The sequence below is a fragment of the Pseudomonas sp. PS02302 genome, assembly GCF_029959585.1.
Taxonomy (GTDB): domain Bacteria; phylum Pseudomonadota; class Gammaproteobacteria; order Pseudomonadales; family Pseudomonadaceae; genus Chryseomonas; species Chryseomonas aestiva.
This window is the reverse complement of the sequence record NZ_JASCON010000003.1, coordinates 56,036-112,228: the sequence shown is the minus strand read 5'-3', so window position 1 is coordinate 112,228 and position 56,193 is coordinate 56,036. Positions and strand designations below refer to the sequence as shown.

59 protein-coding genes (3 of these 59 cut by a window edge) are annotated in these 56,193 nt (G+C 60.7%); 53 read left to right on the top strand and 6 right to left on the bottom strand.

The window, feature by feature from the left end; genetic code table 11:
* Window positions 1–9, top strand: the 3' end of a protein-coding gene (locus QMX82_RS02235; protein ID WP_064306967.1) for a TraE/TraK family type IV conjugative transfer system protein. 630 nt of this gene lie to the left of the window's left edge; 9 of the gene's 639 nt are visible here — the last part of the coding sequence; the start codon falls outside the window, past its left edge; it ends in the stop codon at window positions 7–9.
* Window positions 1–1,195, top strand: the 3' portion of a protein-coding gene (locus QMX82_RS02230; RefSeq protein ID WP_064306968.1) for a TraK domain-containing protein. It extends 2 nt beyond the left edge of the window; only the last 1,195 of its 1,197 coding nucleotides appear in the window; the start codon is cut by the window's left edge — 1 of its three bases falls inside, at window position 1; its stop codon occupies window positions 1,193–1,195. The genes QMX82_RS02235 and QMX82_RS02230 overlap by 11 nt, the downstream gene beginning before the upstream one ends.
* Before the next feature lie 10 nt (window positions 1,196–1,205).
* Window positions 1,206–2,567: a TrbI/VirB10 family protein gene (locus tag QMX82_RS02225; RefSeq protein WP_064306969.1), complete on the top strand. Its 1,362-nt coding sequence runs from the start codon at window positions 1,206–1,208 to the stop codon at window positions 2,565–2,567.
* Window positions 2,568–2,661: 94 nt separating this feature from the next.
* Window positions 2,662–3,174 (top strand): type IV conjugative transfer system lipoprotein TraV, encoded by a 513-nt coding sequence (gene traV, locus QMX82_RS02220; RefSeq protein ID WP_064306970.1) that lies wholly within the window; start codon window positions 2,662–2,664, stop codon window positions 3,172–3,174.
* A 29-nt stretch (window positions 3,175–3,203) separates the two neighbouring features.
* The gene (gene traA, locus QMX82_RS02215) at window positions 3,204–3,596 is read left to right on the top strand and encodes a TraA family conjugative transfer protein (RefSeq protein ID WP_064306971.1); all 393 of its coding nucleotides are present in this window, start codon (window positions 3,204–3,206) and stop codon (window positions 3,594–3,596) included.
* 80 nt (window positions 3,597–3,676) lie between these two features.
* The gene (locus QMX82_RS02210; RefSeq protein ID WP_156522270.1) at window positions 3,677–10,462 is read left to right on the top strand and encodes an Ig-like domain-containing protein; all 6,786 of its coding nucleotides are present in this window, start codon (window positions 3,677–3,679) and stop codon (window positions 10,460–10,462) included.
* 121 nt (window positions 10,463–10,583) lie between these two features.
* Entirely contained in the window at window positions 10,584–11,264 is a 681-nt protein-coding gene (locus tag QMX82_RS02205) for a DsbC family protein (protein WP_064306972.1), read from the top strand.
* Window positions 11,264–13,666, top strand: a complete 2,403-nt coding sequence (gene traC, locus QMX82_RS02200; protein WP_064306973.1) for a type IV secretion system protein TraC — start codon at window positions 11,264–11,266, stop codon at window positions 13,664–13,666. The genes QMX82_RS02205 and traC overlap by 1 nt, the downstream gene beginning before the upstream one ends.
* Entirely contained in the window at window positions 13,663–13,983 is a 321-nt protein-coding gene (locus QMX82_RS02195; protein WP_064306974.1) for a hypothetical protein, read from the top strand. Before traC ends, QMX82_RS02195 begins: the two co-directional genes overlap by 4 nt.
* A complete protein-coding gene (gene lepB, locus QMX82_RS02190; protein WP_064306975.1) occupies window positions 13,980–14,471 on the top strand; it encodes a signal peptidase I in 492 nt (163 codons plus the stop codon). Before QMX82_RS02195 ends, lepB begins: the two co-directional genes overlap by 4 nt.
* Window positions 14,465–15,601: a TrbC family F-type conjugative pilus assembly protein gene (locus QMX82_RS02185; protein ID WP_064306976.1), complete on the top strand. Its 1,137-nt coding sequence runs from the start codon at window positions 14,465–14,467 to the stop codon at window positions 15,599–15,601. The genes lepB and QMX82_RS02185 overlap by 7 nt, the downstream gene beginning before the upstream one ends.
* A complete protein-coding gene (locus tag QMX82_RS02180) occupies window positions 15,598–16,269 on the top strand; it encodes an EAL domain-containing protein (RefSeq protein ID WP_064306977.1) in 672 nt (223 codons plus the stop codon). The genes QMX82_RS02185 and QMX82_RS02180 overlap by 4 nt, the downstream gene beginning before the upstream one ends.
* Before the next feature lie 17 nt (window positions 16,270–16,286).
* On the top strand, window positions 16,287–17,333 hold the full coding sequence (locus QMX82_RS02175) for a TraU family protein (protein WP_437127724.1): 1,047 nt from the start codon (window positions 16,287–16,289) through the stop codon (window positions 17,331–17,333).
* Between the two features lie 8 nt (window positions 17,334–17,341).
* On the top strand, window positions 17,342–20,710 hold the full coding sequence (traN, locus tag QMX82_RS02170; RefSeq protein ID WP_064306978.1) for a conjugal transfer protein TraN: 3,369 nt from the start codon (window positions 17,342–17,344) through the stop codon (window positions 20,708–20,710).
* Window positions 20,711–20,757: 47 nt separating this feature from the next.
* Here traN and QMX82_RS02165 read toward each other — a convergent pair whose 3' ends face one another.
* On the bottom strand, window positions 20,758–21,411 hold the full coding sequence (locus QMX82_RS02165; protein ID WP_064306979.1) for a hypothetical protein: 654 nt from the start codon (window positions 21,409–21,411) through the stop codon (window positions 20,758–20,760).
* 313 nt (window positions 21,412–21,724) lie between these two features.
* On the opposite strand from QMX82_RS02165, the gene QMX82_RS02160 reads away from it, so the two are divergent.
* From QMX82_RS02160 to QMX82_RS02005, 32 genes are all read left to right on the top strand, one after another.
* Window positions 21,725–21,856, top strand: coding sequence for a hypothetical protein (locus QMX82_RS02160; RefSeq protein WP_256326465.1), 132 nt, complete (start codon window positions 21,725–21,727; stop codon window positions 21,854–21,856).
* Window positions 21,853–22,200 carry a hypothetical protein gene (locus tag QMX82_RS02155; protein WP_064306980.1) on the top strand — a complete coding sequence of 116 codons (348 nt, stop codon included), beginning with the start codon at window positions 21,853–21,855 and terminating at the stop codon, window positions 22,198–22,200. Before QMX82_RS02160 ends, QMX82_RS02155 begins: the two co-directional genes overlap by 4 nt.
* 84 nt (window positions 22,201–22,284) lie before the next feature.
* On the top strand, window positions 22,285–22,476 hold the full coding sequence (locus tag QMX82_RS02150; protein WP_064306981.1) for a hypothetical protein: 192 nt from the start codon (window positions 22,285–22,287) through the stop codon (window positions 22,474–22,476).
* Between the two features lie 224 nt (window positions 22,477–22,700).
* On the top strand, window positions 22,701–23,282 hold the full coding sequence (gene ssb, locus QMX82_RS02145) for a single-stranded DNA-binding protein (protein ID WP_173150417.1): 582 nt from the start codon (window positions 22,701–22,703) through the stop codon (window positions 23,280–23,282).
* A gap of 70 nt (window positions 23,283–23,352) precedes the next feature.
* Entirely contained in the window at window positions 23,353–24,480 is a 1,128-nt protein-coding gene (locus QMX82_RS02140) for a recombinase RecT (protein WP_064307024.1), read from the top strand.
* Between the two features lie 68 nt (window positions 24,481–24,548).
* A complete protein-coding gene (locus tag QMX82_RS02135) occupies window positions 24,549–25,562 on the top strand; it encodes a YqaJ viral recombinase family nuclease (RefSeq protein ID WP_173150419.1) in 1,014 nt (337 codons plus the stop codon).
* Between the two features lie 210 nt (window positions 25,563–25,772).
* Window positions 25,773–26,816, top strand: a complete 1,044-nt coding sequence (locus QMX82_RS02130) for an AAA family ATPase (protein ID WP_173150421.1) — start codon at window positions 25,773–25,775, stop codon at window positions 26,814–26,816.
* A gap of 2 nt (window positions 26,817–26,818) precedes the next feature.
* Window positions 26,819–27,283 carry a hypothetical protein gene (locus tag QMX82_RS02125; RefSeq protein ID WP_282281034.1) on the top strand — a complete coding sequence of 155 codons (465 nt, stop codon included), beginning with the start codon at window positions 26,819–26,821 and terminating at the stop codon, window positions 27,281–27,283.
* Between the two features lie 60 nt (window positions 27,284–27,343).
* On the top strand, window positions 27,344–27,670 hold the full coding sequence (locus tag QMX82_RS02120) for a DUF5983 family protein (RefSeq protein WP_064307020.1): 327 nt from the start codon (window positions 27,344–27,346) through the stop codon (window positions 27,668–27,670).
* A 195-nt stretch (window positions 27,671–27,865) separates the two neighbouring features.
* Window positions 27,866–29,062, top strand: a complete 1,197-nt coding sequence (locus tag QMX82_RS02115) for a DUF3150 domain-containing protein (RefSeq protein WP_282281031.1) — start codon at window positions 27,866–27,868, stop codon at window positions 29,060–29,062.
* Window positions 29,063–29,128: 66 nt separating this feature from the next.
* Window positions 29,129–30,862, top strand: a complete 1,734-nt coding sequence (locus tag QMX82_RS02110; RefSeq protein ID WP_257706738.1) for a VWA domain-containing protein — start codon at window positions 29,129–29,131, stop codon at window positions 30,860–30,862.
* 99 nt (window positions 30,863–30,961) lie between these two features.
* Window positions 30,962–31,384, top strand: a complete 423-nt coding sequence (locus QMX82_RS02105) for a hypothetical protein (protein WP_074585472.1) — start codon at window positions 30,962–30,964, stop codon at window positions 31,382–31,384.
* Between the two features lie 219 nt (window positions 31,385–31,603).
* Complete coding sequence (locus QMX82_RS02100) at window positions 31,604–32,359, top strand: hypothetical protein (protein WP_282281020.1); 756 nt, start codon at window positions 31,604–31,606, stop codon at window positions 32,357–32,359.
* 90 nt (window positions 32,360–32,449) lie between these two features.
* Window positions 32,450–32,932 (top strand): hypothetical protein, encoded by a 483-nt coding sequence (locus tag QMX82_RS02095; RefSeq protein ID WP_064307015.1) that lies wholly within the window; start codon window positions 32,450–32,452, stop codon window positions 32,930–32,932.
* Window positions 32,933–32,989: 57 nt separating this feature from the next.
* On the top strand, window positions 32,990–33,640 hold the full coding sequence (locus tag QMX82_RS02090; RefSeq protein WP_064307014.1) for a hypothetical protein: 651 nt from the start codon (window positions 32,990–32,992) through the stop codon (window positions 33,638–33,640).
* A gap of 192 nt (window positions 33,641–33,832) precedes the next feature.
* On the top strand, window positions 33,833–34,288 hold the full coding sequence (locus QMX82_RS02085; protein WP_064307013.1) for a hypothetical protein: 456 nt from the start codon (window positions 33,833–33,835) through the stop codon (window positions 34,286–34,288).
* Window positions 34,289–34,487: 199 nt separating this feature from the next.
* Window positions 34,488–34,751 (top strand): hypothetical protein, encoded by a 264-nt coding sequence (locus QMX82_RS02080; protein WP_064307012.1) that lies wholly within the window; start codon window positions 34,488–34,490, stop codon window positions 34,749–34,751.
* 283 nt (window positions 34,752–35,034) lie between these two features.
* Complete coding sequence (locus QMX82_RS02075; protein ID WP_064307011.1) at window positions 35,035–35,376, top strand: hypothetical protein; 342 nt, start codon at window positions 35,035–35,037, stop codon at window positions 35,374–35,376.
* 58 nt (window positions 35,377–35,434) lie between these two features.
* Window positions 35,435–35,932, top strand: a complete 498-nt coding sequence (locus QMX82_RS02070) for a hypothetical protein (protein WP_064307010.1) — start codon at window positions 35,435–35,437, stop codon at window positions 35,930–35,932.
* A gap of 68 nt (window positions 35,933–36,000) precedes the next feature.
* On the top strand, window positions 36,001–36,885 hold the full coding sequence (locus QMX82_RS02065; protein ID WP_064307009.1) for a hypothetical protein: 885 nt from the start codon (window positions 36,001–36,003) through the stop codon (window positions 36,883–36,885).
* 189 nt (window positions 36,886–37,074) lie between these two features.
* Complete coding sequence (locus QMX82_RS02060; RefSeq protein WP_064307008.1) at window positions 37,075–37,326, top strand: hypothetical protein; 252 nt, start codon at window positions 37,075–37,077, stop codon at window positions 37,324–37,326.
* A 58-nt stretch (window positions 37,327–37,384) separates the two neighbouring features.
* Window positions 37,385–37,525 carry a hypothetical protein gene (locus QMX82_RS02055; protein WP_156522274.1) on the top strand — a complete coding sequence of 47 codons (141 nt, stop codon included), beginning with the start codon at window positions 37,385–37,387 and terminating at the stop codon, window positions 37,523–37,525.
* A gap of 267 nt (window positions 37,526–37,792) precedes the next feature.
* Window positions 37,793–38,089, top strand: a complete 297-nt coding sequence (locus tag QMX82_RS02050) for a hypothetical protein (RefSeq protein ID WP_064307007.1) — start codon at window positions 37,793–37,795, stop codon at window positions 38,087–38,089.
* A 62-nt stretch (window positions 38,090–38,151) separates the two neighbouring features.
* On the top strand, window positions 38,152–38,799 hold the full coding sequence (locus tag QMX82_RS02045; RefSeq protein WP_064307006.1) for a hypothetical protein: 648 nt from the start codon (window positions 38,152–38,154) through the stop codon (window positions 38,797–38,799).
* Between the two features lie 148 nt (window positions 38,800–38,947).
* Window positions 38,948–39,241, top strand: coding sequence for a hypothetical protein (locus QMX82_RS02040; protein ID WP_064307005.1), 294 nt, complete (start codon window positions 38,948–38,950; stop codon window positions 39,239–39,241).
* Between the two features lie 211 nt (window positions 39,242–39,452).
* Complete coding sequence (locus tag QMX82_RS02035) at window positions 39,453–39,593, top strand: hypothetical protein (RefSeq protein ID WP_156522273.1); 141 nt, start codon at window positions 39,453–39,455, stop codon at window positions 39,591–39,593.
* 414 nt (window positions 39,594–40,007) lie between these two features.
* Window positions 40,008–40,805, top strand: a complete 798-nt coding sequence (locus QMX82_RS02030; RefSeq protein ID WP_064307004.1) for a hypothetical protein — start codon at window positions 40,008–40,010, stop codon at window positions 40,803–40,805.
* Window positions 40,806–40,944: 139 nt separating this feature from the next.
* Window positions 40,945–42,078, top strand: a complete 1,134-nt coding sequence (locus tag QMX82_RS02025; protein WP_082900360.1) for a DUF7146 domain-containing protein — start codon at window positions 40,945–40,947, stop codon at window positions 42,076–42,078.
* On the top strand, window positions 42,075–42,365 hold the full coding sequence (locus QMX82_RS02020; protein ID WP_064307002.1) for a hypothetical protein: 291 nt from the start codon (window positions 42,075–42,077) through the stop codon (window positions 42,363–42,365). Before QMX82_RS02025 ends, QMX82_RS02020 begins: the two co-directional genes overlap by 4 nt.
* A 121-nt stretch (window positions 42,366–42,486) precedes the next feature.
* The gene (locus QMX82_RS02015) at window positions 42,487–42,729 is read left to right on the top strand and encodes a DUF1654 domain-containing protein (protein ID WP_231893021.1); all 243 of its coding nucleotides are present in this window, start codon (window positions 42,487–42,489) and stop codon (window positions 42,727–42,729) included.
* A gap of 111 nt (window positions 42,730–42,840) precedes the next feature.
* Window positions 42,841–43,569: a hypothetical protein gene (locus QMX82_RS02010; RefSeq protein WP_231893020.1), complete on the top strand. Its 729-nt coding sequence runs from the start codon at window positions 42,841–42,843 to the stop codon at window positions 43,567–43,569.
* A 7-nt stretch (window positions 43,570–43,576) separates the two neighbouring features.
* Entirely contained in the window at window positions 43,577–43,993 is a 417-nt protein-coding gene (locus tag QMX82_RS02005) for a hypothetical protein (protein ID WP_064306999.1), read from the top strand.
* Window positions 43,994–44,135: 142 nt separating this feature from the next.
* Here the strand turns inward: QMX82_RS02005 and QMX82_RS02000 are convergent, their stop codons facing one another.
* Together QMX82_RS02000 and QMX82_RS01995 are read right to left on the bottom strand one after the other, a co-directional pair.
* Entirely contained in the window at window positions 44,136–45,785 is a 1,650-nt protein-coding gene (locus tag QMX82_RS02000; RefSeq protein WP_064306998.1) for a J domain-containing protein, read from the bottom strand.
* Window positions 45,786–45,793: 8 nt separating this feature from the next.
* Complete coding sequence (locus QMX82_RS01995; protein ID WP_064306997.1) at window positions 45,794–47,485, bottom strand: Hsp70 family protein; 1,692 nt, start codon at window positions 47,483–47,485, stop codon at window positions 45,794–45,796.
* 257 nt (window positions 47,486–47,742) lie between these two features.
* On the opposite strand from QMX82_RS01995, the gene QMX82_RS01990 reads away from it, so the two are divergent.
* From QMX82_RS01990 to QMX82_RS01980, 3 genes are all read left to right on the top strand, one after another.
* Window positions 47,743–48,375 carry an SOS response-associated peptidase gene (locus QMX82_RS01990; RefSeq protein ID WP_173150425.1) on the top strand — a complete coding sequence of 211 codons (633 nt, stop codon included), beginning with the start codon at window positions 47,743–47,745 and terminating at the stop codon, window positions 48,373–48,375.
* A gap of 109 nt (window positions 48,376–48,484) precedes the next feature.
* Window positions 48,485–48,715, top strand: coding sequence for a hypothetical protein (locus tag QMX82_RS01985; protein ID WP_064306995.1), 231 nt, complete (start codon window positions 48,485–48,487; stop codon window positions 48,713–48,715).
* A gap of 76 nt (window positions 48,716–48,791) precedes the next feature.
* Window positions 48,792–48,983, top strand: coding sequence for a hypothetical protein (locus tag QMX82_RS01980; RefSeq protein WP_064306994.1), 192 nt, complete (start codon window positions 48,792–48,794; stop codon window positions 48,981–48,983).
* Between the two features lie 56 nt (window positions 48,984–49,039).
* On the opposite strand, the gene QMX82_RS01975 is transcribed toward QMX82_RS01980, so the two are convergent.
* From QMX82_RS01975 to QMX82_RS01965, 3 genes are all read right to left on the bottom strand, one after another.
* Window positions 49,040–49,645, bottom strand: a complete 606-nt coding sequence (locus tag QMX82_RS01975) for a hypothetical protein (RefSeq protein ID WP_064306993.1) — start codon at window positions 49,643–49,645, stop codon at window positions 49,040–49,042.
* A gap of 951 nt (window positions 49,646–50,596) precedes the next feature.
* Window positions 50,597–51,520 (bottom strand): hypothetical protein, encoded by a 924-nt coding sequence (locus QMX82_RS01970; RefSeq protein WP_156522272.1) that lies wholly within the window; start codon window positions 51,518–51,520, stop codon window positions 50,597–50,599.
* A gap of 5 nt (window positions 51,521–51,525) precedes the next feature.
* Window positions 51,526–53,016: an AAA family ATPase gene (locus QMX82_RS01965; RefSeq protein WP_082900358.1), complete on the bottom strand. Its 1,491-nt coding sequence runs from the start codon at window positions 53,014–53,016 to the stop codon at window positions 51,526–51,528.
* A 295-nt stretch (window positions 53,017–53,311) separates the two neighbouring features.
* On the opposite strand from QMX82_RS01965, the gene QMX82_RS01960 reads away from it, so the two are divergent.
* The 4 genes in view from QMX82_RS01960 to QMX82_RS01945 are tightly spaced (at most 8 nt apart) and all read left to right on the top strand, a layout consistent with a single transcriptional unit that may run on beyond the window.
* On the top strand, window positions 53,312–53,611 hold the full coding sequence (locus QMX82_RS01960) for a hypothetical protein (protein ID WP_064306990.1): 300 nt from the start codon (window positions 53,312–53,314) through the stop codon (window positions 53,609–53,611).
* Window positions 53,612–53,619: 8 nt separating this feature from the next.
* Entirely contained in the window at window positions 53,620–54,666 is a 1,047-nt protein-coding gene (traF, locus tag QMX82_RS01955) for a conjugal transfer protein TraF (RefSeq protein WP_231893019.1), read from the top strand.
* A complete protein-coding gene (locus tag QMX82_RS01950; protein ID WP_064306988.1) occupies window positions 54,650–56,083 on the top strand; it encodes a conjugal transfer protein TraH in 1,434 nt (477 codons plus the stop codon). Before traF ends, QMX82_RS01950 begins: the two co-directional genes overlap by 17 nt.
* On the top strand, window positions 56,083–56,193 hold the 5' end (the start) of the coding sequence (locus tag QMX82_RS01945) for a conjugal transfer protein TraG N-terminal domain-containing protein (RefSeq protein ID WP_064306987.1). The gene runs 2,928 nt beyond the window's last position; only the first 111 of its 3,039 coding nucleotides appear in the window; its start codon is at window positions 56,083–56,085; its stop codon lies beyond the right edge, outside the window. The genes QMX82_RS01950 and QMX82_RS01945 overlap by 1 nt, the downstream gene beginning before the upstream one ends.

Sequence of the window (56,193 nt, the reverse complement as noted above, 5' to 3'; positions counted from 1 at the left end):
GAAAACTAATATCCAAACCCTCACGCTGATCGGCGTCGCGCTGTTTTCTTCAGCATCGATCGCCAACGCTCGTGAGCTCAACATCCCGCAAACCCCTGTGGCCGAGTCGCGCACTCAGGAAATCCCCGCGGTGCCCGGCCGTGATGTCGACCCTGCCGACTACGGCCTGCAGGAAGCTGACGAGCAGGTGGCGCGCCAGGCTCTGGCTGAGCAGCAGCAGAAGACGCTACCGAGCGCCGCGGCCGCGCAGCCTGCTGTTGCGCCCGCTGCACCCGCATCCACTCCAACGGTGGCCTCCAGTACCGAGCAGAAGCAGGACCAGGTCAAGGCAGCGCCCGCGAAGGCGTCTACCGACCTGGTTCATGTCGCCGGTGGCGGCCGTGATCTTCCCGCGGTCCCGGCCTCGGTCGCCAAAACCTCTGGCGCGCCCGAGGCCGCCGCGCCGCCGGTGAGCTCGCGCCAGGATGTGGTGGTGCAGCCAGGCGTCAACACGATCATCCCTGCGGCGCTGTATCACCTGAACCGCATCGTCACGCCGTTCGAAAATCCGATTGTCCAGACCACTTCTCAGGCAACCATTAAGCAAAAGGGCAACGTGATCTACGTGTCGACCGGTAGCGAGAGCCCGGTGACGATGTACATCACCCCCAAGGACGACGAATCGGTGGCCATCAGCTTGACGCTCGCGCCTCGCAGGGTGCCGCCCATCGAGGCCAATCTGATCATCGGCCAGGTGCCTGGGAGCACCAGTGCGTCCAGCGCCGGTGGCTTCGGTTACGGATCGCGCTACAGCGGGCAGGCCAAGAAGTGGGAGGAGGGCCAGCCCTACATGGAGACCATCAAAGGCATCATGCGCGCCCTAGCCCTGGGCGGTATCCCTAAGGGCTATTCGATGGCCAAGCTGCAGAGCGGCGAGAAGCTTCCCGCCTGCTATCAGCAGGGCCTGAACTTCGACTTCAGCCGGGCCCAGGTGATCATGGGCCACAACTTCCGCGTCCTGGTGGGCGTCGCCCAGAACAACGGCCGCGCGCCGATCATGTTTGATGAGACCAGCTGCACCCATCCCTCGCTGGCGGCTGCCGCCGCCTGGCCGCGCAACATGCTCGAGGCCGGTGAAAAGACCGAGGTTTACATCGTCACCCGTGTGGGCGAGGCGCCGGCGGAAGATTCGTCCCGCCCGAGCCTGCTGAACTGAGGAAGGCACCATGATCAAGCAAACATGGGCCAACCTGAGCCCGCAGAAAAAGAAGTGGACCGTCATCGGTGTGGCGATTGGAGGCGTGCTGTTGTTCGTCTGGGGCCTGAGCAGCCTGGGTGGCGAGGGACCGCGCAAGACCAACGCCAAGCCGACGATCACCAACGTACTGACTGACGCGGATCCGCGTGGTGTCGGGTTGGATTCGCTCAACGCCGAGCAGCGGGCGCAGAGCAAGGAGCTCAACGACCTCAAGCTGACGTTGAAGAACCTCATGAATGGGACCCAGGCCCAGCAAGCGACCGCTGCGGGCCTCAAAGAGATTCAGGGGCAAATAGGGGACCTGACGGCAAAGCTTGAGGCAACGCAGGCTGCTCAGCAGAAGGCCGAGCAGGACAACCGCGACCTCAGCAAGCAGCTGCAGGAAGCGCAGTCCAAGGCACCGACGCCTGACAAGGCCGCCGAGCTGGAGCGCAAGGCTGCGCAGCAGCAGACGCAGGCGCAGGAGCGCCAGCGGTATGACCGTACGCTGATGGACCCGAACCGCAACCAGGGCAATTTCTTCGCCAACGCTCCGGCGCCGGAAAAGGAGCCTGAGAAGCCGGGCGCAGCGCCCAAGAAGGAAGAGCCGCCGAAGATCATGTCCTACGGGGATGAGGCACCTGCTGAAGATCCCGATGCCGACGCCAAGGAAGAGGACGTCTACCTGCCGGCCGGCGCCATCCTTTCCGGCGCGATCATCACTGGTATCGACGCGCCCACCGGTAACGGAGCACGGAAAGATCCTTTCCCTGTCCTGCTGCGGGTGAAGAAGGAGGCCGTACTGCCGAACCGCTTCCGCGCAGACGTCCGCGAGTGCTTCCTCATTGCCAGCGCATTCGGCGACCTTTCTTCGGAGCGCGCCTACATGCGGGCCGAGACGATCTCCTGCGTACGTGACGACGGCGGGATCATCGAAAGCGGTATGGACGCCTATGCCTCTGGCGAGGACGGCAAGGCCGGGGTGCGTGGGCGCCTGGTCTCCAAGCAGGGCGCCATCTTGGCTCGCTCGCTGATGGCCGGCTTCATGCAGGGCGTCTCGGACGCATTCAGCGTGCGCCAGGTGCCGAGCATCAGCATCGCCAGCAGCGGCAGCGGTACGAATGGCCGGACGGTATCGCCCGTTTATGAGCAGGCGTTCAACTCCCAGGCCATGCAGGGCGCCATGATCGGCGGTACCGGCAAAGCCCTCGAGCGCATCGCGGACTTTTACCTGGAGATGGCCGAGAACCTCTACCCGGTCATCGAAGTGGACGCTGCCCGGGAGATCGACTTCGTCGTCAAAAAGGGTGTGCAGCTCAAGCTGAAAACGCTGAGCAAGAACAAAACCTGAAGCCAGCGGGAGCGCCCAGCTCCCTTCTATTGAACGCCCTGGAAGGGGGTGAATTACCCCCTTCCAACATCCCTCGCTACGGATACTCAACCTCATGAAAACGAACCTGCGTAAGGCCCTGGGCCTTGCCGCTGCGGCGGCGCTCACCTCGATGATCAGCGGCTGCTCCATGTTGCAGATCGGCTCGTCCGACTACGGCTGTAAGGGCATGCCCGACGGCGTGACCTGTATGTCGGCGCGTGACGTGTACCAACTGACCGAAAACGAGAACTTCCGGCAGATCGTCGACGAGAAGAATGCGCAGAAGGCCGAGGCCGAAAAGCACGGCGGCCACGCCCCGGCGCCGGCGGTGCAGCCGGAAGTAGCGGCCGGCGAGCGCTACGTCGTGCCTCGCCCGGCGCGTGATCCGGTGCCGATCCGCAGCCAGGCCACCGTCATGCGGGTCTGGGTCGCGCCCTGGGAGTCGCAAGCCGGCGACCTGAACGTACCTGGCTTCATTTACACCGAGATCGAACCGCGCCGTTGGGAAGTCGGTACGCCCTCCCTGCGGCCGACGCCTTCGCTGCGTCCGCTTGAATCCCACAAAAAGGCGATCCCCGCCTCGTAACCCCCCCAGCCCTCGTAAGGAGACACAACATGCGCCTGAGCAATCCGGCTAAACCCTTGAGCAACCCGGCCCACCGCGCGCGTCGTCAACGCGACCTGGTGAAGTTCGGCGTCGCCCTGCTGCTCGTCGTGGGCGCATCCAGCGCCATGGCAGGCACCGGCGGTACCGACTTCGACGCCGTCTGGACCACGATCAGTGACTGGATGCAGGGCACCCTCGGCCGCGTGGTCGCCGGCGCCATGGTGCTGGTGGGCATCGTTGGCGGCGTCGTGCGTCAGTCGATCATGGCGTTCGCCACCGGTATCGGCGGCGGGGTCGGCCTGTACAACACCCCGAAGATCATCGAATCGATCATGTCGGCAACCCTGCCGGCCGCCAATGACATGGTGACCAGCGCAGCGCCGCTGCTGCAGATCAACTAGGGAGCCGCCCAGGGCTCACCCCTCTGATAGCCGGCGCATGCCGGCTTTCAGGTATCTGAAACTTGCTCGGGAACCGGCCTGTGAACTGGAAGATTTCGAAGGGACTCGTCGCGCTGCTGTTCGCAGGCCTCGCGCACTACACCAACCAGGTCCAAGCTGCTGAATGCACCGAGTCCAATGCGGTGCTGACGCCTGATTCCCGGGCGGTTTTTGCCGGTGCGCAGATCAAGCTCACCTACAGCGCCACGCGCAACAGCTGCACCTCGGCTGGAAGCTACAGCGTCCCGATCCTGATCGGCGCCGGCACGGGCCAGGAAGCAGGCAAGTGCGGCGGCGTCCGTACCAAGGAGGCCGCCAGCTGCAGTGGTACCGTTACGGCTCCAGCCGGCTTCACCGGCCCGTTGGTGCTTACCGTTGGCGATACGCTCACCGAGGTGATCGTTCAGGCCGCGATCGCGCAGCCGACTGCTCGCGACATCGAAATCTCGGTGGCCGAAGACCAGCCCGCGATCGTGCCGCTCACGTTGGGCGGGGAGGGCGTCACTGCAGAGCAGTTCGAAGTGCTCGATACGCCCGATAGCGCCATTGGCCAGGTCAAGGTTGAGGGCAGCACCCTGACCTTCACCCAGGTGCCCGGGTGGAGCGGCATCGTTGCCTTGCAGTACCGCGGCCGTGATCAGCACGGCACCTACTCCAATACGGCCACCATCCGCATCATCACCACGGGGCGAAACGATCCGCCGGTGGTTATCGCGCAGCCCGTCATCATGACGGAAGACGCGCAAATGACGTTTGAGCCAACGGTGCAGGATCCCGACGCGGTGGACATCTACCGCCTGGTGATCGAAGCACAAGGCAAGGGCGTTGCTGGCGAGGTGCTCGCTGACGGGCACCGCATCAAGCTGACCCCCAAGCCAGACTTCTACGGCCAGGACGTCTTGCGCATCAGCGCTGTGGACGCCGCAGGCGCCAAGAGCGCCATGGTCGAGATCCCAATCACGGTCCAGGGCGTCAACGATGCCCCCGTCGCCCAGCCCATCAGCATCGTGACGGACGAGGACACACCGGGGCGCGCCAAGATCGTCTTCACCGATCCGGATGGCGATGGTCCCTACCAATTTGTCGTGAGCGGCCAGCCGGGCGCGTCGATCGGTGGCTGCGGCCTGGACGGCGACTCCGTGGTCTTCACGCCTGCGCCTGACTGGGACGGCAAGACCACGTGTCAGGTGGCCGTCATCGACGCTGGCAGTGCGGCCTCAGCGCCCGTACCAGTGAGCATCACCGTCACGCCGGTAGCAGACAAGCCAGTGGTCGAGAGCAAGACGGTCACCCTCAACCAGGGCGCTACCAGCAGCTTCACCCTCCAGGTTTCCGACGTAGACGCCAACGACACGGCGACGCTGCGCGCAGTATCTGCGGCAGATCCCGCCTTCGGCAGCGTCAGCTTCACGGGAACGACGGCGAAGGTCTCGCTCAACACCACCTTCGTCGGTACCCGCGAGATTCGCTACGTGGCCAAGGACTCCTTTGGCCTGGACTCGGATGAGGGCGTGATCCTGGTGCGGGTATTACCCGTTGCCCAGGCGCCTGTGGTCGATGCCGCATCTGCCAAGACGGCCATGGAGACGCCGGTCACTGTCGAGTTGACCGCTACCGACCCGAACCACGACGCGCCGCTGACCTTTGCAATTCAGCAGCCTGTCGCTGCGGCAGCAGGAACCGTCAGCCTTGCCGGCAACCTGCTGACGTTCAAGCCAGCGACCGGCTACTTGGGCACCGCCAGCGCCAAGGTCACGGCGGCGGATCCAGGTGGCCTGGTGTCCGCTGCACAGACCATCGCCTTCGAGGTCGTCGGTGACCAGGTCATCGGGACCGATCCAGACAATCCGGACAGCCACACCGTGGTGATCGTCCAGCAACCGGATCCGAGCGTCGGGAAAATCACCACTGAAGGCCTGCGCGTTCGCTTCGTGCCGGTCGACGGCTATGTCGGTACCGCCACCTTCAAGTACAAGCTGCGCGATGCCGCCGGCGCCGAATCGGCTATCAAGGACGGCGCGATCCAGGTCGACAAGACCAACTACGCCCCCAGCGCGGCGAACGCAGCGCTGGTTGCCAACGAGGGCCAGGCCTCCGCGCCCGTCACACCCGAGGTGGTCGATAAAAACCTCTACGACGCGGGCAAACACACCTTCGCGGTGCCCATTCAGGAGATGCGTGGTACCGCTGAGGTGGTGAACAACCAGCTCGTCTACCATGCCCCCTTTGGCTCGAAGGGCACCACCAGCTTCAAATTCATCGCCCGAGATCCTGCCGGTGCCGAGGTCGTGGGGACCGCAACGGTTACCGTCCGCGGTCGTAACGTCGGCCCTACGCGAGTTGGCCTGAGCCTGGTAACAGAAGAGGGCGTCGAGGTATCCGGTACCCCCACGGTGGTCGATCCCAATCCAGGCGATACCTTCACCTTCGCCGTACCGGCCACTTCCGCGGGCGGGACGGTGAAGGTCCTGAATGGCCAGGTCGTCTACATGCCCAAGCCCGGTTGGACCGGGACCGAGAGCTTCCCCATCACCGCGACGGATGCCGGCGGGGAGTCTGGCAAAGGCACCGTGACGGTCGTCGTCAAGCCGCGCAACCTGGCGCCTGAGAGCCTGTCGGGGAGCATCGTGGTGCGTGAGGGTACGGCGAGCGCGCCTTACTACCCGCGCATCGTCGACCGCAACGTGGCTGATGCCGGCCGGCATACGCTCCGGCTCGTGCAGCAGGCCGCCAACGGCGGCTTGGCCATCGTCGAGAACCGGCTCGTCTACACGCCGGCGGCCAGCTTCGTGGGTACGGATTCTGCCGTCATCGAGGCGACCGATCCTGGCGGCCTAACTGTGCAGGGCACCATTGCGCTGCAGGTCGATCGCTTCAATCTGGCGCCGGTCGCAGCAACCCTGCGCATCAGGACGGTCGAGAACGCCGCCTCCGCCGCGACCCTGCCAAAGGTCACCGATGGCAATGCCTGGGATTCCTTCACCTATGAGGTGGTGGAACAGCCTAAGTCGGGAACCGTGGTGGCCACGGCCGCCGGCTACGTGTATACGCCCAACCCGCATTTCGTCGGTAACGACCTGTTCCGGTTCCGGGTGGTGGATAAGGGCGGCGAGTACGTCGAAGCGATGGCTACCGTGGCCGTTGCTCAGCTCAACACCGCGCCGACCGGCCTCACCCCCTCCGTCGTCTATTTCTACGAGGGCGTCGGTGGAAGCCAGCGACTTGTCGCGATCGACGACAACACCTGGGGCTCTCACACCTTCTCCGTGGCCACTCAGCCGGAGCACGGCTACGTGTGGTTCACCGGCGATGAACTCCATTTCAGCACCGACGGCCGCACCGCAACCACTGTCTCTGTCACGGTGACCGATCAGGACGGCGCTGCGGCGACCTTCCCTGTGCGGCTGGCGCCGAGATCCCTCGACGACCCCTTCGACAAGCTGCCGGTCAAGGAGCTGTCCCCAAGCGCATTCAGCACGCCGGCGATCACCAAGGAGTTCACTCACCTGGATGGGCGCCCTGGGCTTGTGATCACAGATCAGCAAGCGCTCTCTGAGCTGGGTACCGACATCATTGCCATGGTCGAGCGCAAGTCGGAGGTTGGCCTGCGCGTCGGCCGCCGGCCGCTGGAGCGCGGCCAGGGTGCGCGCCTGGCAATGGACCGGGTCATGAATGGCTCGCTTGGTGCGGCCGTCGCTGCGCTGCAAAGTGGCGCCGCCGGCCATGGCCGCATCCTGTTGGCGCGTGCCGATTTGACCGGTACCGTCTATGCCGTCCCGTTCGAGGTATGGAAGCTCACGGGGGAGCTCAAGGCGACCCCGTCGACGATCGGCCTGGGACTGGAGTCGGCCCGGATCCAGTTCTCCGCCTCCAACTCGGTGTGCACCAACACCGTCAGGGAAGTCTCGGCGCGCGACAGCAACCCCTACGACAAACCGGTGTGTCTGCTGCAGTTCACCAAGCCGATGCCCGAAGCCAAGGATCTGTCCAGCGACGGTCTGCTGATGCAGCAGGGTTTCGCCGCGGAGGCGGGTACCTATTCCGTCGAAGCAGCTGCCTACATCGTCGACGACAAGGGCGAGAAGAGCCTGCTGGCGACCTATCCCACCCAGGTGAACGTCGTGCCCATGGCGGGCGCCGTGAAGATGACGTCGAAGTACCCGATGGATACCGTCTATGCCCAGGTCCAGGACCTGGACATCGAGTTCGTCCAGAGCGCAGGACCGACGTGCGACCTGACGGTAATCGAGCGCCGGGCAATCACGTCCGCGGCCTCCTATACGACCCGGCCGACTTGCCTGGTCGAATGGACCGAAATCCCGCCAGGCCTTGCCATACGGGAGAACTGGGAAAAGCCAGTGCTGCGCGGCGCGGCGACGATGCTCGGAAGCAACCGGATCGCCTGGAAGCTTTCGTCGTTCACGCCCAGCGGCAAAAAGATCGATCTTGGTACCGACCAGTTCGTCTTCACCGCGAAGCAGCCGACGGCCCCCGTGGTGACGTACAAGGGGGCGCAGCAGCTCGGCGATACTCTCCTGGCGGCGCCTATCAGTGGTGGATACGCCGGCGATGCGACCGTGACCGCGGTTAGCGCGCGGCTGAAGCTTACGCACAACCTGAACCAGGGCGACTCGATCACCGAGGACATCAACCCGGTCAATGGTGACGTCAGCACCCAGTTGCGCAGGATCTACGCCGCGCCGTTTTCGACGCTGTGGCAGCGCCGGCCGCTCGCGGTGGATGTGGCCTATACCGCTCTGCCCAACATCGCTACCCACTCCGATCTCACGGTGCTGTCCGTTCCGGACGCGAACATCATGCCAGTGATCGACAACGAGAACGGCAAGATCCTCTCGACCGATGCGTTGGAAGTTGGCGTGACGATGGGCGATGCCTACGACAGCCAGGTCCCGTACGACAGCGCGACCATGGGCGAGTGGGAGATTCGCCTGGTGCAGCGGCCGGATTGGAACACCGTTGAGGAGATCGCCGGTTGGGTCCGCGCCGACGGGGCTGGCCACGCGGCCTTCGAGGTCCCGGTGGAGAAGCTCGCCGGCAAGAACCTGCGCGTGTATGCCGAAGCACGGGTGGTGTCGCCGGAGCCCGCCTACCAGGAGACCCGCACCTCGCCGCGTCCCTTGAGCATCGTCATCCTCAACGGTGCGGCGCTCGACGGTAGCGTCCGGGCGCTACGCCTCACCGGCGAGGCGCCCATGCGCGTCACGCTCTTCGCTGAGGTGAACAACCGGTCTTGGGCGCGGGACCTGGGCAACGTGCGCTGGGAGATGTCCACCAACGGTGGCGAGTGGCAGACCGTGAGCAATCCGAGCAATGCCCCGCAACGGCTGGCGACGACCCTGCAGAAGGGCAGCTACATGATCAGGGCCGAGCTCACCAACAAGAACAGCGGCGCCAAATCGATGACCCAGGCCATCGAGATCAACGCCTTCAACATCCCCAAGGGATACCTCGCCGGCCCGGGCAACACCTTCGTCGACGCTCAGGCCACCTTCCAGCTCAAGCAGTCGGAAAAGGGCGACGTCATGGATCTGTCCAACATCGAGGCGCAGTGGAGCCTGGATAAGGGGATGACCTGGTTTGCCGGCAATGACAGCTACTCGGTCACCCGTAGCGCCGAGGAGCGCGTTTATGTCTTCTCGCGCGTCCGGTACAAGGACGCGCCTGCAGACGATCCGCTGGCGTGGAAGCTGTTGCGCGGCGGCGTTGCGTTCCGGAAGGTGAAGCCGCCACGCGTGCAGCTGGTCGGTAGCCGCCGGCCGGAAGTGGGCAAGGAGTCGACCTGGGTTGCCCGGCTCGTCATGCCGTACACCAACATGGATCTGAAGGCCTCCGGCGAGTTCATCATGCCGGATGGAACATCGATCGTTCCCGGTACCACGGCGGCGTTCACACCGACCGAAGAGGACGTGACTGACAAGCCGACCTACATCACCTACCGAGCCTGGATCGAGGGCTATCGGGACAAAGGCGGTGAGGGGCTGACGCAGCAGCGACTGACCTACTGGGAGTACGAGTGGCCGAAATGGGAGTTGCAGCCTAGCCTGAGCGCCGCCTATGTCCCGGCCACGCTCACCCTGCGGATGAGGAACCTCGGCCAGTTCAAGGCGCTGGAGAACGTCAAATACGACTGGGAGCTGCCTAAGGTTGACGGCTACACCGTGGCCAACGACACGAACGAGACGCTGCGCATCCTGGAGATGAGCAAGGCCGCAGCCTATCCGTTCAAGGTGCACGTCTCTGATGGCCGCGGCAACTACTCGACGGTCGAGCGTACCGTGACCTTGCTGGATCCACCGCCGTGGACGGTGTCGCTCCGGTGGACGGGCGATAACAACGCGACCCGGGCTCCCCTGAAGGTCCTGGTCATGCCCTCGATCTCGGGCGGCCATCCCAAGGACAAGGTGCTGTCCATGCGCTACACCCTGGGCGGCAAGCAGCTCGACACCAATGGCTCCCGGTATGCGCGAGCAACGTTGGAGAGTGAGGGCGAGTACCAGATCGCTCTGCAGATTGAGACCCAGATGCAGAAGACCGCGGAGAGCGAAGTCGTCATCGATGTGAAGGAAAACCAACCGCCCAAATGCGAGCTCGACGTGAAGGAAAGCTCGTCGTCCTGGCGCGCCAACGCGAACTGCAAGGACCCTGATGGCCGAATCTCTCGGCACCACTGGTTCGTCAACGACGAGAAGCAGGGCCTGAGCGGGTCGGTGATCACCATCTCGAAGCGCACCTACCCGCAGGCGCCGCACATCGTGCTGACCGCTACTGACGACGCCGGTGCGGATTCCGAGCCGGTGGAGTGGTAAGGCTGAGGTACTCATCCGAAGCAGCGAGCTGAGAAGATTCACGCCCACGTAGGGCGTGAATTGGGCACTTGGCCACAGTGCTCATCGATAGCCTGAAAGCATCTGAAATGGAGGTGCTTCCATGCTGCGAAAGATTCTTTCGCTCGCCGTAATCTTCGCGAGCGTCACCGGTGCCGGCCATGTGGTCGCCGAAACAGCGACTACGCCGTTGCCCATCAACGGCATGGTTGCAGCGGTGAAAAACGATAAGTTGGCGTTCGTCAGTGACAACGGTCGTTTTGTCTTCCGCGGTACGCTCTACGACACCTGGAGCCAGAAAGAGATCACCTCCCTGGCGGACGCAGACCGCGCGTTCAGCTACATCGACCTCGCCAAGCTTCGCTTCCAGGTGGACGACCTGGCGCCGTTCACCTACGGCACCGGGCCGAAGGAAGTGGTGATCTTCACCGATCCACAGTGCCCGTCCTGTCACCAGCTCGTGCAGGACCTCAAGAAGGTTGAGGGCTACACCTTCAAGATCCTCGAACTGTCCGCTATGGGCCCCGAAAGCGGCAAGATCGTGCGAAGCCTGCACTGTGCCAAGGACAAGGCCGAGGCGCTCGCGGTCGCTCTGGGCGAAACCAAGCCACGTGTGGTCGACCAGATCGGTGATGACTGCGACACCTCGGCAATCGGTAAGCGAATCATCAGCGCCCAAATGTTCGGCGTTAAGGGCGTGCCGTTCATGATCCGGAATGACGGCCTTGTCCGGCATGGATACGAGAAGGGCAGCCTGCAGTCCTGGCTGGCGGGGGCAAACTGATGACCAGCTATGTACAGGGCAACTTTCCGCTCGGCCAATTGCTGAGCGTTACGTCCTTCGACGAACAGAGCAAGCTGTTCATCCTCGATGACAATCAGATCGCCTTCTCCTTTCTGTGCCGCCCTTTGTCGGGTAGCGATGGAAAAGAGGGCGAGCAGCTCAAGTCGGTTTTGAAGCAAGCTTGGCCGGCGAACTCAAGCATCAACTTCTGCCTATTCGCCTCGCAAAATATCAACAACCCGATTAACGCGATGCTTCGCCTGCGAAGCAATACGGATGAGGGTGTTATCAAACAGGCGATCAATAACCGATCGAGCTATCTGTTCAAGGGCACTCTCGATCCAATCGACGACTATTCCGGTATCAAGGTTCGTGATGTGCATTGCATCATCACTGTCGTCATGTCAATCGCCAATGTCGAGCCGACTGAACAGGAAACCCAAGTAGCGAGTGAAATTCGCTCACAGTTCGACTCGGTTTTTAAATCGATTGGATTTGCCCCGATTGCGTTGGGGCGCAACCTATACCTGGAAGTAATGGCATCTATCCTGAATCAAGGGGAAGAAGCCTCTTGGCGGGATCGCAATGAGATTGAGGCGGATGACGACAAGCCTTTAAAGGTCCAAGTGCTCGATTACGATCGGACGCTCATCCCCAAGAAGGATCATCTGCAGATCGGCGATACGCTCGTCAAATGTCTATCGGTGAAAAAATTCCCCCGGCGTACCCTCCAAGGCGCCGCGGGTTGGTATCTCGGAGATCTGCTGACTGGGGCCTCGGGTATCCGCGAAAACTGCCTTATCAGCTTCACGATCTATTTCCCAGAGCAGCAGGGTTTCAAGGACAAGCTCGGTGCTAAGCGCCAATGGGTGAACAACCAGGCATACGGTCCGTTGCTGAAATTCGTGCCAAAGCTGGGCGCGAAGAAGCAGGGTATGGATGCGCTGTTCAAAGAGCTGGACGAGGGCGAGTCGGCTGTCCGTTGCAACATGACAATGGTGGTCTTTGCATCCAGTCGCGAGCGGCTCATTCGCGCCGCGGCCGAAGCTCGAAACTACATGAGTATTCGGCAATTTACGTTCATGGAGGATCGATATTTCGTATTGCCGATCTTCCTGAACGCACTTCCATTCGGTGCAGACCTTAAAGCGATTGAAGAGCTTTACCGCTTCAAGTCGATGGCCATCACGCAAGCACTGCCGCTAGTTCCCATTTACGCCGACTGGAAAGGAACCGGGACTTATACGATGCAGTTCGTTTCTCGAAACGGACAGTTGATGTCGTATTGTCTATTCGACTCGGACACGAATTACAATGCGACTGTTGCCGCGCAATCAGGTAGTGGTAAGTCATTCCTGACGAACTACCTGATTACCGCTTACCGCTCTATCGGTGCACAAGTCTGGGTAATTGACGTCGGTCGCTCTTACCTGAAACTGGCCAAGGCATTCGATGGGGATTTCGTTGAATTTACGCAAGACTCCCAGATTTGCCTAAATCCCTTCGAGCTGGTGCAGGATTATTCCGAGGAGGAAGACGTCCTGATCGGACTGCTCAGCGCAATGGCCGCGCCTACCGCTCCGCTCTTAGACCTGCAGATTGCAGGGCTCCGTAAGCACACCCACGATGTATTCGAAGCCTTGGGCGGCGAGATGGTGGTTGACGATGTCGAAAAGTCGCTGCTGAGTGACGAAGATCCGCGAGTCCAGGACATCGGCAAGCAGCTGTACCCGTTCACCCGGGCGGGGATGTATGGAAAGTTCTTCAACGGCAAGAACAACGTCGATTTCAAGAACCCCTTCACCGTCCTGGAGCTTGAGGAGCTGAAAGGTCGGAAGCACCTGCAGCAAGTCGTTCTTCTGCAGCTCATCTATCAGATCCAGCAGGCCATGTTCCTTGGTAGTCGCGATCAGAAAAAAATCGTGATTATCGACGAGGCCTGGTCGCTGCTCACCGAGGGCGACGTCGCCAAGTTCATCGAGCACGGCTATCGCCGGTTCCGGAAATACAACGGTTCGGCCATCACGATCACCCAGTCCGTGAACGACCTGTACGCCAACCCCACTGGCCGGGCGATCGTCGAGAACTCCGCGCACCAATTCTTGCTCGGTCAGAAGGCCTCGGCGATTGACCTGATTCAGCAGGAAAAGCGCCTTTCGCTCACCGAGGGTGGATTCAAGCTGCTCAAGTCGGTGCACACGGTTCGCGGCCAGTACTCGGAGATCTTCTTCTCCACCGAAACCGGGTCCGGCATCGGTCGGTTGACGGTCGATAACTTTTCGAAGCTGCTTTACAGCACGTTCCCCAAGGACGTGGAAGACATCGGGCGATACACCAACCAAGGCGTTGGTACCGCAGATGCCATTCACAAGGTCATGGCTGATCGGGGGCTGGCGGCATGAACCAGACCCTCTCGACGGTCGTGATCTCTGCGCTCGTCTCGGTGGCGGTGGTCACTGGCTACGCCTGGCTTTTCAAAACTGACGAATTCGGCACCCAGATCGCAATCGTTGATTACGACGCTGCCACCCGAAACGTCGATGTGCGTGACCCGCAAGCGGTCGATGCGGCCATGGCAGCGCTACGCGCCTCGGCGAACAAGCTCGCTGCCAATGGCTTCGTCACCATCGATAAGCGCGCGGTGGTCAGCTATCCCGCAGAGCTTGAGGTGCCGGCGAGCGCGCCGGGAGCTGCGAAGCAAGCTGAGGGGGCCGAGTGAACCGCCATCTCAGGTTTCTGCTGAAGGCCCTTCCATTTAGCTTGCTGGCCGCCGGCGCGGCCTGGTACGCGACGTCGCGCTACGAGATTGGGATCGATCCGCAGAAGAACACGTGCCTGGACTGGCGGGTGTTCCTGATCGACCGTTATGACCAGGACGTTGAGCGTGATGCCATCTATGCGTTTCGCTCAACCCAGATGGAGCCGTTCTTCCGCAATGGCACCAAGGTCATCAAGTACGTCCGTGGCGTGCCGGGTGACCGAGTCATCGTGACCCCCGAGCGGGTAACCATCAACGGCGAGGCCCAGGGCCAAGGCGTGCTGCTGGCCAAACGGCTCGGAAAGCCTGCAAGTCGTTACCGTCGTGACGAGATCGTACCAGCGGACCATCTCTGGTTCATGGGCACCTCCCTGGACAGCTTTGACTCTCGCTACTGGGGCTACGTCAGCAAGGTCGACGTGCTCGGCCGGGCGTACCCGATATGGTGAGCCTGCGCGCGGTAATCGGTGTCGTTGCGCTGTTGTTCGCCACACTCTCGGCCGCCGACAGCGCCGTTGACCAGGAGCAGGCGGCGCTGGAGCACTTCGCCGCCGATCTCAAGGAAATGCAGGTCAGCACTCAGCAGCAGGTCGACTTCACGCTGCGTAACGAGGACTTCAGCTACCTGAAGCAAAGCCAGCCGCTGGCAAGCCCTCTCGAAGCGCCCAAGCCGCCGGTAGACACCCGGAAGGTCGTCTACCAGATCCTGGTGTCGTGGTCCCTGGGCGAGGCAGAGATCAAGCAGCTGCTGCAAAGCTATGACGGTGACGAGTCGGTAGAGCTCGTATTCCGCGGTGTGCCCGAAGACATGCCGTTTGCCCTGGCGCTCGCCAAGCTGCAGCGCCTGTCGCTCGAAACCAAGACCAAAACGTCGGTGCTGATCAATCCGGTGGTGTTCGAAGAGGCCGGCGTCGACCAGGTGCCGGCGATTCGCAAGTTGGTTGATCAGAAGTCGGTTTACCTGGCGAAGGGCACCACCTCCACCGCGAGCGCGGACGAGGCCTTTGCCCGTCGCAAAGAGCCAGTGCTGTCGCTGGGTCCTCTGGTCGAGATCGCCGAACGTGACCTCATCGAGGTGATGAAAGAGCGGCTGGCTAAAGTCGACATGGAAAAGATGAAAACGCGCGCCCTGAACACCTTCTGGGACAAGCAGACGTTCGCCGAGCTGCCACGCGCCACCCGGCATCGAGTGCGCGCTCTGGATCCCACGGTGCTGGTGCCGGCGGACATGACCGCGGCAGATGGCACGGTGATCCACAAGGCGGGCGATCGGATCAATCCGCTCGACATGCGTCCCTTCACCCAACGCCTGGTGATCATCGACCCGCTCGACCCGCAGCAGGTCGCCCTGGCCAAGAAACAGGTTGCGGATTACGGCGCCAAGCAAAACGTCGTAGTGATCGTTTCGCGCGTGGCGCGGGAGCAAGGCTGGGATGGCTTTGCCGCCCTGCAGAACGAGATCGACGACGCCGCCTATGTCCTGCGCGATGACGTGCGCAGCCGCTTCGCCATCGACTTCGTGCCGTCTGTTGTGACGGCCGATCGCCATAGCTTCTACATCGAGGAGTTTGCGCCGTGATCGAGCTTGCCTTGCAGAAAATCCATCATCAGAACGGCGCGGTTCTTGGGCACGAGGTCCTGGCCCGCAAGACCACCGTCCAGGGCGTCCAGGGGCCCGGCGTCTTCATGGCCGGCGCGACCGATGAGGACTGGGAACGCCTGGACGCGGAGGTGATCGGCCTGGTACTGGCGCGGGCGCACGAGCTGCCTGCCAGAGGCATCCTGTTCATCAATCTGAGCCCGGCATCCCTGCTCAACCTGCTGCACCTGAGCCGCCTCTGCCAATTGGTCAGCGGCCTTTCACTGTCTGTGTGCTTCGAGATCCCCGAGCTTTCTCCTCTCCAGGGCGTCGACCTGGAGGAGCGGCTGGTGATGATCCGTCGGCACGGGATCGCGGTGGCCATCGATGACTACGGCCAGGACAGCGCCGACTCGGCCCGTCTCAAACGGCACGCCTGGGACTTCTGCAAGATCGATCTGCCGGCACTGGCCCGCAGTATCAACTTGGACTGGGTCATTGATGCGCGTGACCACTGCACCCGCTGCGGTACGGGGCTGATCCTCGAGAAAGTCGAGCAGGAGCACCTCCTGTGCGAGGTGCTCCTGCCCCTCACCGGCGCCGCCCGTCAGGGCTTCGGGCTGTCGATGCCCTTCCTCCTTCCTGCTGCTGCGCTCGCCGCCTCCTGACTCAAGGCCTTTGACCTATGTTGATTCGCTATGCAGCGGCTCTGATCCTGTTAATGGCCGTGTTCGGCTACAACGGCGCGCGGGCGGCCGAAGGGTCCACGCCAACAGCGTCTTGCCCGAACGCCGAGCTGTTCAGCGGCAAACTGTTCACCGACATCTGCTGGGCGTGCCTCTTCCCGATTCGTATCGCCGGCATTTCCATCACGCCAGGCGATGCGCCGCGGGGGGCATCGAAGAAAAGTCTCTGCATGTGCGAGGACAACCTCGGGATTTGGAAGCCGGGGATCGTGAACTCCATGTGGGAACCGGCGCGTTTGATCGAGGTGGTGCGCAAGCCGGGCTGCCTGCCGGCGCTTGGCGGCGTGACGCTCGCTATCGGGGACAAGCGACTGTGGGGAACCCACGCCGACGCCACTACCGGCAACCAGGTGAGCCACGAGCGGATGTCGTTCTACAACGTCCACTACTACGCTTTTCCGCTGCTCTCGATCCTCGAGATGTACATGCCCAAGCGCTGCTCGCCAGATGGCTACGCCGACTTCGACATCATCCAGCTTTCCGAGATCGACCCGACCTGGACCAACGACGAACTGGCGTTCTTCGTCAATCCGGAAGCCGCTGCTGTCGCTAACCCGATTGCCCAGGCAGCGTGCACGGCAGATGCCGCGGTGGGTGTGGTCGGTAAGGAGCCGCTGACCTCCCTCTGGTGGTGCGCTGGGACCTGGGGGGAGATCTACCCCATGGCCGGCACCACGCTGCCGAACGACTTCGGCCGGACCACCTCGCTACTCGCTGCCCGGACGCTGGCCACCCAGCACCGGCGCGGCCTGGCGCACCTTACGATGGGCGATGACACCCTCTGCCGGGGATCCATCTTCCCGACCATTCCCAAGTCGCAATACAAGATGTCGATGTTTTTCCCGCGCGCAGAGACGAAGAAGGGGCATTACATCGGCGCAAGCCCCCTGACGTGGCAAGGCGGCGAAGGGCGCGCCATTCCCCAGGTCGGCGAAGACGCGCTGTACATGATGTTCCGTTGGAACGACTGCTGTAACACCCTGTGAGGCACCCGATGCGCAATCCAATCTTTGCCCGGGTGGTCGCCGCTATCACCCTCTTCTTCTACGCCTATGCGTGCCCTGTCATGGCCTGGGCCGACAGCGTGACTGCCTCAGCCGCGACCGGCACTGCAACTGCAAAGGAGGCGCTGAACGCCTGGTCGCCCCCGTCCGCCAGCTCAACGGAGATCACCTTTGGCTCGGACGCGGCGAAGCAGTCGATCAGTATCTCGGAGCTGTTTCCCGGGGTGACCGACTCTTCCAACACCAGCGCGCTCAGCAACATCTACGGCGATGACAAGGCGACGATGGCGGCTGGCAGCGATGCCAACCTGCGGCTGACCTCGGAGGAGTCCTCTAGCGGTGAGGCCTATCGCCTGCTGCGCGGTAATGTCTCCCAGACGCGCCCCGATCTGACCAATGATCCCTTGTGGAACAACACCGACAAGGTCATCGACAACCAGGCGCTCTTCAACAAGGAGTTCTCGGACTGCAAGCAGAACACGGAGTACACCAAGGGCACTGCCACGAAGCACGTAAGCGAGCTCAAGCAGTGCGAGCGGGTAACCGACAAGTCGGGTAGCTACACGCTCAAGCACGAGTACCTGGCAGGGGTCGTCCGGTATTACGACGGTCCAGCGAACGTCCAATCCTGCGGTGAAGGCTGCGTCGATATCTGGCTGGGCCAGGTCGGCAACGACTATTGGCGCGGCAACTGCACCATCTTCGAAAACGAGATGAAGTTCGAGGTCATCAAGCCCGAAGCGATCCAGAGCGCGCAACTGGTCTATGCGAAGTGGGACGACTACATGCAGGTGCTCGTCGGTGGGACCAAGGTGTGGTCCGGGCCGAACGAGAATTTCCCGCCGGAGACCGATGGGGCATGCGAGCTCGATACGTCTTGGGAGACCAACCCCGACGTCAACATGACCTCAATCGTCAAAAAGGGTGGCGTCATCCCCTTCAAGATCCGCGCCTCAGTTACCGGCCGCGGTGAGGCCTACGCTAAGCTCCGCATTCTCTATGACCCGCAGGAGGTCATCAGCAACGACAACTGGTACCCGCCGGAGGCTGCCGAGGCCGTGACGGCGGTGAACGACGGCGCCTGCCAGGGCAAGTTCGTTTGCAACAAAATGCCTGACGTGGACGAGAACGGTTGCGCGGTCATCAACGGCACGCGGGTATGTGAAAGCAGCTTCAAGAACAAGTCCCCAGCATCCGGAATATCGCCGCTGTGCCAGGAGGTATCGGTCGACGCGCAGTGCAATTTCTACAAAGGCGACATGCAGTGCTACACCGACGCCCAGGGCAACGAGCAGTGTCCCACCAATAGCGATAAGACCTGCGCTGTCTCTCACGACATGCGCGTGGTTGAGGTACCCGTATCAGCTCGGTTTGCGGTAGAGGATGCCCCGGGCGCCGGTGAGACCAATCGGGTCGAGGTCGACTTCCTGGCCGGTACCTACCGAAATACCTCCAGCAACCTACGAAGCGACGGCTACGTGGACCAGGCCTCACTGGACGTGATGTGCAAGAAAGGCGCGGACGGCAAGCGGCTTCCGCAACGCTTCGCCGTTTCGAGCACTGCGATCTGGACGGGGCACAAGTTTGCCCCCAACACCTTGACCGAGGACTCGCTAAATATCGTTCAGATGCCGACGTGCGACAACGGCCTGAAGATGGTCGTCGACGTGAAGGACACCGGCAAAGGCACGCCTGGCGCGTTCTATGCTCATGAGCTCAAGCTGAAGAACGTGCGCATCGATGGTGAGTCATTCGGTCCCCAGTACTGCATCGATTCGGCGAACAAAATCCAGAACGGCCAATGCTCAGAGGGCGGCAGTGTCACAGTTACCCGGGGCGTGGCCAGCGGGTGCTTGAACCTGAAGGGGGTTACGGTTTGCCCGGGCGATGACATGTACAACGCCATGAAGCCGTCCCCGATCAAGGGTGTCGATAAGCTCTTTCAAAACGTCAAGGTGCAGGGGTGCGTGACCGGCGGACTCAACCTGGACACCTGTACCAAGTTCGAGGCTGACAAGCAGTGCGGCTTCATCTCTCGCCAGTGCGTGGACGGCGCCGAGGGCGAGTCGGGCAAATGCTACGTCACGGAGGAAACCTGGGACTGTGGCCATGAGGTTGAGGTCCCGACGTCGACCTCAAACACCAGCTATCAGTGCGATGGACCTGTTCGGTGCCTAGGCACCGAGTGCTTCAGCCCGACGGACGAGAAATCCACTGACTTCGGTTACGCCGCGGCGGCGCTGCAGATCGCTCAGTTCGCGGAGCATGACCTGGACTGCGGGGAGAACCCCACCGACACCTCGACCGATCACAACTGCAAGGTCTGGAAAGGGGAGCCCATGGAGTGCAAAAAGGCGGTCGGCGGATGGGTCGATTGCTGTGAGGCGCCAGACGGCATCTCGCTCATGGACTACGTATCGCTGACCATGAATACCATCAGCTTGACCGAGAAGATCGGGATAATCGAGAGGGCGCCAACCGCTGAGGCCGCATGGACGTTCGGCAAGGAATTGGCGAATGGTAGTAGCCTTACATCAGCGTGGAATACGGCATCCGGGGTGAACGAAGGCGCAACTACCATCAGCCAGATGATTGGCTTGGATTTCCTAAAGCAAAAGATGATGAACTACGCGGCCGAGTGGACAGCCAACACCTTCGGTACTGCCGCCGCGAATACGATCTTTGCCAGCGGAACAGCTGCTCAGGGATCAAGCTCTGTTCCCTACGCTTCAACTAACGCCACCACCGGTGCAGTTAGCACCGCGCCGAACGCCACGTTTGCTGCCGGATTCGCGTCCGCTCTTTCGGTAATCATGATTGCCTACACGATTTACACCATCGCGAACATCATGGTGCAGATAATCTGGGAGTGTGAGCAGAAGGAGTTTGAGCTTGCGGCAAAAAAGGAAACTAAGGTCTGTCACTTCCTTGGAAGCTACTGTGCCTCCAAGTCTCCTATGGGCTGTATCGAAAAGCGCGAATCGTACTGCTGCTTCAACTCGCCGCTTGGCCGGATCATCCAAGAGCAGGCGCGTCCGCAGTTGGGGCGAACCTGGGGCGACGCTGAAAACCCTTCTTGTGAAGGGATATCCGTCGGCGATCTAGCGAAGCTGGATTGGAGCAAGATCGACATTTCGGAATGGATAGGGATCTTGCAGATCACCAACAACTATCCGACTGCAGACAAGATCAATCTCGACAATCTCACTGGTAGCGGATCCGCGCTGAACTTTCCCGGCGCTAATCGGAAAGATGTTCTCACTCGAAACAACGAGATCATGGAGAATGTGGACGTCACGTTCCCTGACTCCCGAAACGCTACGGAGAAGAACCTGCGCGGGACGTTCACCGACAAGTAGCAACAAAAAGGGCGCCTAAATAGGCGCCCTTTTTTATAACCAGCGAATCACGCGGCGTCTGCCTCGAGCTCTCGGACTGCCTGTGCGGTATCTCGATCCAGGTCGCTTTCTTCCGCGACCGCGCCGACGGTGCGGGCGATTTCTTCCGCATCGGGGCCTTTGCGGGCCTTTGCCCGGGCATCGGAGGCCATTGCCTGCAGCTTGCGCACCACACGCATGAGCTGGCGCTTGCGCTCATTGGCGGTCATGTCGTTCTTGTCCGACGGCAGAAACCCCATCAGCCAGGCGGTCTGGGCCTGGACGAGCATGTCGTCGAAGCTCTGGATCACATGGGCGAGGCGCAGGATCAGAGGCGTGGAGATCGTGAAGTTGAACTCAGCCGCGTTGTCATAGCGGGCGACCATGCCTTCGCCGCCCTGGGCCTTGAGGATCGCGAGGAAGCGGTCCCGCTCGTCATTGATCTCTTTTTCCAGCTTGGTGATCAGGCTCTCTACGGCCTTCATCACCTCGGTGTGGCTGAAGGCCTTGTTGCGATGGGAAAGCGCGCGCGCGATGACATCGATGGTGTAAAGCGCATGGGCGGCGCCTTCGAAGCAGCGTCGATGGACCTGCTGCGCTTGCTCGGTCTTCAGCGTGTAGGTCGAGGGCAGGGTAGGGGCGGAAAACTTACCCTGGGGTTTGAAATCACTTCCGTTGGCCATGGTGGGCTCCTGGGGTTGGGGGAAGCTCAACCATAGGGGCTGGGATCTCATATTCGCGCGCGATTCGCGCCCTATCCGGGCGCAGTTAAAAACGTGTTTACAGGAGGTCGAGAGCGGCGATATTCTGAAGCCTACTTCGCCCAAGCATGTTGCTTGTGTGTCGTACCCACCGAGCTCTGCTCTGGTTGGGTTTTAGTGCAGCTAGGCACTTTCTCTAGCACTATCCAGTCACGATTCGCGATCGTGACTTAACCCAAGAGGGCTTCCTGTCCCCTTGGGGCGGAGGCTCTCTTTTTTTTGGAGGCCTCCAAGAATGAAATACCTGCTCGTTTTTGCGATCTGCACCGCCATTGCGCAGTTCACGATCGTCCCATCGTTTAAGACCGCTCCCGTTGCTCAGCAACTTCGTGCCCATCAACAGGCTATCGAGGAGGCTGGACAATGACCGATATCGTCCCGGTTTTGCTGGTTCTCGCTGTCGGTTGGGTGATCTGGTCTGCTATCACCGGTGGCCACAAGCGCTCTGAACGTACAGAGCCTATGGTTGCATCCGTTGATGTTGACGATGACATCCAGCTGGATTCGCCCCTGCGGGCCGTTCCAGTAAAAGCAGCTCCCTCTCTTGTCATCGAACGCGATGTCGCTTCCCAGCCTCGGCTGCGTGGTGCTACGCGTGAATCTCAACTGCCGAAAGGCATTGATTACTCCGGGTACGAAGCGCCTACGTGGCAGCGTCGCGGAGTCGATGTGCAAGGGTTGATCATGGACTGCCCGCCCACCGGCGAGTAGTGCTGCACGGACCTCCCTCGCGGGTGGTCCACCCAAGCGTCTCTGGCGGACGTTTGGGTGGACCACTCGACGGGGAACTCCGCCATGCTTATGAACGTACAAGCGATCTACCTACTGGATCGTCAGGAGCTCTACCTATCCGATAGCTCGGTCACCGTACCGCCGCATATCGCTGAGACCGTGGACCCTGATGCCCTGGACCTGCGCTACTTGGCGCACTGGGCCAAGGAAACTGGACTGATCGGCGCCACCGCGGAGGTGTCGATTGCGATGTGATCCAGCAGTAGCGAGGGGGGCTTCGGCTCCCCGGAAGCTTTTCCCGACTGGCCTTGCCTCAAGCCCAGCCGGAAGGAGCTTCTCCTGCCCAGACCATGACTTTCGAGCACCCTCTGCAGGGCGCTTGATTGCAGCAGCTGAACTGTTTCCGTCAGCACCTCCCTTCCACCCTGCGGGGCTTCTTCCCCATAGGGGCAAGGCGCCTCGGTTACCGGAGATTCCTCATGGCTCGTGGCGTCAACAAAGTCATCCTCGTCGGCAACGCCGGTGCGGATCCCGAAACCCGTTACATGCCCAACGGCAATGCCGTAACCAACGTCACCTTGGCCACCAGCGAAAGCTGGAAGGACAAGCAGACCGGGCAGCAGCAAGATCGAACGGAATGGCACCGCGTCGTGTTCTTCGGCCGCTTGGCCGAGATCGCCGGCGAGTACATCCGTAAAGGCTCTCAGGTCTATGTCGAAGGCACGCTTCGCACGCGCAAATGGCAAGGGCAGGACGGCCAGGATCGCTATACAACCGAGGTAGTCGTCGACATCAACGGCAACATGCAGTTGCTCGGCGGCCGCGGCAATGGCGCTGGCCAGGGCGGTGACTACGACGATCAGCAGAGCGCACCAGCGCCCCAACGATCGCCGCGGTCACAGCAGGCACCGGCGTCGTCGGCGCCGGCGAATGATCGTTCGCAGCAAGCACCGCGGCCGCAGCAGCAGCCTCGTCCTCAGCAGCAACCAACCCCAGGAGATTACGACTCGTTCGACGACGACATCCCGTTCGCGAAAGTGCCGTACCTCTGCATGCTGTAACGCTTCAATCCAATAACCCTTGCGGGCGTCCCCCGCTCGGGGGGCCTCCGCATCCAAACCGGAGGTTCTCATGTCCCGTTCTATCCAATCCCAGAACACTCAGCAGGTAACCCAGCGCGATCAACAGGCGCAGGATCTGCTCAGCGGTATCGAGGCGGAATGCATCCAGATCGTCACCCGTTCGCAGAGCGGGGTGAACTGGGCGCAGGAGGCGCTGTTTGCCTACCACGCCATGCTTTCCAACGAAACGCTGATGAAGTGCGCAATCAACAACAAGCTCAGCTTCAAGCTTGCGATGCAGCAGATCGCAGCGACAGGGCTGACGCTCAATCCCACCGAAAAGATGGCCTTCCTGGTTCCTCGCCAGGGGAAGGTGATCGCTGACGTTTCGTTCCGCGGTTTGATCAAGGTGGCCACCGACAGCCGCGCTGTCGATATGGTGGTGGCGGAGGTCGTCTACAGCGGCGATCGCTTCATCTACCGAGGTGCGACTGCCGAGCCTGAGCATGTCTTCGACCCTTTCCTCGACGTGAGCGAGCGCGGGACGTTTCGCGGCGTCTACACCACCGCCTACCTGGCAACAGGAAGGGTCATGGTGAAGGCGATGCGGGCGGCGGATGTGTTCAAAGCACGGGACATGTCGGCGGCCTGGACCTCTCAAGGTCCTGGTAAACGCGGTCCCTGGGAGACGCACTTCGAGGCGATGGCCATCAAGACCGGTATCAAGTCAGCGCGGAAGTACTGGCCAACGACCAACCCGGTGCTCGACCAGGTCATCGATTACCTCAACACCGAAGGTGAGGAGGGGATCGCTGGCACCCCGTTGAGTGCTTTGGACGGTTTGGCCGACGCGTCGATGGTGCAGGCGTCCGCGCCGGTATCGCAGGCGCAGGGCGGTAACGTCTATGACCACGTCGGCGACCAGCCGCATGATCGTCGCCAGCAGGAGACGGTCAATGAGCAGGTTCCACGTGAGCAGCCCGGTCGCACCCAAGTGCAGCCGGCCGCCCAAGCTGCTTCTGGCCAAGGACGTGAGGTGACGCGCGAGCGAATCCATAGCGTCTGCGACCGCGCGGCACGAACCCGCAGCTGGGAAGGGGCCTGTTCCTGGGCAGAGCAAAACCTCACGGGTGAGGCTCTGACCTATGCACTGGGTCTTTTCAAGCAGAGGCAGGCCGCGCAAGCACAGGCGGCATAGCCCAAACCCAACCCTAACGGGGCTTCATCCCCGTTGGGGCTGGGGTCCCTCCTAACCTGGAGGTGATGATGAAGATTGTCGACTTGCGCCAGCGCACGCCGGAATGGCACGCCTGGCGCCGGCAGGGCATCACGGCGACCGCGACAGCGGTCATCCTGGGCCAGCATGTGGAAAAGACGCGCTGGCGGTTGTGGGCGGAGCTCACTGGCCGTGTCGCGCCGCTGGATCTGTCCATGATTCCTCAGGTCCGCCTGGGCATCTTGCATGAGCCGTATGCGGTCGCCTGGTTCGAGGAGCGGTACCAGACCACGCTATTGCCGCTATGCGGCGAGTGCGCGACATTTCCGCTTCTTCGCGCGAGCTTCGATGGCGTCGACGACGACGGTTGCCCGGTCGAGGTGAAGGTCCCCTCGGACAAGAACTTCGACCTGGTGCTGGAGCAGGGCGAGAAGAGCGAGCCCTACCGGCTCTATTGGTGGCAGGTGCAGCACCAGATTGCGGTGGCTGGCTCGGCCAGGGGCTATCTCGTGTTTTACAGCACGACCCGGCAGCCCCTGGTGTTCGAGATCCGTCGCGATCCGGACACCATCGAGCTCATCAAGCAGCAGGCGCAGTTGTTCTGGGAGTTGGTGGTCAGCGAGAAGGAGCCTGAGAAGGATCCTCAGCGCGACTACTTCACCCCGGTCGACGGTGCTCTGGTGCGTTGGGCAGCGACGGCGCAGCAGGTACGCGACGTCGATGCCTTGGCGAGCACGCTGCAGGAACAGCTGAAAGCCCTGAAGGGCCAACGCGAAGCCCTGCAGGCGGATCTCGTCGAGCAGATGGGCGGGTACATGCTGGCCGAGGCGGAGGGCGTTCGCGTCGTCCGCTACCAGCAGGCCGGCAACATGCGGTGGAAGGATCTCTTCGAGAGCCGGAAGCTGCAGGCGACTGAGGCGGAGCGTCAGCGCTTCCGGCAGGCACCCTCTGAGCGGGTCCGGATCACCCTCGATTCGGATCATCCGATCACGACTGCTGCGCTGGAGGCCATGAGGCTGCCATTGGTTGACCAGGAGACGGAATCTCAGGCATTTTGCCTGTGAGGATGAGGGGGCGCGAAAGCGCCCCTGTCTCTTGCCTGGAACGTTGCGGTAAGCCTCCGGTTTACCAGAGCTTTCCCGGATCTGTTCTCTGGCTATGCGGCCCGAGAGCGATAACGCAGCTGTGCGTCTTCACAGCAATCATTGAAACCCTACAGGGGCCACCACGCCCCGTAGGGGAGTGGTGCGCCTCCAACTCACTGGAGAGTCACCATGAACCTTACCCCTTGCGTCCCGATGTCCGCCTACGGTGTTACTGGTACGAACGCTGACACTATGTCGCCTGCGTTCGCCGCCGAGAATCACCCGCTACTCGACCTGGTACCCAAGCACAACGCGCAATTCCTGTTCCGCACTGAACTGCGTATGCCCGTGATGAACTTCCTGACAGCGTCGGGCGGAGACTCGCTGGCACTCGTAGGTCCTACCGGCGCTGGCAAAACGTCCGTCGTCGAGCAGATCGCGGCGCGGATGCGGTACCCGCTGCGCAGGGTCAATGCTCACTCCCGCATGGAAATGCCGGAGCTCATTGGTCAGATGTCGCTGCAGTGTGATCCGGCCACCGGTGACCAGCAGACCGTGTTCGCGCACGGGCCGCTGGCGCTGGCGATGAAAGAGGGCAGCATCTTCCTCCTGGATGAAGCTGACTTCCTGGATCCGGCTGTCATGGCCGGCCTCAACGCGGTATTGGAAGGCGGCGCCCTGGTGCTGGCCGAAAACCGTGGTGAGGTCATCGTGCCGCACCCCAACTTCCGCTTCATCATCACCTGCAACACGCGGGGTCAAGGTGATGAGACGGGGCTCTACACGGGTACCTTGTCCCAGAACCTTGCGTCCTGGGATCGGTACCGCATGCTGGAAGTCTCCTACCTGACCAAGGAGGAGGAGCTCGCGGTTCTGCAGGCGACGCTGCCCCAGGTCGATGCGACGATCCTGAGCACCATGATCGATGTTGCCAATGGAGTGCGTCAGCAGTTCATCGGCAATCCCGACCAGGCGCTTCAAGCTGGCCAATCGGGGCTGACGGTCACCTTCTCGACGCGGACCCTGCTGCGCTGGGCCCGTATCGCGACGACCTACAGCACCGCTGCCAGCAGGCAAGCGAACTTCCCGTTCGCCTGCCCCCTGGCGCAGGCGCTTCGCGAAGCACTGACCAACCGGACGGACAAACCCATGCGACTGGTGATCCATACCATCGCGAAGGACAAGTTCGGCGCGGCCTGGGCAAATGATCCTGTCGTTGCACCGGGGGTCTGATCGTGACGCTCTACTTTGCACTGGCCCCCGCGGACCAGATCGAGTTCGAGCAGGCCGATACGCAGTGGTGGGCTGGCCAGGCATTGTCTGGCTTGAGCGCTGCTGCGGCATCTCTCGGATTCTCTAACGCCTTCGAGGCCGTGCAGGCTTCCTTCGGGAAGCTTGCCGCGGGCTCGGTGGATCCGGAGTACGAGGTCGAAAAGGTTGTGATGCTCATAGCACTCAAGGTAGCTCTGGAGGAGCCGTCGAATCTGACCCTGTCAGACGATACCGGCGCCACATTAGAGCCCGCTCGGCCGGATGGCTGGGACCTGGTGCTGCAGCGCGTCTGCAACCTCACCGATGCGTCGATGCCGAAATGGCGTGATGCCCTAGTTACCCTGGGCGTTATGCCAAGACCGATGGACCTCTCCAGCCTTGTGGTAGCCGATGTGGCTGCTGCAGGCGAGATGGATTTCTGCTTTTAAACCACCCTGGCGGGGCCACCCCGCTGGGGTGGCCTCCGTCCCAAACGATGGAGCGATGCAATGCAACTACCTCTTACCAGATCGGTTGAGCTATCGAATTCCCACATCACGCAGGATGACTTCGTGCTGCTGGAGCGATTCGCGGCTGACTATCGCGATCTGCTCGGTACCGACGGTGCAGCAATGCCTGTGGTGCTCGAAACGATCTTCGGCTTCGTGATTTGCATAGGTAGCGTGACGGTTGGCGGAATCATGGCAGCCGGTGCGTCAGACGCGTTCGTACGGATTTTGCGTTACTGCTTGGATTCAAACAGTGGCGCGATCATGTACCTGGCGTTCGACCGCGACGCTGATGTCGTGGAAGATCTGCCGACGTTTGACTGGTGAATAGGGGCCTTCGGGCCCCCGTTCTCTGAGCCCGATTTGCTATAGTCGGCTATAGCAAATCCGGTTCTCGGCCGCCTCCATGTGGAGGCAGCTGCGAAGTGCCAGCTGGGCACTCAAAACACCAGCAGCTCATCTCAAACCCAATGGGGGTCTCCCCCATCGGGGAAGACTCCCGCCCAAACCGGAGTCTTCACCATGCAAACTGTTCAACCCATCAAGGAAATCGAAACCCTCAGCAAGCTCTTGCTGGTAGGTCTCGACGTCAACATCTGGTCCGGCCGCAAAAAGCTCCGTATCGAGGACCTCGGTCCTGGTGTGGATCTGCCGCCGGCGGAGCTCGCATCGCTGGGAAGCAAGCGGATCATGGATCCCGAGCAGATCAAGCGGTTCGACAACCTCAAGCGCCGCGCCCATCGCCTCCTCGAGAGCGAAGGCGTGCGCTTCCTGGGCGGCTACGGCATCCCGAACGACGCGGCTCCGGCCATCGCGAAGGAGCTCGACGACATCCAGCGCGAGTTCGGCGTTGAGATCAAATCCTTCCTCGACAACTACGACTCGAACTTCGACGCGTGGGCGCAGAGGTGGGATCAGGATCCGAAGTGGCAAGCTGCGATCGAGAAGGCCAAGACCCCGAAAGAGGTCGTGGCTCAACGCTTGGGCTTCCGCTACACCCTGGTGCGCGTGGTGCCCGACAAGTCCGATCCGGCCCTGAGCAAGGGGCTGGAGCAGGAAGTGGAGGGTCTTTCCGGACAGCTGTTCCGGGAGATCGCGGACGCGGCCGAGGACCTGGTGGATGGCAGTTTCGCCAACAAGTCCTCTGTCAGCCGCAAGGCGGTCAGCGCGATCCTGAAGATTCACCGCAAGCTCACCTCGCTTGCGTTCTTGAATCCTGGGATCCATCTGGTCGCCGAGCACATGATGTCCGTCATCGAGCAGCTCCCCAAAAAGGGGCCGTACGAGGGTGGGCATTTCCAAACGCTGCAGACACTCATGCTGTCCTTGAGTGACGAGCGCAACATCTCGAAGCTGGCCGCGTCCTTCGCGGCATCTGCTGCGCAGACTGCCGCCACTGGTGGCGTGCCGGCGGCGAGTGTCGTGATCGAACAAGCCCCGGCAGCTGCTGGTGCCGTCGTAGCTTCTGCCGCCGTGATCGAGCAGTCGCCGTCCCCTGCGGACGACGGCGGCATGTCCGTTGGCGAGCTGCTCGATGAGATCGCCGGTCAGCAGGCAGCACCTGGTATTCAGGATCTGAGCTCGGTAGCTGCAGAGCTGCAGGCCCGGGCCATTGACGGGCAGGTGATCGATACCCAGATGTCGGCGTTGGGCGTTGCTGCGTCTATTGCCAACATCCCAATGCCGACTACCCAGGACGCCTTGGACTTCTGCATGTAAACCAACCCCCCGGGGGCACCTGCCCCCTTTGGGGGTGGTGTGTCCTCCACTACTGGAGTGACAGCTATGCAACGTTCTCTGAGCAACGCCTTCCCGATCATCGCGCGCTACTTCTGCGACGACCTGGGGGTGCGCATCGAGTTTGGTGGAAACCAGCCGGCCACAAAGGACAAGGTGATCTACCTGCCGGTGCTCAAAGATGAGTCGCCTCGTATGGTCAACGTCTCCCTCGGGTGGACGGCCCATGAGTCGGCGCACATCAAGTACACGGACGATGAGCCCTATGAGCTGGCCAATGCAGAAAGCCCCTTCATGGGTCGCTTTCTGAACCTGCTCGAAGATCTGCGGATCGAGAAGCGCATGATGGAAGACCATTACTGCGCCATCGAGCCACTGCGGGTGACTGCCCAAGAGGTGTTCCAGAAGCCTTGGAGCGCCGACGGGAAATCCGAAGCGGTTGTTTTGCACGACGCCTGCCTGATCATCGGCCGGGCGCGTTTGCTCAATCAGCCGATCGAAGAGGTCGCCGTTGTCCTGGATGCTGCGTTGGCCAACACCTTTGGTGCCGGCCGACGCGCGAAAATCCTCGGGCTACTGTCCACGGTCACCGGCTTGCCGGATACCGCGGGGGTGTACCAGCTCGCCCATCGGATACTCGATGTCTTGGACGAAGAGGAGCCTCAGCAGCCAGACGCTGGCGCGGATCCTGATCCTGCGCCGCAAGGTCAGGACCAGGGCCCGCAACAGGGCCAGGATCAAGGCGCTCAGCAAGGTCAGGATCAACCTGGTCAGGATGAGCAGGGCGACGCCAGCAACGGCGATCAGGCAGGTCAAGGCGACGCGCAAGCGGCGTCCGGCCAGCCTGGCGCCGATCAGCAGGGCGCTCAGCCAAGCCTGAAGCAGCGGGTGGTAAACGCTGACTCGCAGGCCATGCAGGATGCGCTTGGGGACGTCTCATCCCAAGCCGCTACCCTGATCGGCGCCAACGCCGGCGGCACAAGCTCCACGCCGAGTTCGGTGCTGGCGCACGCTGTCGGTTCACAGGCTCTGCAGCAGGACGTTGTCATCAACGGACGCGCCGCCTCCATGGGGCTGCGCCAGGTGCTCAACGGTCTCATTCAGGGCAGCCAGAACGCACGGGTCACCGTGCGCAAAACGGGTAATCGTCTGGATACAGCGAGCCTTGCACGGGTGAGGGTTGGGGAAAACCGGATCTTCCGGAAACAGGAACCCGTGCAGCACACCAACGCTGCTATCCAGCTGTTGCTCGATGGCTCCGGCTCCATGGGTTTGAAGACCGGCGGGCGCAAGCCTATCCAGGTTGCGGAGGAGGCGTGCTTTGCGATGCTTACGGCATTGGAGGGTATTGCCGGCGTTACCAGTGGTGCGATGGTCTTCCCTCGGGGGGATCGAGAGCAGGTCGGTGTTTTGAAACGGCACGGCCAGAACCTGGCCAGCGCAGTGGCAGAACAGCGCTTCGGCCTGACCGCTTCCGGCGGAACACCGTTGGCCAGCGCCATGTGGCCGGCCGCCGGCGACCTGCTGCGCGCCAAGGGACAGCGGAAGGTGCTGATCATCAGCACCGACGGCGACCCGCGGAACGTGACCGACGTGATCGATATGGTCGCCCGGTGTCGCGCTTCAGGAATCGAGGTGTTCGCGATCGCCTATGGCGAGGCGAAGGCCACGAACCTGCAGCTGATGTTTGGCACCGGTCACTGGCAGTTGCTGGATGACCTCGGGCAGTTGCGCAGCGCCCTCCAGGCGCTCGTGCAGCGTGTGTTGACCCAGGCCGCCTAACCGCGGCCGCAGATCTACCAACCGCCTCACGGCGGACAACCCACCAGGGGACATACCTCCCTGGTGGGGGGTGTGTCTCCTCCTTACCGGAGGCATACCATGCAACTTGCGCTTTCTTTCACCGAAAGCTCGTTTTGCGAATTTCCCTTACCGCAGCGCTTGCCCAGGCCGCGGGTCAAACGGGCGCCTCGCAAGACGAACACCGCGGTTGATATCGAGCAGCTGTATTTCGACCTGCTGGCCATTCCGGACAGCGAGGTCGACACCTACGTCTGGACTGACGCGGATATCGATCGCGTTCGCGAATACATGCTGCATCACGCGCTGGGCGTTCTGCTGGACCGGCGCAATTCGCTGGCGTCTCGCCAGGAGCATTGGGCCTGGGTGATGGACGAGGAGGACTTCGGTCCCTTCTCGTTCAAGACCTTGGCCTACTTCGCCGGCGTCGACAGTGAGTTGCTGCGCGAGGGGTTGGTTCGAACCCTCACCAAGCACCAGGTCCTCGAGCAACTGACGGTGTGATTGCTTGACACCTCCCCCCTCACCGGGGGAGGCTTTTTCTCGAGTCTCATGGGCAGAGCGCCAGGCTGCGCCGATCAGATTCTCCTCGACCTCTGTTGGTCGAGAGATACCCAGCTGGAGGTTTCCAGCACCTATCGTTCCGGCCCGTCCGGAGCATCACACCCTTGGGGGCACGTTCCCCCTCGGGGTGACGTGTCTCCTCTCTACGAGGAGTTCACCATGCGTTATCTACCCACCCAGTCACCTGTAGTCGATGCCCTGCTGTTTCCCTATCGTGCTCCGGAGGCCTATCGCACCCGGGCGGATTACGAGCAGCTTGATCGGCTTCAGCGTGAAGCACTGCAAGACCGGCAGCGCGAATTCGCGCAGCGCCTTCGCGGGGTCATGCAAGACGGGCCCTGCTCGCTGCGAAGCTTCCCTTCGCATGCAGCAGACACCGCCTGGCAGGACTTGCCGCGGTTCCTTCACGCTGCGCAGTTCATCCCGTTTGAAAGGTCGACCCCGGCTGCCGGGCAGGACTATTTCGCGGCGCCGCCGGCGAGCCTTGCTGACTATGAGGGCTTCGACGTCGGCGAGGATCTGCCGGTCTCCGATGAGGCACCTGCTGCCCCGCCCAAGGCGGAGCGGCGGGCCACGCCATCGCCGGTATCTTCGGACGTGATCGATTGGTCCGGCGCCAAGGAAGGGGTAGTGAAGCGGCACGGCCGCTATCGCTACCGCTTCGAGAAAAATTCGTCATTCTCCTACCTGGTCCATCTGGACACCGGTGGTCTTGTTTGGGGAATCGAGCTGCAGCAGGTCGTCAATGAGCTGAACATCGAGGTTGGTGATCGGGTACAGCTCAAGCGCATGGGAAAGGAAACTGTCGAAGTCGACGAGAGAATCCTCGACGCCGATGGCAACCCGACCGGCACACGCAAGAAGCACGTCACGCGCACCATTTGGCGTGGCCGCATTCTGCAGAAACACGCCTGATCGCCACCGGCGACACCGGCATCAACCAACTCCCCCTTGCGGCCTTTCTCCCGCAGGGGGAGGGGCCGCTCTCTACCTTGGAGCTTCCCCATGACGATTACCCAAACGCTGCCATCTGCTGAGCTCAAGCGAACCATGCTGAACCTTCGGGTCCGCTGGCGCTCGAGCTACCAAGGCCGCCATTCGTTCGACTGTTTCCTGGACGGCGCGTCGTGCCGGTTTGAGGTGCAGACCGAGCGCAGGACGCGCGCCGCATACTCGAATTGCTCGCCTGAGGAATTCGAGCGTGACGTCAACGGATCGGTCGGGCTGGTGCGTTGCGGGTTGCCGCTGTCGCTCGAAGCCGTCGCCGGGTTCAACCGGTCACGCTACGACGAATACAAGGCGCAGATCGATCTGATCCTGGCTCAGCCTGAGAAGTATGGCCACTACACGCCGGAGCCGTTTCAAGTGTACTTAGGCGGGGTGTGGAGCAAAGAGGCCGGCTGGTCTCGCCTCCACACGTTCGATGAGGTGCTGGCCGTCAGTGGCATCCCGGCTAGCGAAGCGGTAGACGGTACGCAACACCCTTAACCCACTGCGGGATCACCCCGCACTGGGATGGTCCCGCTCCCACCAAGGAGCAAAACCATGAATACCCATCAAGCCCTGCTGGTTTGTCAGCTGCTACTCAAGCGTGCAGGTTCGCGCGTGCGCCTCCGGCAGCCCTCGCATTGCGGGACTGATTTCTGGTCCTTCACCGTCGTCGGCCGTGGTCGCCTCGGCAACCGCATCGTGGTCCCGTTCGTCCATAGCTTCCAAGGCTATCGGATCCTGGGAATCCTCGATCAGACGGGCCGCAACGCTCGTTGGGGCGGCCTTGGCCAGGCGCTTACCGGATGCCGCCAGCTGGCGCACTACGGTGACATCGGCCAGGTGGTCGTCCGTTTCGGACAGCCTACGCTGCTCAAGGAGTATCACCTGGGTTCGCCCGAGGCGATCCCACGGCTGTCGCCGACGCTGCGCAAGCTGCTGACAACAGCGCCCGCAGCCGATCAGCTGATCGTGCGGGACCGCCACACCGGTGACGACGTGGTCACCAGCACGCTGCCCGGGGAGGAGGTTGCTCAGATGCTGAGCAGCTGCCTCGCCGGCACCGCGGTTGCAGCGCCGGGCAACGCTTCCCAGCTGATCGCTGAGTTCGGTCTGGACCTGTGCTTGGGCACCGGGACTGACCGTGGCATGTTGCTATCCAGAGAGACGCTACGGCGGACGCGTTCCGCCCTGCTGACTGTTGCGTGATACACCTGCCCCCACCCGGGGGCGGGCTTACTACCGAGTCTTTTGAGCAAGCGAAGGCTTGCTGAGCAGACTTCTCCGTCATCGATGTCGATGCCGGGAAAGCCAGCTGACGCCTAGTCAGCACACCACCAACCCAGCGCGGGGCTGCATGATCCCGCGTGGGGATCATGGCCTCGCTTCAAGGAGCAGACCATGAACGAACGTACCCTTCACACCCTCATCGCCGCTCTGCGTTTCTGGCAGCTGCACGAGGGCCAGCATCCAGCGCCTTTGGTGGATATGGCCAGTAACGACGGTGAGGTCGACCCGCTTTCCTCCAAGGAGATCGACGACCTCATCGAGAACCACCTGAACGCAGGCGGCGCCGACCCGGATTCCTGGTTGAGCGTTAAAAGGGAGGGATTTGGTGTCGCTGTCCTTTTGAAGGACGGCATGCCCACTCTCATCCAAACCGCTGGTTTGCCGGCCGGAGCGCGCGTAAAGGTGTTCAATGAGGTTCACCTCTACGATCTATGCCTGTATGACGATGGCGAGTTGAAGACCCTCGTCGTGCCCACCGGCAACGACCGCATCCATGTCAAAGACGTTACGCCCGATCTGGTACAGATCGACAGCGTCGACGACCTGATGCATCTCGCAACGCGGTAGGTCTGGCGCGCCTGTGCGCGTGCAGGAGGCCTTGCCTCTCATGCGTAGCGCCGGCTGCAGCTACACCCAATACCCCGATCGCGTGATGAGCGTGATCGGCTAATTCAGCGCGTCCTCTCCGGCGTGTTCTGAAATTCAACCCTAGCGGGCATCCATGCCCGCTAGGGGCGTGCGTGCCCGCCTCTTCCGAGGTGAATGCATGACCATCATTCTTCAAGCCGCGAGGCTGTTGGGACCACGCCAGATCGGCCGACGCGCGAGCGTCACCACCGATACCATGAAGATCCTGCTGTGGGAGCTTTCGGACGGTGCGGTTCTGGAGCTTCATCGCGAGGTGGCGCCCGGGAGGCGGCCGCGCTTCACCCTGGTTCGAGAGCGAGGTGATCGCTTCGACGACCTGCTGGTGTACTACGAGCGCGGGCGCGCCCGGGTCTTCAGCCCCAACCGCTACGCAGCTGCGTAGACGTTCCCCCTCTGGTCGCTTCGGCGTCCAGAGGAGGGCTTTGCTGGCGTCGGCCCAGCCGCTTCGCTATAGTCGGAGCGCGCATCGACGCCTGAGCTGGCAGCCCAGCACCCATCCTGATCCGTTCGAGATGGCTTTCCCAAGCCCAGCTTGCGAAAGCGATCTTTTCTGTCCCCGCATGTGCGGTGGCAGATTCCTCAGCTGACCTGGTCAGCATCTCACCCACCTGCGGGGCTACTGGCCCTGCAGGGTCATAGCCTCGCTTCACTCTGGAGCGATCGGCATGAACCTCTACCACTGCACGTTTGAAATGGCTGACTACCGGGTATCTGCCCAGGTAGCTGGTTCGAGCACGGTCGACGCGGCGAGTCGCTTCGTCGTGTCTCCCTTCGGCAAACGGCTATTTCGCCACATCGCACCGCGGGCATCGGCGGCCGGTTCCATCATCGGCTTCTTCGATGGCAGCCGGTACGTGATGGCCTTACCGCTGTGGCGCACTCCGGCGCGCGATCAGTTCGGCAAGCCCCGGTGCCTTGTCTCGGCCTGGAGTCTCACGACTCAGGCCGTCGACGACCTTTGCTTCGATGCTTCGGCGGTTGCCCGTCGCAGCGTCTGCGTTTCCTAACCCCTGGGTGGCCATGTCCCCCTCGGGGCATGACCACCTCCTACTCTCGGAGATAGTCATGAAACTCACCTACACCTGCTCGCTCGTTTCCCGCGGTTTCAAACTGGTTAATCAAGCTGTCGGTTACGACATGCAAGATGCCGCCAGGCGGTTCCTAATGGACGGCATGGGAGCGTTGGCGGTCCAGCGGTTCAATATCGGCATCGTCGAGGACCTTCAACGCATTCCTGCGGCGCACAGCTTGGATCCATTCATCCTGAGCGGTGGCGTCGGTACGCAGCAGCCTTGGTCCCTGACGGTAGCCCAGCAAGGCGAAACCGGTACGGTCAATGTCCTGGTTCGCTACAACGACGACGGAGAGGTCTTGGTCGAGGCAGACAGCCCGATCAATCTCTTCTTCCTGCAGGATGGCGATAGCGACTTCGATAGCGAGGAGGAACCGGAGACCTGCGTCTCGGTGGGTAGCCTCGATCTCTACGTCCAGCGCATCGTGTGCAAACCCACCGATGTCACCGAGCTTTTGGCGGCGTTCAGCCACGTGCCTCCAAAAGGCTGAACAACAACTCAACCCTATCGGGGCATTACCCCCGATAGGGGGTGTGCCTCCTTCAACTGGAGCACATCATGAAATTCCCTAACTCGATCCTGTCTTTCCCGGACCGTGGGCCGTGGGGCAACAGCCGCTACCGCGGCAACTGCAGTGGTCACGTCATCCAGGGCTTCTTCGCCACCTATCACCGGCGCAAGGACGGCCTGGCGTTCGATCCCAGCATTGGCGGAGGCACCTCGGTCGAGGTGGCTCAGGAGATGGGGCTGCGTTTCAAAGGTACCGACCTGCACCAGGGCTTCAATCTGCTGCTGGATGATCTGCAGACGTTCCTGGGCGAGGAGGCACATTCGTGCTTCTGGCACCCGGCGTACCTGGACATGATCCAGTACAGCGGGAACGTCTGGGGTGAACCCAACCGGTGGGACATGAGCCGCATGGCGATGAGGGAGTTCGTGGAGGCGCTGGAGCTGGCCTTGATGAACATCCACGACGCTATGGAGCGCGGCGGTACCTACGGCATCTTGATGGGCAACCTGCGCCGGCAGGGGGAGTACTTCAATCTCTCCTCGCTGGTGGAGCGGGTCGCGCCCGGCAAGCTGATCGATGAGCTGATCAAGGCGCAGCACAACTGCGTGTCTGACCGGCGAACCTATGGCGGCAACGTCGTACGCATCGCGCACGAGAAGCTGCTGGTCTTTCGCAAGGAGCGCGGTTCACTGCATTTCCTGGCCAAGGTCCAGCAGCGCGCTCAGGCCATGCAAGGCATCACCTGGCGCGCCGCAGTGCGTCGGTTGCTGCAGGGTGGCAAGACGCTGCACCTCAAGGAGATCAACACGCAGCTCGAGGCCTTCGCGGCTACCCGAGCGAACAACCATTGGGAGGCCAAGATTCGGCAGGTCGTCCAGGACGAGCGCTATTTCGAGCGCGTCGCGCCTGGCACCTATCGACTCGCGGCATGACGATCTCGCCCCCCACCAGCCTGGCGGAGGGGGGCAGAGACCGCTTCGGCAAGAGCAGCTTGCTCAAGCGGTTTCAGGCAGACCCATGGTGGTCTGTTTTGAAAAGCTGGTACCACCAGCACTTACTAAACCGACGGGGTTTAACAACCCCGTCGGGGCGTTGTTATCCCGTCACAACCGGAGATAACAATGTTGAAAAAAATAGGTCTATTGGGCGCATTCGTCGCCCACGTGCTCGTAGGGGTGCTGTTCTTTCTGATCCTGGCTTCGGCCGCCTTGCTGCTCGCTTGGTTTACCCACCAGGTCGGCACATTGGATTACGGAAAGCCGCTCGTCCCTATTCTTACAGTGCTCGAAAAAGCGGTTCTCTACGGTGACTGTGCGTTTTTTCTGTGGTGGGTGATAAAATCCACCATCAAAGCGTGCAAGAACCTAGACTAAGATCAATTGATGGGTTGCCTGGCAGCCCTTTAATAGGACATCACCAGAGGAAACAGCTATGAGTGAGTTCATTCGTGGCTTCAAGCGCGGCGCAAGAGAGACCATGTACGGCTACTGGGCGCCCGCCGTGGCTTTGTGGAGACTGCTGTCGAGCACTACGGACGATCTGATCCGGAAGGCGAACCAGGCAGAGAAATAGAGCTTTCCTTCTACATCAGCGGCGGTCCAGGCTTGCCTGCGCCGCTGCACCCGTTCCTCTTGCTGGGAACGCCGATGTCGATGCAGGGCCCTCGTGGCTCTGGATCGACGGATCGGAAACCGTTTCGCAAAGCAGGCCTTTGCAAAGCGGTTTCAGCGTGGCCAATGGTGGCCGCGTCGAAAGGCAGCTGATCCTCTATCAGCACATCGATAAACCCTGGCGGGAGCTCTCCCGCAGGGACTGGTCTCGCCCTCTACCGGAGAGACCATGGAAGTCACCGCACCCCACCTTGCGAACTATCTCTACTCAGGCTTCGTCTCGACGTTTTCCGACGTTGAGCGTGAACGGCTCTGCCAGGTGTATCCCTGGGCCAGAATCAACTTTGCCGAAGGAGAGGTGGATGTCCACACGAGCTTTCGCGCCCGCCTTACGGATGGGCGCACGTTGCTGTGTTTGTTCCCTGAGGCCCTTGGCGATCACGTGCTGATCGTCGACACGCCAATGGAGCTGCTCAAGCAGACCCTGATACCGCTCGTGTCCATCGAACGCATCATCTACTCATAACCTCACCCAGCCGGGCCTAGTCCCGGTAGGGACACGGCCTGGCTCTACCAAGGAGCTAGACCATGAATCACAAAAACGCGGTACGTCCCTGTGCCGAAGCGGATGCCCTGAAGCTCGTGCAATCGCTGCGCGCGCTCGACGCCAAACAGCTGCTGCAGGCGGCCGTCGAACGAGGGCTGACCTTCGGTGACTGCATCAACGCTTTTGGCGTGACGCGTGAGGAAAGCGCGTTCGTAAGGGCTGCGCAGAGGGCGCCGGATGACGACATCGAGTTCGACGACCTAACCGTCGTTGCCCGAAGCGAGCGCGGTGCTTTTGTGCACTGCTGGCACTTCGTGCCGAATGCCGCGGCCGGGATTCCTGAGCCGTCGGTGATGCTCGAGGAGTTGCTTCGCTTCGCCTCCAGCATTGAACAACCTCAAAGCATGCGATTGCAGATGTTGAGGGGAGCGATGGCGCAGGTCATGGAAGCCGTGGATGAAAAACTCGATGAGCTTGAGGGCGTACCGTGTGAGGTCTCGCCCATGCGCATTGAGTTTGGGCCCTACGCTCTGGACATCCTCCCTTCTGCCCTCGTCATCGAGTTAGTGAGCGGCGCGAAGGCCATAGGATTTTCGGGTGTTTTAGCTGAGGCACTGCTGAACTGGATCGATTATCAGGGCAACCTGCTCGACCAGTTGGCTGCCGAGATGTTTGTGGCCGCCGCCTGAATCCAGGCCGCGCTGTAAGAATCTTTCACGCGATCATGCGATCGGTGAAGACGATGTAGCTGAGCATCTTCCTTCAGCACTTCAACCCACCGCGGGGATCTCTGTCCCCGTGGGGCAGGGGTCTCTGCATTTTCGATGGAGGCCTGTTATGGGAGACCATAGCAAGAAAGACCCTGCTGTCCGCGTTCCCTGGTACCACCCATTGATGCACTTTGCCGGCCATAGCTTGGTCGGTACCGGCATCTTCCTCATCGTCGCCATGCCGGCGGTGCTGCTGGGATACCTGGTGCACAAGCTGCGGGAGTACAACGTCGCTGAGTTCACGCTCACGGTGCTGTTCTTCCTCGAGCACACCATCCTGGTGGTCGATGCTTTGCTGTTCCTGTCCTACCTGGGCTTCACGTCCTGGAAGGCATTCAAGGAGATCAAAGATGATCACTGAAGGCTCGAAGGTAAGAAGAGCGGTAGCGGAGTTCATCACGGCGGCCCGCGAGGCGCCGCGCATCTACTTCGCTCCGTTACGCGGGGCTATAACCGGTGTCACTTTGCAGTGGCGACAGCTGCAAAACTGCCACCAAAACAGTGGCACAAAGCCGTTGTGATGGCACCAGCCCGGGCGTATGCTCGGGACATGTACTGGCGAGGAGCCGACCATGTTCCGACATCACCTGGTGCGTTTCTTCAAAACCTTCGCTGCTGAGTTCGTCAGCGCTGCTAAGCAGGCGCCGGCGATCTACTTCGCACCCCTGCGGGGCGCGATCAATGCGGTAAAGGCGCAAGCCCGCAAGGCTTGAGCGTAATCCTGGCCAGCCTCTCTTCCGGGAGGCTGTGCTTTCACCGATAGACGTATCAGCGGGCCGCAAGGCCTTTCCCCACGGGACTTATGCTCCCGATGGGGGCAGGGTCCCTCCCAACCAGGAGGTGCACCATGGCCGAGATCATCAATCTGGTGATTGTCGTTCTCGATCTGCTTCTCTGAAGCGATCACTCAAGCGAGTCCCCGCCCACACGGCGGGGCTTGCCTTGAGTCTACTGCGGAGTGCCCATCAGGCAGCCCACAGTGGATTCTCGATGGCGCCATGGTGCGCTTTCGCGATGCAGCAGCTGAGCTCTTCAGCACCGGCCTTTCGTTCTGATAGGCCAACCCTCAACCCGCGCGGGCTTCGTCCCCGCCGGGGCCGGACTCCGCGCTTACCGGAGATCCAGGAATGTCTATCACCACCGCGCTTACCACCATGATGGCCCGCCAGCTCGACAAGCTTGGCTATCCGTCTGACGACGTGCGCTTCTCCCTCGGCTACTGCCAGGGAGACGGCGCAAGCTTCACCGGTACGCTCGACATCAAAAAGCTTGGCCCGCGCCTGGTACCGGAGATTCTTCCGGCGATCTGGAGCGAGCTCAAGGAAAACGCTGACCAGGACGAGGAGCTCACGCTGTCTCGAGGTCCAGGTCGCTATGTACACGAGCGGTCGACGTCCTTGAGTGAGTCTGCGCGCAGCGTCGAAGGCACTGCCGCGGACGTCTACGGCAGCCCAACTCACAAGGTAGCCTTCTACCGCTTCATGAAGGCCCTGGAGGAGGATGTCGTGTCCACCGGGGCGATGCTAGCGCGTATGGGCTATTCGCTCTCTGAGTGCTACATCGAGGAAACCGAGGATCTGCGGATCTTCAAGCTCGATCGCTTTCGTGTGGAGCTCAGCGCCTTCAAGGATGAATCCTACGACCCGTTCGAGTCGGAGACCACGAACGAGGAGTTTGATGAGCGGGTTGCTCAGGTCCTGAAGGGCGATCTGCGCTTCTGCGCACTGGAGGCCAAGGTCTACCTGGTCACCAGTGAAGAGGAGGGTGGCGACATCCTTCTCGCCGGCAAGCACGTCTACGGCGTAGAGCTTCCGGAAGGTCGGCGCGTTTGCTGCGCCGGCCGCGAGCTCATTCACGAAGCTATCGGTACTGCCCGTCAGTACCTCAACTCGCTGTCCCTACCGCGCCTGCGGCAGGCAGCCTGATCCAACCAACCCCAGGGGGGCTTATCCCCCTCTGGGGGCGAAGTCTCTCTGGACCACTCCCCAGCGCCGGGGCTTCCCCAAGCTCCCGTCTCGGGGGTTTCGGGAAGCCCCGGTGCTGGGCTTTACCTGGAGGTCCATGATGAGAAATTTGAAAGCGAGTGTGGTGCGTGACGCGGCAAAGGTGCGGGGCTGGGATTCCATCCTGGAAGATCTATGCCCTGAGATCGATGCACGCGCATTCAGCAAGGTGGGGCGCCATGTCGCCTGCCCTGTGCACGGCAAGACTGGGCGCAAGGGCGATGGCTTCCGCTTCTTCCGCAAGGACTTTCACGAGTCCGGCGGCGGTATCTGCAACACCTGCGGTGCGTTCCCGGATGGCTTCGCGCTGCTGCAGTGGCTCAAGGGTATCGACTTCGCTGATGCGGTATCTCTGGTGGGTGACCGCCTGGATATCCGCTCTACCGATGACGAGAACGTGCAGGAGCGTGTCAACCGGCAGAGCCTGCCCCAGCTTCAAGCCCGGCGCGAGGCCGCGGCCGCGAAGCAGGCGGAGGAGGACACGATGCTGCGCAACCGGCTGAACAAGATGTGGGCGGAGACCATCCCGCTGACTCATCCTGATGCCGAGCCCGCGCGGTTGTACCTGGCCAGCCGCAAGATCCTGATCTGGGATCGCAGCGGCCTCGAAGGCACGGTGCGGTTTCACCGGGGCCTGGCCAGCCACAACGAAGATGGGCGCTTTGAAGGCGAGTACCCGGCGATCGTCGCCAAGGTCTCGAAGGCGAAGATGCCAATCACCCTGCACCGGCACTTTCTCACCGCCCGCGGCGAGAAGGCACCGGTGGAGAACCCGAAGAAGATGTGCGCCTATCCCAGTGATCGTCAGGTCACCGGTGGCGCGATCTGCACCGGGCAGTGGGATGCCCCGGTCGTCGACCTGTGCGAAGGCCTGGAGACTGCGTTTGCGATCGAAACAGGGATGGATCTTGCTGTTCGGGTTTACCCGGCGGTGAGCGCCACCTTGCTGGAAGCGTTTGAGCCTGGGCCGTCGACCAAGCTCGTTCGCATCTGGATCGACAAGGACCGGTCAGGTCGTGGAGAGGAAGCTGCCAAGGTGCTGCGCAAGCGGCTCTGGGAGCGGAACATCCAGCTGCAGGTCTTCGTGCCGCCGCTTCCCATTCCGGAAGGGGCCAAGGGCGTCGACTGGAATGATGTGCTGTTGCAACTGGGGCGGATGGGCTTTCCGCAGTCGGCGAGGAGGGCAGTTGCGTGAGCAGTTACCTCTTCGATCCGCGGATTGTGCCCACGGCACCAGGTAGCCACGGTATCGACCCCTTCGCGCCACCGGCAACGTTTGCCGGCGGCCCGGAGGAGTACCGCGCGCTGGTCAGGGATCGGTACCGGGAGCACTACGGCCGGTACCGGATCCTGCTGCACGTAAAGGCTGCAGAGGAGGGCGCCACACTGACCTTCCTCGGGCCCTACGCGGCAGAAGCACAACTCATCATCAACACCTTGTTCGGTCAGACCGAGCATCCTGAAAGGGTCAGCGCACGCTGACCCTTTTTTTTCGTCTGGCGATCAGCCTGGGCGCCTTTCGTCTCGCAAGGCACGCGCCGGTTGCCAGGTAGCTGGTCCGTTTAATACTGTATAAAAGAACAGCCCCATGGGACCTGTGGAGATGGCCCGCACCTCACCGCCGGCGTTGACGCCCTATGACCAGCTCGCCGCACGGGTTCACAGGCAAGTCATGAGTGCGCCTGGCGTCCGAGAAAAGCACGTCCACGTTGAGCGACGCGACGCGCGAGATCAGGACTGGGATCAGCTGCTCGAGGCGATCAGCGAGATGGAGGGCGTCATCATTGCCCATCGCGATGACGGTAGCGTCGACCTGTTCTGGAAGGTCAGCTACGACGAGTTCTAAGTGATCGTATGACGCGCTGGCAGGTTCGACCCAGAACCGCGCTAGAATCGGCGTTTGCAATTTTCAAAAGGCATGGAGACTAGGTTCCAGTTACCTGCCGAGATCCAAACGATGACCTATAAAGTTTGCAAAGTGAGCACTGCGGCCACGGACGTGCCAGGCGTCTATAACGTCCTGTTCAATGGCGACGACCGCTTCTTCCGCCGGATCGAGATCCACCTGAGCCGAGACCTGGGCGACAACGTGCTCGACTTCATCGAGCTCTACGGCCTGTGGTGCGCCCTCGTGCAATTCGAGCTGGCCGGCCACCAGCGTACCTGCGGAAACCTTAAGCTTGTGGTGTCTCGCGGCGCGGTGAAGCGCCTGCTGCTCTCGGACAGCTCCAAGGGCGAGCTCTACGAGACGTCGAACGCGCTGCGCACTCAGTTCTTCGGCCTGAGCGGCATCAGCGTCGAGAAGAACAAGCCCTGGACCCGCGAGGAGCATCTTGCCTTCTGCGTGCAATGGGATGGAACACCCCCTCCGCAGCCGTCGGTGGAGAACCCAGTCTTCGGCAAGATCTATCTGACCCATCACACCCTTGTCGAGTACCTGGACGAGACGAAGGGTGAGTGCAAGCCGGAGAACGTTTTCCCACGACTGGCCCGGGTAGTCCGTGACCTGAATCGCGAAGTGACGCTTCCTCCCGAGGTACTTCGGCATAAGCAGCATCGGCACGCCGGTAACCAGGACGGCGTGCGGTACCTTGGCAGCATGGCGGGCTGGCAGCTCGTGACGAGGCCCGCGTTGGACCAGTCGGGTCTGCTCGCGATCACCGTATACCAGAGACAGGGGTACTGAAGGATCCATGGAAGCAGGGCTCAAGCGATACCTTTCCAAGCTACGGCCGGAGCTGCTCGCGATGGTGCGCGCCGTCGAGCCGGCGCTGTGGGAAACGATTCGCGACGCTTCGGAAGAGGAGCAGGTCGCCGCGTTGGCCAACTCCTACGCGGTCATGCAGGGCATCAGCCACCAGGCCCTCGGGCAAGCAGGCTTTGAGCAAGGCAGCCTGATTCAGCGGCGGGGGGAGCAGCGTATCTACCGCCTGCAGATCATCAAGATCGACTGGGACGCTCGCGGTCGGCCCGAAAGAATCTTTTTCTACGGGCACGACTCCAGCAAGGGCAATGCTCAGATGGATCTGCTTGGCAAAAGCAGTGAGTTCACCAGCATGCGTACTGGACTGTGCATCGACGGACCTGACCTGCTTAGGTTCATCAGGTAACTCCAGGGCGGCGACCGGCGATCGATAGGTGGTGAGGCGTCACCCAGCGAGGCCTCCGAATGGAGGGCCCGCACGTCAGCGGCGCGATCGAATCTGGTTGAGCTTGAACGCGCCTCAACGACGCAGCATGTCCCGCAGTCGCTTAGCCAATGAACAGCCGTGCCGCGACCATAAGCGCCAATCCTGCGCCCAGGGCGAGCACCTGCTTCGCTCGACGGCGGTTCTGCAGCAATTGATGCAGGCCTCGTTCGATCCAAGCTACGGGTGAGGCGCCTCGGGTGACGACGTTGGCGAACTGCATAGCGCCCAGTACGGTGGCCAACGCCATTACCGGGCCTAGCATGGGTACGGCGCGTCCCCACATCCAGACAAACCCCGCGGGCAGCAGGCTGGGAAACACATGGCGCAGCACCAAAACGCCGCTGCCTCTTCGAGTCAGGCGCCGTGGCAACATCCTGGCGCTCATTGCGACATCTGCTGGCGCGAGCAGCCGTGATAGGTCCGTCCACAGGCGCATGAGCCAGGTGGCGGGCAGCACAAACGCCAGGGGCACGACCGCTAGCGGTGCTACGAGCAGTATCCCGAGGCTTTCGCCGAGGGTCTTTTCCGGGTTGGCGATCAGCATGATGGTCAGCGCTAGGGACAGCATCGCCCACAGGTAGACGTAGCCCCAGCGCCAGTAGCCGCGTGGCATCCAGGATCGCCACTCCGCGAAGTAAGGTTGCTGCAGAGCGGCTGGTATCTGGGAGAAGGACGCGATGTCCTCTTCCAACGCTATGCAGGCCTGCCAGTCTTCTGTCGTGAAGCTATCGGCCCACTGTCGCCGGCGGCGGTCGTCCAGGTCGCCGAGCAGGAACCACGCTGCCCGTTGCCCGGCTGTTTTCGCCGGCGCGGCGAGCTGGTCGCGCAAGCTCGCCTCCAGTGCGTAAGCATGGCAACGCCCTACCATCACGGCCCAGCGCTTGACGCTGCAGGGCAGGTGGCCACGCTCTTCGCTCCAGACATTGAGTGCGCATACCCGATCAAAGAAAGCCGGCGTCCAGTGCCCGTCGTTCTCCAATAGCTCGAACACGTCGGCCTGGAACCGGGTCCGGCGGTCGAGTGGTTGCAGCCAGTCGCTTTCCAAGGCCACACGAAGCTGCTTATAGGCCTGCGTCTCGAGGCCCTGCGCGAGGGCCTGACGCATCTGGTCAAGCACCTGGAGGGCGAGCTGGTTGGCCAGCACAGCTTCCTCACGCAGACCCAGGTAGTCGGGCTGGGCCAGGGTCAGCCAGTGGAGATTGGCTTGCGCCCAGGCCAGGGCTTGCAGGTCAGCGCTGTTCAAGCACCGCTGCAGGAGCTGTCGCTGAAAAGCAGCCTCCAGGCCTTCGCGCCTGGCTGTCTCCCAGGCCAGGGTGAGGTCACCCTTGAGCAACCCGGCGAGGCGACTGGTGGCGTCTGGAAGTGGCTGCTCGGATAGGCGCTGGAGGGAAGGCTCTGTGGGCGGTTGTTCTGCTGCGCGCTGGATCGGTTGGACCGGTGCGGCCAGCGGAGTGCCGTCCATCTTAGGCACAGGATCGACCGGCGTCGCTGCTGCGGGGGAGGGTGAGTACACCCATTGAGTGGCCTTGGCCCCTTCGTCCAAGCTTGCCGGCCGACTGAGCTCTGCCAACGCGCACTCGTAGGCCTGCCGCAGGCGTTGAAAGGCTTCCGGATCCGTATCGGGTCGGTGAACCTTCAGGAGACGCGCATAGACGCGCTTGAGATCCCGCTCGGTGGCCGCCTGGGAGAGCTCCAACAGGTCAAGTTTCATGCCTGGCCTCAGAGACGTCGTTCGAGACGATCCAACCGCTCCGCCAGCGACTTGCGGGCATCGCGGATCACGCGCTCATCCTGGGTGTCGAGCGCTCGCTGGAAATCTTGCGCCAGGCCGCCGGCCCGCTCCCGGAGGTCACCCAGGCTTTCTTGATACAGGCGCTCCAGCCTGGCCATCAGCACGCTGTTCACCTGCTGATCGCGAGGATGCACCTTGAGGGCGGAAAGCGCTTCCAGGCGCTGCGCGATCTCTTCCGGGCTCAGGACGCCCGGGTTGTTCTCGATGACCAGGCTAAATCTCTCGCCGGTCAGCGGCACGTGTGCCTCTGCCTCCAGCAGCCCGTTGTTGTCATAGGTAAAGCGCACCTCGATTCGCACCTCACCCGCCCGGCGCGGTGGCACAGGTACCTCGAGCTCGCCCAGGTAGATGTTGTGCTTCACCAGCCGACTCTCGCCCTGGAAAATGCAGAGCTTCACCGCGGTCTGATTGTCGTCGAGCGTGGAGACCGTCTTGACCCGGCTGACTGGGACTACGCTGTTGCGCTCGATGATGGGAAGGTAGATCCCATATTCCCGCCGGAGGTCATCGCCTGACGTCGTTTCGATGCCGAGCGTGTAGGGACAGACGTCGGTCAGCACCACTTCGTCCAAGGAGGCGTGCCTGGCCTTGAGCGCGGCTTGGATCGCGGCGCCCTGGGCCACGACTTCATCGGGGTTGAGCTGCATCGACGGAAAGCGGCCGAACAGGCCGGCGACCAGGCGGCGTATCAAGGGCATACGGGTGGTGCCGCCTACCAGCAGCACCTCATCCAGATCGGCGGCGTTGATCCGTGCGTCCCTTAGCGCGCGCTCAATCGGGGCGCGCATTCGATCGAGGAGCGGCTGGTAGAGAGCCATCACCTCATCCTGAGTGATCTCCAGGCTCCACTCACGGCCGTGCTCGTGGATAGCAAACTGCGCCCGGGGCTGCTGTCCGAGCTGGTGCCGCACCCGCTGTGCTTCACGGCGCAGGCGCTGCGCCAGCGCGCCGGTGGTGGCGTCAGACAGGCCCGCGGCCGCCGGCGCCGCCAGGAAGTGCGCGACCAGGACGTCGTCGAAGTCTTCACCGCCGAGGAAGTTATCGCCGGCGCTGGCGCGGACCTCCATCACCCCTTCGAACAGCTCGAGGACCGACACGTCGAAGGTCCCGCCGCCTAGGTCGAACACCAGGAAGGTCGTTTCTTCCTTGTGGTGCAGACCATAGGCGAGGGCGGCGGCCGTAGGCTCGTTGATAAGCTTCTCCACCTTCAGTCCCGCTAGCTCGCCGGCGATACGGGTGGCCTTGCGCTGGGCATCGCTGAAGTAGGCCGGCACGCTGATCACCGCTTCGGTCACCGGCTCGCCCAGGAAGCGCTCGGCATCCTCTTTGAGGCTGCGAAGGACCAGCGCAGAAAGCTCCTCCGGGCGGTACGGCCGGTGCCCTAGCAGCGTTTCTTGCGCGCTGCCCATGTAGCGCTTGAACAAGGCGGTGGTCATCTGCGGATGTGTCTGCAGGCGCTCGCGGGCGATGTCGCCAACCACCAGCTGGCCATTGTCGTCCAGGCCAACCACGCTTGGGGTCAGCACCTTGCCCAGTGCATTGGGGATCAGCTGGGCAACTTCGCCGCTCCAGACGGCGACCAGGCTGTTGGTGGTACCCAGGTCTATGCCGATGATCATGCTCGCTCCTTGCGCTATGCGGACCCGCGCAGGTCCCGTCAAAGGCCGTTATTAGAACGGCTACCACCTGGAGGGTAAAGAATCAGCCGATCGCGCGTTCCGAGCGGGGCGTCAGCGGCCGGCGAAGGTGCTTGCTTCACCTGGGCCAGTAAGCCCGCAGGCGGTCTTCGGGAACGCAGCGCGGTCATCCGGTCAAACAGTGTGGCGCGGCCGAAAGGCCAGCAGCACCAGGTGGGACTTCCCGGAGGCGACAGGGCATGTGCAGTCACTATGAGGCGCCGACGCCGGCGCGGTTGAAAAGCGCGTTTGGCGCGCCCTTCGACGAGCAATACCAAGGCGAGCTATGGCCCCTCTACATGGGGCCCTTCGTCCGGCTGAACACAGTCGAGGGGGAGGAGGATGGCGCACCGGAGTACGACATCTCGGTAGGCCAGTTCGGCTTGCTGCCTGGTTGGGCAAAGGACAGGAAGCTCGGGCGCGGCACCTACAACTGCCGCTCGGAAACGGCCGCCACGAAGAACTCCTTTCGCACGGCCTGGAAGAGGGCCCAGCACTGCATCATTCCAGCGGCGGCGATCTATGAGCCAGATTGGCGTAGCGGGAAAGCGTTGCCGACACGGATCGAGCGCGCTGACGGCGGCCTGATGGCGATTGCCGGCCTGTGGGAGGAATGGAGCGATCCCGACGGTAAGGGGCGCTTCAGCTTCACCATGCTGACCGTCAACGCTGACGATCACCCCTTCATGAAGAACTACCACCGGCCTGAGGACGAGAAACGGATGCTGGCGATACTGCCGAATGGGTCGATCAAGGACTGGCTGATGGCATCGGCCGAAGCCTCGACGGGCTTCCTGCGCCAGTATCCCCCGGACCGCCTCCAGGCGGCTTGAGCGCTCCCAGCCTCTCGTGTCCACCGGCGCTGCGAGCGATGCCGTGCCGGTTTGACTGGGAAGGGGTAGCATTACCGTGAGTACGCAGGCGAATCAGCGAGATTTGATCATGAGCGAGAGAGAGAACCTGGAGCTTGAGTCCCGGCGTCTCCAGGTAGAAATGCAGCGGATGATCGTCCAATCCATGAGAGATACGGCCGAAATAAACCGGAAGAACCTGGAAATGCTCTCCAAACCAGCTTGGCGATCGGCCGAGTATTTCTGGCTCCCGCTGGGCATCGGCTCCGCCATGGCCTTGATTCCGATGGCAGTCGTTGTTCTGCTACACAAGATGTCTTAGCTCCCCGTCGGCCTATCTTCTATATCGAGTTTTGAGCGAGCCAAAGCCGTTCGGAGATATTGGGGAATGAGTAGCCATGCGTGATCTCCGACAGACGACGCTGCTCACCCCACGCCGCCGCGGCTACCAAGACTACTTGGCCGGCTTGGGCGACCCCTGCCCGTACCCGAACAACACCGTCCAGACGATCGAATGGTGGGATGGCTGGGTGATTGCCGAGCGGATCCTTCGAGAGCTTGATGAGGACGCCCCGGTTTCTGGAATTTGAAATCTGAGGGCCAGGGGCTCAACAGCTGCTCAGATCTCAAGGGATGCGCTGTAATTTTATATAGGATCTGGGTCGTCAAGGTAAGGGGTTCGAGGATTGGAGAAGTAGTAACCAATCGCCGCAATAGTCGGAACGTGAGCTCTATAATTTGGCTGGCTTACTAAGTCTTTGCAGTAGTCACTAACGTACTCTTCATCAAAGTAATACATTCTGAAGAGCATAAACGTTGTGTTCTCTTTTTCGAGCAGCCTCCGTAATTCTGTGGGCAGAGCGATGGCACAGACATCCAGCATGTTTACGGATTTAAAATATTCTTTGTATTCGTCTAGGTATCTGTGGCGATACTGCATCTCTGCAGCGTTGACGTTGGCTGCAGTTAGGTCCCCGTGACTTATTGAATCCCTGATCAAGCCGGTGAGGGTTACCTGCTCCAGTTTAGGACTTAACTCGTTCCACAACATGTCCTGCCAAGCGATTCTAAGCACACGCTTTTCAGGGCCTTCCCTAAGATCTTCGTAAATCCCATGAAAATTGCCTCCAAGATTCGCCATCGTGCTGACAAAATCGCATAGTCCCGTGATTCTTAGGTCTGTTGCAGAAACCTGGCTCAACACCCAGGACATTTTGCTGATCTGTGACTGTGCAGCGTTCATGAATACCATCTGCTGCTCTTTCTCAGCCTGCTCGCTGGCTTGTTCATTGGCCTTTTTAAGTTGTTTGAAACCAACCCAAAACGCCCCTACTGTTGCGAATTGGCCTAGGGCTTGAATTACGTCATTGACACTTAGAGGAAGGCCAAGTTGCTTTATATTGCCTCGCTCAAAGTATAAGCCTATAATCAAAGGAACAGCAGTGCATGTGGCAGATAGTAATATACGGTTCCGACTGCACCAAGACTTGAAGCGGTTGATATTCAAAGCGATCCCTGCGAAATTGCAATTGATTGCAAAATCCTAGTGTATCCGAATTTGGGCAGCGAACACCGCTCTCCCGAAGTAATATCATCCCGATAGAGCGACGCGCGCTCATGGGCAACCCCGCCGGCACCGCCGGCAGCAACCAGAGGTAACAGTATGAAAACATGTGTGGTCTACGGCAGCATGGGTTCGGAGCGGACGTCCGACCAGTACCCCACGGTAAATCTTTGTGACGACTGCTACAGCGATCGCCGATCCAAAGGAGCAGATTCGGAGGTCGTCACGGCGAACGCGACCTACGAAGCGGACCTGGGTGATTGCGACGACTGTGGCAAATCCGCCGCAGACGAAGCTCACGAGCAGAGTTGATGTCAGCGCCCGGACGTAAAATGCGCGTCCGGGCACCCTGCCGCGGCGCGCGTCGACCTCGCATAACAGTGTCTATGCTTCATGCTTGGAATAGCTTTCAGGCCCAATGGTGTGCGCAAGCGAAAGCTTGACTTAGCTTTTGACTGCGGTTTGAAAATCAAAATGCCGCGTTTTGAAATTTCCTACTTTCCGAACCTAGCGCGGGATATTTTTCTAATTCGCATAATCATAATTATGTTAAATTGGATATGGGTTTTGCGTGATAGCCGCTCTTCGCCATCATCAGTTCATTCTTAAAGGAAATTAAGAAGACCTGACAATTATCTCCTACTTCTTCCAAAGCAGGTCATACATGTCTTTCTTAGCAACGCCGAGTAGCTCATTCTTATAGTCAGACCTACAAAAATCCAAAAGTGTCCTTTCAGCGGTTATAAAAAAGCCTAATCCAAAAACCTTCTCGAGTTCCGGAATGCGCTCCGGCCGATAGATACGCAGACGGGAGGTCAGCTTTGAAACCTCCTCCTGGTGTTTCGCTAGGCGCTCTTCCATAAGGAACGTATTGATGGAGTTCCTTGCTTCTGCATAATTAATGTTTTCAGAGTCGGGTGCAGAGATCATAACCTTTGGAGTTGCTGTAATACCTTCAGCCATTAGATAGCTCAAGTAGTCATCTACATCGAGTTTATGGGATACGCTTTCAGTGCTACAGTAAGGGTGTAAGTGAGGTATTTCAAAAAAATTTTTCGTTGACTTTAAGCTTGAGTTGCAGGGATGACAGCTTGGAACCAGGTTGTACAAAGCGAGTGAGAGGTAAGGATAGTAGTCTTGTGAATAAAAGTGGTCGAGCGGCGGTCTTAGGCTAAGTTCAGACGAGGTTGAGATTATTGTATCTATATTAGTAAGCTGACAGTACGGACAAAGTTTGTATATCGCACCGCTACAGAGCGCATAAGCGTTCCACCCTGGCTTCGATTTGCTAGAAAAATAGCTATAGTTGAAAGTTTTTTTGCACGCCATATGGAAATTATTTCTTTCCTCGTCACTCAGCTTTACAAGGCGGCTCTCTATATCAATTATTATTGCTTTGAGTCGATCTGCAGGTGCAAGAGCTATTTCACCTCCGTAGTCCCTTATAAAGTGATCAAGTAGAACGCAAGAATGCGGTTCACTTTTTTTAATAACGTCCTTGATATATTTATCATGTTTTTCCTGAATCTTTCTTGGCCAGCAATCTGTGATATTTATAAGCATGGCTGTTAATCTTTTCTAATCTGTTCATTAAGCATTGCCATAAGCTGCTTACGCAGCGCAGGATCACCGATTACAGAAATCTGGCTAGGCGACACTTCCTCGCCATTTCGAATCCTATCGATTAGCTCCCTAATAATCTTCGCTGTGAAGCTACCTATAGTGCCAGCATTGGCAATTTCGCGCATTACTGTCTCCACTGGAGCACCGAAGGTTGGCTGATCACTGTCTTGTGGAATATCCATAATTCTTTTTATGCTATCCTTGTCTTCTAAATTTACAACAAACTCTCTCGGAAAATCTGACATCAACACTGGGGAGTGCGTGGTGACAATAACCTGGACTGTCTTAAACCAAAGTTTTATGTTGGCAATGGTCTTATCTAGATAATTTATGTAATGCTGCTGCCATTTCAAATGCAAAAATGCATCGCCTTCGTCTATTAAAAGCAGTAGATGCTCATTTTTTGGATTTGGAGCCAGATCGGCAACTGCCTGCGTTATGCTCGCGAACTGATCGAATAGGGCCGCGGCTCCTGAGCTGAGTTGGTTGAACTTAGTAAAGCCAACTCTCGATATGTCAATGTGATGTAATAGGGCGTGTTGACTATGATTTATTTCATGTAAGTCATTCTCTAAAGTTCTATCTCTTAGTATTCTTGATACATGGCGCAGGGTGCCAATCGCTGATCTAAAAGCCGTTCTTGATTTGGTTCTTCTTTGAGATATATTTTTAATCCGGTTTATGCTTATCGTAAATCCCAGATCTTCTAATAGCTGAAGATCTCCGCCAAGACTGGCTTTGCAAGACCTCTTTGCGGAAACATATGCCCTTAACCTTATTGCATAGTCGTCTCCTGCTAACGCTTTATATGTTGTTAAAAATTTAGATCTTAAGTGTTCTTGTTTACTCCTAAGATTGAGAAACTCTGGGCTGTCGTAGGTGGCTTTCGTTTCACGTAGTTCTAAATGGACATGCTCTAAATAATCATACTCGTTCTGGATCTCCACAAATAAAGAGTCTTGAATAAACCTTCTTCGGGCGATTAGGGTTAGTAGGTTTTCTATGTCGCGATCTGTAATCGGATCAAGCTTTAAATAGGATAGGATATTTATTTTGAATTCTTGTTTAAGTTCCTCCGCTATGCGTGTCTCAGTATCGGTAAGAGATTTGGCCAGTTTAGATGGCCGTGGTACTAGCATCTTTAAGTGAGGGTCTGAAACCGGCGTTTCTCTCAGGTATGGAACTGGCGTATAGTAAATTATGCACGTTTTATATTTTTCTTCAGGATGATCGAAGGCAACACTGTCATGCGCTTTTCTGTCGCCAGAAAGGATTTGATTCATAAGCGAGAACAGGCAAGCTGTTTTGCCTGAGCCATTTGGCCCTACCAATAACGTCATCGAGTTGGCCTGATATAGGCTGTCTCTTCCGAGGTTTATAGTTTTAGAACGATGTAGTTTAATTTCTCGTCGCTCATGAAGAAAAGACCTGATCAACTGTTTCTCCTTAAGTGTTCGATGTCTCGTGTGTAGTGCTTATTCATTGCTTGGATTGATTTATTTGTACGGCTTCGTCCTGCGTTAAATCGAATATATTGGGCTTGCCTTACGCCGGCAGGAAAGCGCTAGCCGATTCGGAACTACCGAGCCAATGATCGGCAGGCCAAAGGTAGCAAAGACTATCAGGTCATTGCCTTCCACCTGAACGAGCCCTAGGTGGGCGCAAACCCGCCGCATCTACGTCACGCTGCTCCTTAGCATGTCCTCATCATATCGGTCGGAATGACGAGTCATGCTGCATCCCCAAAACACCACTCGTGATGCTCTTTCACTGCCGCATGGTCATCAGCGCCAAGGCGAGCTAAGCCCTACCCTCGCGCGCCTTGCCGCGGCCTACGGTAAGGCGATGACGCCCGAGCAGATCGCCAAAGAGTTGGAGTACAGCGCCACCTATGTGGCGAAGAAGATCGGTGCCGCCGGCTACGAGCACCTGCCCTGGGTCAAGGCGATAGCCCCTCATCGGCGAAAGCGCGGCCTACGCTGGGTCTACGCGACCGAAGCCGTCGCGAAGTACCTGGACACTCCCCAATGAGGCGGACCGTGCACATAGCGTTGTTCAGCGCTCTGTGGGTGAGCCTGGCTCATGGTCAGGCCGGTGCTCCGGCTCCTGCTTCCCCGGGCGCGAAAGATTCTTTCGCTGCACCTGGTAGCGAGAGCTTCTACCGAGGAAAGGCCGAGGGGTGGTTCTGGTACAAGGACCCGCCCGAGGACGAGCCTGAGCTCGAGGTGAAAGCGCCGCTCCCTCCTCCACCGCCACCCGCGCCGATGCAAAAGGCCGAGCCGCCGGCGGCGCCTGCAGCGGAACCTGGCCCCGAGCTGTTCAGCGTCGCCTGGATCCGCGACAACCTGCCCAAGTACCGCGATCGCGCGATCGATAATCCGACCGATGCCAACGTGCAGGCCTACTACTACCTGCAGCGCGTCATGATGGACAAGTCGTCCAAGTTCTCCGAGCGGTCCAGCCAGGTGATCATGCGTGATCCGTTCCTCGACGAGGACAGCCGGCGGCCGGTGGCCACCTATGCGGCGAACGCGCTCAATCGGGAAGTCTCGAACAACCGGGACAAGGTGCTCAAGGGCCTGGCCAACAAGGTCGGCCTGTTCTTCTTCTTCAAGGGCAACTGCGTGCTCTGCGCTGAGCAGGCCGCCGTGCTGCAGTCCCTGACGGCGGCCACCAGCATCCGGATCATCCCGGTCTCGCTGGACGGCGCGCCCCTCGACAATGGGCTGTTCGCGAACTACCGCACGGACGATGGTCAGGCCAAAAAGCTTGAGGTCTATCAGGCCCCTGCCCTCGCCTTGGCGATCCCGCCGGGCCGGACCGAGATTGTCGGCTACGGCGCCATCACCCTGGACGTGCTGTTCAACCGGGTCCTGATCGCTGCGCGCGAAGCCTCGCTCATTGACCAGAAGACCTTCGCCTCCACGCAGCCCTTCTTCGACAACGGCCTGCTGACCCTCGAGGACAACGATGGGCTCAGCCAGGACCAGATCGACCAGGACCCCGCCGCGTTCGTTGAGAGCATGCGCCGCAAGCTCGCCCGCAAGACCATAGATGGAGAGGTGCCCCATGAGGCGCAGCAGTAAGCAGTCGTTGTGCGCAGCCGTGCTGGTTGTGGCCCTCGCGCCCCTGGGCGCCTATGCCAACATCGAGAGCCAGCTGGACTCGATGTTCAACTCGATGTCCAACAGCACCGACCCGGGCATGTACCAGACGGCAACCCGAGGGGTAGTCAGTGGCGGCTCGATGCGGATCCGCAACCAGATCGCGACGGCGCCGGTCGTCTCCTTCCGGCCGCCCTCCTTCCAGGCCGGCTGCGGCGGCATCGACATGTTTGCTGGCTCCTTTTCGTTCATCAACGCTCAGCAGTTTGTTCAGTCGCTACGCTCCATCGCCTCCAACTCGGTAGGCGTAGCGTCCGGCTATGCGTTCAAGCTAGCGCTCAAGGCGATGGGGCCGACGGTAGAGAACACCATCGCCAACCTGCAGGAGACTATGCAGGATCTCAACGGCCTCATGTCCAATAGCTGCCAGCTCGCCCAGGGCCTGGTGACGGACGCGTTCTCCGCGTTCGAAGGCAAGGACAACATGCAGACGGCCACGGGGAACACCGTGAAAGGCCTTGCTGACAGCTTCGGCTCGCTGTTCTCCGGCAGCACCAACTCGAAGTCGCCGACGGAAGAGAAGAGCAAGGCTGGCAACTTCGTCAGCTGCGAGGACACCGGCAACGTCGTCTGGTGCGCCATGCAGCAGTACAACAGCCAGCAGTTCTTCAAGTACGGATCTCAGCAGACCGACGAGATGATCATGTCCTTCACCGGCTCGGTAGTCATCACCGGCCTGGTGGACGCGGCCGATGGTAAGGGGCAGGTACCCGAGACCAAGCCGATATTGCCGACCAGCATTTCGCTGCAGGACATCGTCGAGGGGCAGAAGACCCAGACGGTGCCGATCTACTCCTGTGCCGGGGACACAGCGGCGTGTCTGGCGCCCAGTATCAACCCGATCGCTTTCGACGGCTTGGCGGAGAAGATCATCAAAGGCTTCAATGGCTCGAACGGCTCCGTCGGCATCGTGAACAAGTGGGCGACTAACACAGGGGCGTTCACCAACGATGAGCAGGCCATCCTCAACATGATGCAGAAGCCGGGCTTTGCCGGCATGGTCCAGCGCCTGTCGCAAGGTAGCGAATCGATGGCCCGCGGCTTCGTTTCTGCCCACGCGAAGATGCTCGCGCTCGAAGGCGCGTATTCGCTGGTGAAGTCCTACATCGACTCGGCTGAGACAGTGATCACCCGCGGCAAGATGGTCGACAAGCTAGGCAAACCTGCCGGGGAATTCATCGGTACCGCACGTGACCGCTTGGTGCAGGAGCATCAGGCGCTGCTGAGCCGCTACGGCAACGAAAACGACCTGGTGCTCGATTACGAGGCGCGCATGAAGGTGCTGCCCACGCCTGCCGCATTTATCAACGTCGAAAAACCTGTGCAGGGAGCTCAGTAATGGAGTTCTCAATCTACTCGGTAGGGTCGGCGACCTACCTCGAAAGCATCCTCAACGCCGTGGCAATGATCTCGGGATCGGGCAGCATCGAATCGTTGGCCAAGGTCGGT

What these genes read in the sequence shown, in the direction of transcription:
- QMX82_RS02150 (WP_064306981.1), top strand. Translation starts at nt 22,285, where the DNA reads ATGCTTATGAACGTACAAGCGATCTACCTACTGGATCGTCAGGAGCTC.
- QMX82_RS02135 (WP_173150419.1), top strand. Translation starts at nt 24,549, where the DNA reads ATGAAGATTGTCGACTTGCGCCAGCGCACGCCGGAATGGCACGCCTGG.
- QMX82_RS02130 (WP_173150421.1), top strand. Translation starts at nt 25,773, where the DNA reads ATGAACCTTACCCCTTGCGTCCCGATGTCCGCCTACGGTGTTACTGGT.
- QMX82_RS01985 (WP_064306995.1), top strand. Translation starts at nt 48,485, where the DNA reads ATGAGCGAGAGAGAGAACCTGGAGCTTGAGTCCCGGCGTCTCCAGGTA.
- QMX82_RS02120 (WP_064307020.1), top strand. Translation starts at nt 27,344, where the DNA reads ATGCAACTACCTCTTACCAGATCGGTTGAGCTATCGAATTCCCACATC.
- QMX82_RS02045 (WP_064307006.1), top strand. Translation starts at nt 38,152, where the DNA reads ATGAATCACAAAAACGCGGTACGTCCCTGTGCCGAAGCGGATGCCCTG.
- QMX82_RS02225 (WP_064306969.1), top strand. Translation starts at nt 1,206, where the DNA reads ATGATCAAGCAAACATGGGCCAACCTGAGCCCGCAGAAAAAGAAGTGG.
- QMX82_RS02035 (WP_156522273.1), top strand. Translation starts at nt 39,453, where the DNA reads ATGTTCCGACATCACCTGGTGCGTTTCTTCAAAACCTTCGCTGCTGAG.
- QMX82_RS02065 (WP_064307009.1), top strand. Translation starts at nt 36,001, where the DNA reads ATGAAATTCCCTAACTCGATCCTGTCTTTCCCGGACCGTGGGCCGTGG.
- QMX82_RS02140 (WP_064307024.1), top strand. Translation starts at nt 23,353, where the DNA reads ATGTCCCGTTCTATCCAATCCCAGAACACTCAGCAGGTAACCCAGCGC.
- QMX82_RS01995 (WP_064306997.1), bottom strand. Translation starts at nt 47,485, where the DNA reads ATGATCATCGGCATAGACCTGGGTACCACCAACAGCCTGGTCGCCGTC.
- QMX82_RS02085 (WP_064307013.1), top strand. Translation starts at nt 33,833, where the DNA reads ATGAACGAACGTACCCTTCACACCCTCATCGCCGCTCTGCGTTTCTGG.
- QMX82_RS02095 (WP_064307015.1), top strand. Translation starts at nt 32,450, where the DNA reads ATGACGATTACCCAAACGCTGCCATCTGCTGAGCTCAAGCGAACCATG.
- QMX82_RS02080 (WP_064307012.1), top strand. Translation starts at nt 34,488, where the DNA reads ATGACCATCATTCTTCAAGCCGCGAGGCTGTTGGGACCACGCCAGATC.
- QMX82_RS01975 (WP_064306993.1), bottom strand. Translation starts at nt 49,645, where the DNA reads ATGGTATTCATGAACGCTGCACAGTCACAGATCAGCAAAATGTCCTGG.
- QMX82_RS02015 (WP_231893021.1), top strand. Translation starts at nt 42,487, where the DNA reads ATGGCCCGCACCTCACCGCCGGCGTTGACGCCCTATGACCAGCTCGCC.
- QMX82_RS02040 (WP_064307005.1), top strand. Translation starts at nt 38,948, where the DNA reads ATGGGAGACCATAGCAAGAAAGACCCTGCTGTCCGCGTTCCCTGGTAC.
- QMX82_RS02010 (WP_231893020.1), top strand. Translation starts at nt 42,841, where the DNA reads ATGACCTATAAAGTTTGCAAAGTGAGCACTGCGGCCACGGACGTGCCA.
- QMX82_RS02195 (WP_064306974.1), top strand. Translation starts at nt 13,663, where the DNA reads ATGAACCAGACCCTCTCGACGGTCGTGATCTCTGCGCTCGTCTCGGTG.
- traC (WP_064306973.1), top strand. Translation starts at nt 11,264, where the DNA reads ATGACCAGCTATGTACAGGGCAACTTTCCGCTCGGCCAATTGCTGAGC.
- QMX82_RS02050 (WP_064307007.1), top strand. Translation starts at nt 37,793, where the DNA reads ATGGAAGTCACCGCACCCCACCTTGCGAACTATCTCTACTCAGGCTTC.
- QMX82_RS01990 (WP_173150425.1), top strand. Translation starts at nt 47,743, where the DNA reads ATGTGCAGTCACTATGAGGCGCCGACGCCGGCGCGGTTGAAAAGCGCG.
- QMX82_RS01980 (WP_064306994.1), top strand. Translation starts at nt 48,792, where the DNA reads ATGCGTGATCTCCGACAGACGACGCTGCTCACCCCACGCCGCCGCGGC.
- QMX82_RS02160 (WP_256326465.1), top strand. Translation starts at nt 21,725, where the DNA reads ATGAAATACCTGCTCGTTTTTGCGATCTGCACCGCCATTGCGCAGTTC.
- ssb (WP_173150417.1), top strand. Translation starts at nt 22,701, where the DNA reads ATGGCTCGTGGCGTCAACAAAGTCATCCTCGTCGGCAACGCCGGTGCG.
- QMX82_RS02055 (WP_156522274.1), top strand. Translation starts at nt 37,385, where the DNA reads ATGAGTGAGTTCATTCGTGGCTTCAAGCGCGGCGCAAGAGAGACCATG.
- QMX82_RS02155 (WP_064306980.1), top strand. Translation starts at nt 21,853, where the DNA reads ATGACCGATATCGTCCCGGTTTTGCTGGTTCTCGCTGTCGGTTGGGTG.
- QMX82_RS02100 (WP_282281020.1), top strand. Translation starts at nt 31,604, where the DNA reads ATGCGTTATCTACCCACCCAGTCACCTGTAGTCGATGCCCTGCTGTTT.
- traN (WP_064306978.1), top strand. Translation starts at nt 17,342, where the DNA reads ATGCGCAATCCAATCTTTGCCCGGGTGGTCGCCGCTATCACCCTCTTC.
- QMX82_RS02175 (WP_437127724.1), top strand. Translation starts at nt 16,287, where the DNA reads ATGTTGATTCGCTATGCAGCGGCTCTGATCCTGTTAATGGCCGTGTTC.
- QMX82_RS01950 (WP_064306988.1), top strand. Translation starts at nt 54,650, where the DNA reads ATGAGGCGCAGCAGTAAGCAGTCGTTGTGCGCAGCCGTGCTGGTTGTG.
- QMX82_RS02070 (WP_064307010.1), top strand. Translation starts at nt 35,435, where the DNA reads ATGAAACTCACCTACACCTGCTCGCTCGTTTCCCGCGGTTTCAAACTG.
- traV (WP_064306970.1), top strand. Translation starts at nt 2,662, where the DNA reads ATGAAAACGAACCTGCGTAAGGCCCTGGGCCTTGCCGCTGCGGCGGCG.
- QMX82_RS02060 (WP_064307008.1), top strand. Translation starts at nt 37,075, where the DNA reads ATGTTGAAAAAAATAGGTCTATTGGGCGCATTCGTCGCCCACGTGCTC.
- QMX82_RS02205 (WP_064306972.1), top strand. Translation starts at nt 10,584, where the DNA reads ATGCTGCGAAAGATTCTTTCGCTCGCCGTAATCTTCGCGAGCGTCACC.
- QMX82_RS02005 (WP_064306999.1), top strand. Translation starts at nt 43,577, where the DNA reads ATGGAAGCAGGGCTCAAGCGATACCTTTCCAAGCTACGGCCGGAGCTG.
- QMX82_RS02165 (WP_064306979.1), bottom strand. Translation starts at nt 21,411, where the DNA reads ATGGCCAACGGAAGTGATTTCAAACCCCAGGGTAAGTTTTCCGCCCCT.
- QMX82_RS02105 (WP_074585472.1), top strand. Translation starts at nt 30,962, where the DNA reads ATGCAACTTGCGCTTTCTTTCACCGAAAGCTCGTTTTGCGAATTTCCC.
- QMX82_RS02000 (WP_064306998.1), bottom strand. Translation starts at nt 45,785, where the DNA reads ATGAAACTTGACCTGTTGGAGCTCTCCCAGGCGGCCACCGAGCGGGAT.
- QMX82_RS01970 (WP_156522272.1), bottom strand. Translation starts at nt 51,520, where the DNA reads ATGCTTATAAATATCACAGATTGCTGGCCAAGAAAGATTCAGGAAAAA.
- QMX82_RS02115 (WP_282281031.1), top strand. Translation starts at nt 27,866, where the DNA reads ATGCAAACTGTTCAACCCATCAAGGAAATCGAAACCCTCAGCAAGCTC.
- QMX82_RS02185 (WP_064306976.1), top strand. Translation starts at nt 14,465, where the DNA reads ATGGTGAGCCTGCGCGCGGTAATCGGTGTCGTTGCGCTGTTGTTCGCC.
- QMX82_RS02110 (WP_257706738.1), top strand. Translation starts at nt 29,129, where the DNA reads ATGCAACGTTCTCTGAGCAACGCCTTCCCGATCATCGCGCGCTACTTC.
- QMX82_RS02075 (WP_064307011.1), top strand. Translation starts at nt 35,035, where the DNA reads ATGAACCTCTACCACTGCACGTTTGAAATGGCTGACTACCGGGTATCT.
- traA (WP_064306971.1), top strand. Translation starts at nt 3,204, where the DNA reads ATGCGCCTGAGCAATCCGGCTAAACCCTTGAGCAACCCGGCCCACCGC.
- QMX82_RS01960 (WP_064306990.1), top strand. Translation starts at nt 53,312, where the DNA reads ATGCTGCATCCCCAAAACACCACTCGTGATGCTCTTTCACTGCCGCAT.
- QMX82_RS02030 (WP_064307004.1), top strand. Translation starts at nt 40,008, where the DNA reads ATGTCTATCACCACCGCGCTTACCACCATGATGGCCCGCCAGCTCGAC.
- QMX82_RS02090 (WP_064307014.1), top strand. Translation starts at nt 32,990, where the DNA reads ATGAATACCCATCAAGCCCTGCTGGTTTGTCAGCTGCTACTCAAGCGT.
- QMX82_RS02025 (WP_082900360.1), top strand. Translation starts at nt 40,945, where the DNA reads ATGAGAAATTTGAAAGCGAGTGTGGTGCGTGACGCGGCAAAGGTGCGG.